The 57,671-nt window shown below is 37.8% G+C and carries 50 protein-coding genes (2 of these 50 only partly in view); 41 read left to right on the top strand and 9 right to left on the bottom strand.

What is annotated here, in order from left to right:
• From P0077_RS01270 to P0077_RS01260, 3 genes are all read left to right on the top strand, one after another.
• Positions 1 to 809 carry the 3' portion of an SDR family NAD(P)-dependent oxidoreductase gene (locus P0077_RS01270; protein ID WP_349292969.1) on the top strand. Its footprint begins 229 nt before the window's first position, so only the last 809 of its 1,038 coding nucleotides appear in the window; the start codon falls outside the window, past its left edge; it ends in the stop codon at positions 807 to 809.
• A gap of 1 nt (position 810) precedes the next feature.
• Complete coding sequence (locus P0077_RS01265) at positions 811 to 1,260, top strand: hypothetical protein (RefSeq protein ID WP_276167372.1); 450 nt, start codon at positions 811 to 813, stop codon at positions 1,258 to 1,260.
• A gap of 189 nt (positions 1,261 to 1,449) precedes the next feature.
• Entirely contained in the window at positions 1,450 to 2,610 is a 1,161-nt protein-coding gene (locus P0077_RS01260; RefSeq protein ID WP_276167371.1) for a zinc-dependent alcohol dehydrogenase, read from the top strand.
• 164 nt (positions 2,611 to 2,774) lie between these two features.
• Here P0077_RS01260 and P0077_RS01255 read toward each other — a convergent pair whose 3' ends face one another.
• A complete protein-coding gene (locus P0077_RS01255; protein ID WP_276167370.1) occupies positions 2,775 to 3,950 on the bottom strand; it encodes a PQQ-dependent sugar dehydrogenase in 1,176 nt (391 codons plus the stop codon).
• A gap of 462 nt (positions 3,951 to 4,412) precedes the next feature.
• Positions 4,413 to 4,856 carry a DUF2243 domain-containing protein gene (locus tag P0077_RS01250; protein WP_276167369.1) on the bottom strand — a complete coding sequence of 148 codons (444 nt, stop codon included), beginning with the start codon at positions 4,854 to 4,856 and terminating at the stop codon, positions 4,413 to 4,415.
• 546 nt (positions 4,857 to 5,402) lie between these two features.
• On the opposite strand from P0077_RS01250, the gene P0077_RS01245 reads away from it, so the two are divergent.
• Positions 5,403 to 5,627, top strand: a complete 225-nt coding sequence (locus P0077_RS01245) for a hypothetical protein (protein ID WP_276167368.1) — start codon at positions 5,403 to 5,405, stop codon at positions 5,625 to 5,627.
• An 81-nt stretch (positions 5,628 to 5,708) separates the two neighbouring features.
• Positions 5,709 to 5,921, top strand: coding sequence for a hypothetical protein (locus P0077_RS01240; RefSeq protein ID WP_276167367.1), 213 nt, complete (start codon positions 5,709 to 5,711; stop codon positions 5,919 to 5,921).
• Positions 5,922 to 6,328: 407 nt separating this feature from the next.
• Here P0077_RS01240 and P0077_RS01235 read toward each other — a convergent pair whose 3' ends face one another.
• Together P0077_RS01235 and P0077_RS01230 are read right to left on the bottom strand one after the other, a co-directional pair.
• On the bottom strand, positions 6,329 to 6,763 hold the full coding sequence (locus P0077_RS01235) for a BLUF domain-containing protein (protein WP_276167366.1): 435 nt from the start codon (positions 6,761 to 6,763) through the stop codon (positions 6,329 to 6,331).
• Positions 6,764 to 7,031: 268 nt separating this feature from the next.
• Positions 7,032 to 7,862, bottom strand: coding sequence for an AraC family transcriptional regulator (locus tag P0077_RS01230; RefSeq protein ID WP_349292968.1), 831 nt, complete (start codon positions 7,860 to 7,862; stop codon positions 7,032 to 7,034).
• 621 nt (positions 7,863 to 8,483) lie between these two features.
• Between P0077_RS01230 and P0077_RS01225 the strand changes: the two genes are divergently transcribed.
• Positions 8,484 to 8,897 (top strand): hypothetical protein, encoded by a 414-nt coding sequence (locus P0077_RS01225; protein WP_276167364.1) that lies wholly within the window; start codon positions 8,484 to 8,486, stop codon positions 8,895 to 8,897.
• Positions 8,898 to 9,296: 399 nt separating this feature from the next.
• Here the strand turns inward: P0077_RS01225 and P0077_RS01220 are convergent, their stop codons facing one another.
• Positions 9,297 to 10,283 carry a GlxA family transcriptional regulator gene (locus P0077_RS01220; protein WP_276167363.1) on the bottom strand — a complete coding sequence of 329 codons (987 nt, stop codon included), beginning with the start codon at positions 10,281 to 10,283 and terminating at the stop codon, positions 9,297 to 9,299.
• Between the two features lie 136 nt (positions 10,284 to 10,419).
• Here P0077_RS01220 and P0077_RS01215 point away from each other — a divergent pair, with 136 nt between their 5' ends.
• The 28 genes from P0077_RS01215 (at position 10,420) to P0077_RS01075 (ending at position 34,949) form a co-directional block, all read left to right on the top strand.
• A complete protein-coding gene (locus P0077_RS01215; protein WP_276167362.1) occupies positions 10,420 to 10,947 on the top strand; it encodes a DinB family protein in 528 nt (175 codons plus the stop codon).
• Positions 10,944 to 11,270 (top strand): nuclear transport factor 2-like protein, encoded by a 327-nt coding sequence (locus tag P0077_RS01210; RefSeq protein ID WP_276167361.1) that lies wholly within the window; start codon positions 10,944 to 10,946, stop codon positions 11,268 to 11,270. The genes P0077_RS01215 and P0077_RS01210 overlap by 4 nt, the downstream gene beginning before the upstream one ends.
• Before the next feature lie 271 nt (positions 11,271 to 11,541).
• Complete coding sequence (locus P0077_RS01205; protein WP_276167360.1) at positions 11,542 to 11,754, top strand: SRPBCC domain-containing protein; 213 nt, start codon at positions 11,542 to 11,544, stop codon at positions 11,752 to 11,754.
• Positions 11,755 to 11,776: 22 nt separating this feature from the next.
• Positions 11,777 to 12,175 (top strand): VOC family protein, encoded by a 399-nt coding sequence (locus P0077_RS01200; RefSeq protein WP_276167359.1) that lies wholly within the window; start codon positions 11,777 to 11,779, stop codon positions 12,173 to 12,175.
• A gap of 21 nt (positions 12,176 to 12,196) precedes the next feature.
• Positions 12,197 to 12,739: a sigma-70 family RNA polymerase sigma factor gene (locus tag P0077_RS01195; RefSeq protein WP_276167358.1), complete on the top strand. Its 543-nt coding sequence runs from the start codon at positions 12,197 to 12,199 to the stop codon at positions 12,737 to 12,739.
• A gap of 73 nt (positions 12,740 to 12,812) precedes the next feature.
• A complete protein-coding gene (locus P0077_RS01190) occupies positions 12,813 to 13,274 on the top strand; it encodes a DUF2703 domain-containing protein (RefSeq protein WP_276167357.1) in 462 nt (153 codons plus the stop codon).
• 51 nt (positions 13,275 to 13,325) lie between these two features.
• Positions 13,326 to 13,736 (top strand): ester cyclase, encoded by a 411-nt coding sequence (locus P0077_RS01185; protein WP_276167356.1) that lies wholly within the window; start codon positions 13,326 to 13,328, stop codon positions 13,734 to 13,736.
• Positions 13,737 to 13,750: 14 nt separating this feature from the next.
• Positions 13,751 to 14,167, top strand: a complete 417-nt coding sequence (locus tag P0077_RS01180; RefSeq protein WP_276167355.1) for a VOC family protein — start codon at positions 13,751 to 13,753, stop codon at positions 14,165 to 14,167.
• An 18-nt stretch (positions 14,168 to 14,185) separates the two neighbouring features.
• The gene (locus tag P0077_RS01175; protein WP_276167354.1) at positions 14,186 to 14,563 is read left to right on the top strand and encodes a nuclear transport factor 2 family protein; all 378 of its coding nucleotides are present in this window, start codon (positions 14,186 to 14,188) and stop codon (positions 14,561 to 14,563) included.
• A gap of 3 nt (positions 14,564 to 14,566) precedes the next feature.
• Entirely contained in the window at positions 14,567 to 15,019 is a 453-nt protein-coding gene (locus P0077_RS01170) for a DUF1569 domain-containing protein (RefSeq protein ID WP_276167353.1), read from the top strand.
• Between the two features lie 176 nt (positions 15,020 to 15,195).
• A complete protein-coding gene (locus P0077_RS01165) occupies positions 15,196 to 15,528 on the top strand; it encodes a metalloregulator ArsR/SmtB family transcription factor (RefSeq protein ID WP_276167352.1) in 333 nt (110 codons plus the stop codon).
• Positions 15,518 to 16,030, top strand: coding sequence for an SRPBCC family protein (locus tag P0077_RS01160; protein ID WP_276167351.1), 513 nt, complete (start codon positions 15,518 to 15,520; stop codon positions 16,028 to 16,030). The genes P0077_RS01165 and P0077_RS01160 overlap by 11 nt, the downstream gene beginning before the upstream one ends.
• On the top strand, positions 16,023 to 16,523 hold the full coding sequence (locus tag P0077_RS01155; protein ID WP_276167350.1) for an SRPBCC family protein: 501 nt from the start codon (positions 16,023 to 16,025) through the stop codon (positions 16,521 to 16,523). Before P0077_RS01160 ends, P0077_RS01155 begins: the two co-directional genes overlap by 8 nt.
• Positions 16,524 to 16,928: 405 nt before the next feature.
• Positions 16,929 to 17,171 (top strand): methyltransferase type 11, encoded by a 243-nt coding sequence (locus P0077_RS01150; RefSeq protein ID WP_276167349.1) that lies wholly within the window; start codon positions 16,929 to 16,931, stop codon positions 17,169 to 17,171.
• A 187-nt stretch (positions 17,172 to 17,358) separates the two neighbouring features.
• Complete coding sequence (locus tag P0077_RS01145; RefSeq protein ID WP_276167348.1) at positions 17,359 to 17,685, top strand: ArsR/SmtB family transcription factor; 327 nt, start codon at positions 17,359 to 17,361, stop codon at positions 17,683 to 17,685.
• A 3-nt stretch (positions 17,686 to 17,688) separates the two neighbouring features.
• The gene (locus tag P0077_RS01140) at positions 17,689 to 18,153 is read left to right on the top strand and encodes an SRPBCC domain-containing protein (RefSeq protein WP_276167347.1); all 465 of its coding nucleotides are present in this window, start codon (positions 17,689 to 17,691) and stop codon (positions 18,151 to 18,153) included.
• Positions 18,154 to 18,531 (top strand): DoxX family protein, encoded by a 378-nt coding sequence (locus tag P0077_RS01135; RefSeq protein WP_276167346.1) that lies wholly within the window; start codon positions 18,154 to 18,156, stop codon positions 18,529 to 18,531.
• A complete protein-coding gene (locus P0077_RS01130) occupies positions 18,532 to 18,888 on the top strand; it encodes an iron chaperone (protein ID WP_276167345.1) in 357 nt (118 codons plus the stop codon). It begins immediately after the preceding gene.
• Positions 18,889 to 19,189: 301 nt separating this feature from the next.
• Positions 19,190 to 19,765, top strand: coding sequence for a YdeI/OmpD-associated family protein (locus P0077_RS01125; protein ID WP_276167344.1), 576 nt, complete (start codon positions 19,190 to 19,192; stop codon positions 19,763 to 19,765).
• 814 nt (positions 19,766 to 20,579) lie between these two features.
• Positions 20,580 to 20,798, top strand: coding sequence for an MBL fold metallo-hydrolase (locus P0077_RS01120; RefSeq protein WP_276167343.1), 219 nt, complete (start codon positions 20,580 to 20,582; stop codon positions 20,796 to 20,798).
• 1,145 nt (positions 20,799 to 21,943) lie between these two features.
• A complete protein-coding gene (locus P0077_RS01110) occupies positions 21,944 to 22,501 on the top strand; it encodes a sigma-70 family RNA polymerase sigma factor (protein ID WP_276167342.1) in 558 nt (185 codons plus the stop codon).
• Between the two features lie 111 nt (positions 22,502 to 22,612).
• Positions 22,613 to 23,572 (top strand): FecR family protein, encoded by a 960-nt coding sequence (locus P0077_RS01105; RefSeq protein ID WP_276167341.1) that lies wholly within the window; start codon positions 22,613 to 22,615, stop codon positions 23,570 to 23,572.
• A 142-nt stretch (positions 23,573 to 23,714) separates the two neighbouring features.
• A complete protein-coding gene (locus P0077_RS01100; RefSeq protein ID WP_276167340.1) occupies positions 23,715 to 27,248 on the top strand; it encodes a SusC/RagA family TonB-linked outer membrane protein in 3,534 nt (1,177 codons plus the stop codon).
• A 24-nt stretch (positions 27,249 to 27,272) separates the two neighbouring features.
• Entirely contained in the window at positions 27,273 to 28,796 is a 1,524-nt protein-coding gene (locus tag P0077_RS01095) for a RagB/SusD family nutrient uptake outer membrane protein (RefSeq protein WP_276167339.1), read from the top strand.
• 137 nt (positions 28,797 to 28,933) lie between these two features.
• Complete coding sequence (locus P0077_RS01090) at positions 28,934 to 30,832, top strand: metallophosphoesterase (RefSeq protein WP_276167338.1); 1,899 nt, start codon at positions 28,934 to 28,936, stop codon at positions 30,830 to 30,832.
• Positions 30,833 to 30,877: 45 nt separating this feature from the next.
• A complete protein-coding gene (locus tag P0077_RS01085) occupies positions 30,878 to 31,801 on the top strand; it encodes a metallophosphoesterase family protein (RefSeq protein ID WP_276167337.1) in 924 nt (307 codons plus the stop codon).
• A gap of 496 nt (positions 31,802 to 32,297) precedes the next feature.
• Positions 32,298 to 33,074, top strand: a complete 777-nt coding sequence (locus P0077_RS01080) for a M90 family metallopeptidase (protein WP_276167336.1) — start codon at positions 32,298 to 32,300, stop codon at positions 33,072 to 33,074.
• Between the two features lie 78 nt (positions 33,075 to 33,152).
• Entirely contained in the window at positions 33,153 to 34,949 is a 1,797-nt protein-coding gene (locus P0077_RS01075; protein ID WP_276167335.1) for a sulfatase-like hydrolase/transferase, read from the top strand.
• Here the strand turns inward: P0077_RS01075 and P0077_RS01070 are convergent.
• From P0077_RS01070 to P0077_RS01060, 3 genes are all read right to left on the bottom strand, one after another.
• The gene (locus P0077_RS01070; protein WP_276167334.1) at positions 34,946 to 36,097 is read right to left on the bottom strand and encodes an alpha-hydroxy acid oxidase; all 1,152 of its coding nucleotides are present in this window, start codon (positions 36,095 to 36,097) and stop codon (positions 34,946 to 34,948) included. The two genes, P0077_RS01075 and P0077_RS01070, sit on opposite strands and share 4 nt — an antisense overlap.
• A 14-nt stretch (positions 36,098 to 36,111) precedes the next feature.
• The gene (locus tag P0077_RS01065) at positions 36,112 to 37,479 is read right to left on the bottom strand and encodes an FGGY-family carbohydrate kinase (RefSeq protein ID WP_276167333.1); all 1,368 of its coding nucleotides are present in this window, start codon (positions 37,477 to 37,479) and stop codon (positions 36,112 to 36,114) included.
• 216 nt (positions 37,480 to 37,695) lie between these two features.
• Positions 37,696 to 39,801 (bottom strand): bifunctional aldolase/short-chain dehydrogenase, encoded by a 2,106-nt coding sequence (locus P0077_RS01060; protein WP_276167332.1) that lies wholly within the window; start codon positions 39,799 to 39,801, stop codon positions 37,696 to 37,698.
• Positions 39,802 to 39,976: 175 nt separating this feature from the next.
• Here P0077_RS01060 and P0077_RS01055 point away from each other — a divergent pair, with 175 nt between their 5' ends.
• The gene (locus P0077_RS01055) at positions 39,977 to 41,023 is read left to right on the top strand and encodes a GntR family transcriptional regulator (protein ID WP_276167331.1); all 1,047 of its coding nucleotides are present in this window, start codon (positions 39,977 to 39,979) and stop codon (positions 41,021 to 41,023) included.
• A gap of 11 nt (positions 41,024 to 41,034) precedes the next feature.
• On the opposite strand, the gene P0077_RS01050 is transcribed toward P0077_RS01055, so the two are convergent.
• Positions 41,035 to 41,946 carry a Ppx/GppA phosphatase family protein gene (locus P0077_RS01050; RefSeq protein ID WP_276167330.1) on the bottom strand — a complete coding sequence of 304 codons (912 nt, stop codon included), beginning with the start codon at positions 41,944 to 41,946 and terminating at the stop codon, positions 41,035 to 41,037.
• Positions 41,947 to 42,176: 230 nt separating this feature from the next.
• On the opposite strand from P0077_RS01050, the gene P0077_RS01045 reads away from it, so the two are divergent.
• The 6 genes from P0077_RS01045 to P0077_RS01020 form a co-directional block, all read left to right on the top strand.
• Complete coding sequence (locus tag P0077_RS01045; RefSeq protein WP_276167329.1) at positions 42,177 to 42,995, top strand: 3-keto-disaccharide hydrolase; 819 nt, start codon at positions 42,177 to 42,179, stop codon at positions 42,993 to 42,995.
• Positions 42,996 to 43,543: 548 nt separating this feature from the next.
• The gene (locus P0077_RS01040; RefSeq protein ID WP_276167328.1) at positions 43,544 to 47,659 is read left to right on the top strand and encodes a hybrid sensor histidine kinase/response regulator transcription factor; all 4,116 of its coding nucleotides are present in this window, start codon (positions 43,544 to 43,546) and stop codon (positions 47,657 to 47,659) included.
• Between the two features lie 695 nt (positions 47,660 to 48,354).
• Positions 48,355 to 51,459 carry a SusC/RagA family TonB-linked outer membrane protein gene (locus P0077_RS01035; protein ID WP_276167327.1) on the top strand — a complete coding sequence of 1,035 codons (3,105 nt, stop codon included), beginning with the start codon at positions 48,355 to 48,357 and terminating at the stop codon, positions 51,457 to 51,459.
• Between the two features lie 11 nt (positions 51,460 to 51,470).
• Complete coding sequence (locus P0077_RS01030) at positions 51,471 to 53,279, top strand: RagB/SusD family nutrient uptake outer membrane protein (RefSeq protein ID WP_276167326.1); 1,809 nt, start codon at positions 51,471 to 51,473, stop codon at positions 53,277 to 53,279.
• A gap of 38 nt (positions 53,280 to 53,317) precedes the next feature.
• Positions 53,318 to 56,167, top strand: coding sequence for a SusC/RagA family TonB-linked outer membrane protein (locus P0077_RS01025; RefSeq protein WP_276167325.1), 2,850 nt, complete (start codon positions 53,318 to 53,320; stop codon positions 56,165 to 56,167).
• 19 nt (positions 56,168 to 56,186) lie between these two features.
• Positions 56,187 to 57,671, top strand: the 5' portion of a protein-coding gene (locus tag P0077_RS01020) for a RagB/SusD family nutrient uptake outer membrane protein (RefSeq protein ID WP_276167324.1). Its footprint extends 240 nt past the window's final position; the window shows 1,485 of its 1,725 coding nt (coding positions 1-1,485); its start codon is at positions 56,187 to 56,189; its stop codon lies off the right edge, out of view.

The raw sequence follows: 57,671 nt of genomic DNA, 5'->3' as shown, positions 1-57,671 counted from the left end.
TGTCAGAACTAACATCTGAGTTTCTTGGAATAAATTGTAATGTTACTGATAAGGTGCAGGTACAGGAAATGATGTCCCACATCCAGCGACACTGGGGAGAGGTGGAAGTTTTGATCAACAATGCGGGGATTATTCAGGTTGGCCCGATGGAGCACATGAATGAAGAAGATTACAGGCAGGCCATAAACGTACATTTCTGGGCCCCATTTAATTTGATCAAAGAAGCCTTACCAGGTATGAAGGCGAGCGGCCAAGGACGCATCGTAAATATTGCCTCTATTAACGGGAAGGTGAGTTTCCCACATCTTCTTCCTTACACTGTGAGCAAGTTTGCACTGGCCGGCTTTTCAGAAGGAATCACCTCGGAATTGGGCCGGAACAATATACGGGTCACTTCGGTATATCCAGGGCTAATGCGGACCGGGAGCCCACGGAATATAGATGTTAAAGGGCGGCATAAAAAGGAGTATGCATGGTTCAAAGTATCCGATTCCCTACCTGGATTGTCCATGGACGCCGAAAAGGCGGCCGCCAAGATTATCAAGGCTATGAAATATGGTAAAAAGGTAATCGGGCTAGGTCTGCCGGCTAAACTTGCGATGGCCATGGAGGGTTTGGTTCCAGGAATAAATTTATCTTTTTTTGACGTTGCCGACAAACTTTTGCCCGGTACGGTGGACTCTCATGCCGATAGCGCTGATACCCATAAAGGTTACGAAAGTGAATCGGATATTACAAAGTCCATGCTTACCTCCAAAACAACAGATGCCGAGAAAAGAAACAATGAACGCTTAAAAAAAAGACAATAAGATGTGGAGAATACTTTTATGCAGTATAGCCGGAACGAGTCTAATGACGATCTATAGCTATCGTAAATCCAAAAAACAGCGGGAACAGTTTAGGGAACCTTTACTACTCGGGAAATTTATCCGAGATACGGCACCGGAAAAAATCCCGCTTAGCACCGCGGCCCGTTTAGGGTGGGTAGCGCATTATGCCATAGGAGCCTTTTTTAATATGGCTTATGATAGGTTCTGGAAAAATAGCGCTCTTCGACCGGGAGCTGCTAGTGGTCTTCTGCTAGGTGTCCCCAGCGGCTTACTTGGTATGGCTGCTTGGTGTACGGCCCTCAAGGGACACCCTAACCCACCTCGTACCGATTTTCAAAAGTATATAAGGCATTTGTTTAAAGCCCATATCGTTTTTGGGGTCTCGTCTGCCGTGACCTACAAAGTGATTCGAAAATTAAGCAATTCTTAGGGAAATGAGCTTTAGCCCATTTTTCTACTATCTGTAAATTCAAAGATTGATCAGTTCAAAAAAAACTTGGAAAGTAACACGGGTATTATAAAATTTAATATTAAACACGGCGGCGGGAAGGTTTATCAGACTATGGGCGAACAGTTGTTAGGCCAAGTCTCTTCCGCCGAACTGGTAAATTAATTACATATGAAAGCATTAGTATTCCATAAATTCAGAGATGTAAGGGTAGAGAAGGTCGACGACCCTGTAATTGAACACCCGCATGATGCCATCGTGCGAGTAACGGCCACGGCCATTTGCGGATCAGATCTGCACATATACAATTTCCAGTTTCCTCAACTGTCCAATATGGTTCTCGGACATGAGTTTATGGGAATCGTAGAGGAAGTAGGCAGCGAAGTACGGAATTTAAAGAAAGGCGACCGTGTAGTCGTTCCTTTCCCAATTTCCTGCGGGGAGTGCTTTTTCTGCGACCATGGGGATTTTCCCCACTGTGAAAATTCGAATCCTGAGCACTATGGTCCTGAAGGTGGCGTTTTTAAACAGAAGGGGGGAGCTCTATTTGGCTACACCGACCTGTATGGCGGCTACCCTGGGGGACAAGCGGAATATGTGCGCGTTCCCTATGCTGACGTAGGTCCCAGAAAAGTATCCGACGATTTTACGGACGAAGAGGTGCTGTTCATGACCGACATTTTCCCTACGGGCTATGCGGCCATAGAAAGAGCGGAACTTAAGGGAGGCGAGACCGTGGCGGTGTTTGGCTGCGGGCCGGTTGGGCTTATGGCCCAAAAAGCTGCCTGGCTGAAGGGGGCCGGCCGGGTCATCGGAGTGGATGTGGAACAGTACCGATTGGATATCGCAAAGAAAACTGCGAGGGCCGAAACGATGATGGCCGACGGGTCCGTGGAAAAAATTCGGGAAATGACAGGCGGACGTGGTGCGGACGTGGTGGTCGATGCGGTCGGTATGGAGGCGGACAGGAATGTGCTGGACCGTGTTAAGGCTGCAGTGCACTTGCAGAGCGGAACCATCAATGCCCTAAAATTATGTTTAAGTGCGGTCCGTAGAGGAGGCACAGTTTCAGTGGTGGGCGTTTACGGGACCAATTATGGGGATTTTCCCTTGGGAAAAATATTTGAGAAGGGACTGAGATTGGAATCGGGCCAGGCCCCCGTACAAAAATATATAGACCGGCTATTGGAGCACCTTAAGAACCGGGAGGTCACACTCGATGACATTATCACCCATAAGCTCCCTCTGAGCGAGGCATCCCATGGTTATGATATTTTTAATAAGAAAAAGGATAACTGTGTAAAAGTGGTCCTGTATCCTAGGAAATCCTGATCCGTAAAAGACCAGGGGTGAAATTTGGATTTGTCCATCGGGATTTCGCTATTTAGGAGTTATCAATCCGCTAAAATTAGTCCATTGGTATGGTGTACATATCAAGTCAATTTTGGTATTGCCAAGAGAGAAGAAACTATACCGGTTTCTTCAGAACTGCTCCCTTATTTTTGATATGTTATCCTGTAGATAATACCATTTTCATCATCGCAGGCAAGTACCGAGCCGTCCATTAGTTCCAGTAGTCCCGCTAAGCGGGCAAATTGTGATTTGCCGTCATCCGCCAAAAAACCGGTTACCAAATCCTCTTCACCTACAGGCCTGTTGTTTTGGAAGTTTACGGAGATTATCTTGTAGCCGGAAGCCGGTAGGCGGTTCCAAGAACCCCGGAAGGATACCAGGGCCTTGTTTTTGTATGCCGGAGGAAACATGTCGCCTCTATAGAAGATAAAATCCAAGGGAGAACTATGGGCAGTGAACAACAGTTCTGGTTCAGTAGTTTTTTTTGCAAATTCTTGCCAGTTCATATCTTTTGGTTCGTCGGCCTTATTGAATTTTCCGTCAGCGTAAATATAAGGCCATCCATAATGCCCCCCTTCGACAATTTTATTGAGCTCCTCTTTTTGATCATTGTCTCCTAACCAATCTATCCCATGGTCCATCCCGTAGAGTATATCCGATCCAGGTTGCCAGTCAAAACCTATTGTATTCCTCAATCCTTTTGCGAAAATTCTATAAGCACCGCTATGAGGGTCAACCCGAATAATTGTTGCGTTTTCTTCTCTAGTTTCTGCACAGGCGTTGCACGTGCTTCCTACGGAGACATACAGGTCACCGTCAGGACCCATTGCCAAGGTCCTGTTGTTATGCTGTCCACCATCCGGCAGGTCCTTCACTAATGGAGTAAGCTTATCAAAATTACCGAAGGAATCTATTTTTGTCTTGAAAACTTCATTCACGGTTATAAGGTATACTGAGTCTCTTTGTATATCGATTCCATGAACGTTCTTTTTGGTGAGCACGGTATCTCTCTTGTCCGCCTTTCCATCGTTATTGGAGTCGGTAAGTTTTAGTATATCTCCTTCACGGCGGGTAACGTAAATATTACCATTTGAGCTTTGTGCCATCATTCTAGGAGACCCCAGGTCCTTTGCGTATATATCTATTTTAAAGCCTTTAGGAAGCTTTAGGTCCTTTATTAATTTTGAGGTAGGTTTCTTATTTTTCGGTTTATAAATGTGTCCTATCACTTCTTGTTCGATAGGTTCTTTTTTCTCTTGGGCAGAGAGTGGGTAACTAATAATTATGCTTAAGAACGATGCTACTATGAGATGTTTCATACTTTTAAGTGGTTATTAATGAAATGATTCCTTCAAAGATGAATGAAAAAAGGCATGAGGATTAATTCATTTCCTATTTTGGTTGGCTCTATAAGAAATTTTGTGAGGTTATATGGTCTATTTAGGACTTATAAATAGCGTGAGGATATCACGTTTTGCATTCCCTGCATAGTGTTTCCCTATAATCTGGATAATGCTTGAGTTGAGCACTGTAAAGGAGAACGATAGTTATCAAATTCGCAATTTGACCTGTTCAAGTCCTATAGTGGAGACTCCCATGTTCTACAATCAGAAATACTATGTGGAACTGTTCAATGTGACAACAAAATCAATTTGATCTCCACTATATTTGGCGTCGAAGCTTCCATAGGTTTAAATTGTGATGGGTTGCTTATATCGTTGAGTAGATTAAATCCCGCATTCACAAGCATCAATTTGAAACGCCAATACTGCTCTTTAATATCAAGTTTCTTGTAAGCCCGTAGTATAATAGGAACGATTGTACATAAATAAATAACCGACAATTATTAATACAACTCCACTAGCAAGGAATCCATAATTCCAAATATCTTGATTATCCGAAAATTCATGTACGTTATGTAGTTTAAGTATATGGTGATGAATCAATCCTTCTACTAAGTTAAATATTCCCCACCCTGCAGAAAGTCCTCCCCAAAAAAGGTTTATGGACGGGTTTATGTTTTTTCTTTTTAGTAATCTAACTAATGAAGCAATACCAATGAATACGGCTGACAAAGTGACAACATGAAAAATACCGTCCCAGAACATATTTACAGATTTACCTACGACAGTGTCTATTGGCAGTTTATTGGATACTATACCGTGCCATTGTAAAATCTGGTGCAGTAAAATACCATCGATGAAGCCTCCTATTCCTATTCCCAATATTATTGATGTTGTTGATAATGGAACTGGATTTAAAAATGCGGAATCTTGATAGAGACTCGAATGTTTTTTATAATGTTGAAATGAAAATATGCAAAGGCCATTACAATTACACCCAGAATAAGGAATCCACTTATTATTGTAAATAGATTGGGAAGAAAGTCATTATCGTATAGTAACTGCTGTACCTCCTTATTACAGTTAATACAACCTAATATTGCTGATTTCATATTTATAAAATTTAATCGGTCATAGTGCATTATGTTCTTTTTAAAAAATACAAGTTTCCTAATTATAGCAACCATTCATAGCAAATCAATCTGAAAGGATAGAAATGCGGTACGTTAGAAGATATACCTCAGAGCTGTCAGCTATATAAATGGTTTCATGTTCGGAATTACGATAAGAAAAGCATTTTGCCCCATCGGATTCTTATATCGGAAGTCTGTTGAGGAGCATCCGATACAAAGATTGCCGAACATCGGGGATGCCACTTTCCAGTTTTTATCGAGTATAGGCATACGGCAAATAGGAAAAGTTTCGCAGATGCCCTCATCGGTAATTCGGAAAATGTTGGGCAAGCGGGGCAATGTCATTTGGCAGCATGCCAATAGTATAGATAAAGAACCGGTAAAGCCATATACGGAGAAACAGGCGGTCTATATGGAACATGATTTCGAGATGGATAGTATAGATATCCACATGATCGGCGCCCAGCTTATGTCCATGGTTGAACAACTGGCGTTAATATTTTTAAAACCAGGACCTTAAAAAATAATGGTTCCCGTATGGCGATTAAGTTTTTTCCAAAGTCCATTTTTGAATAAATTTGTCTCTCCTAAATCGTATAATGTGACCGATAACATCTTAAGAATGTTCACTCAGATGGACAAAAACACTAAGGAAGCGGCATTATTGTGCCTTATTAGTGAATTCCGGCTTCCAAGTATGGAGTTGGCACTCAATGAATGGATACTGCAACAGGGTATACCGGAGGCTTATCAGGAAAGGACTGTCGCTTTGTTTCAGAATCAGCTACGAAAGCAGTTGGTAAAGACTCTATAGGAGACGGCATATGCCATAAACTAAGGTAAGGTCTACAAAATATGCAGCGGAAAACATATAGCTTACCGGGCTGGATGAAAGATTTGAAGATTGCTATTTACCGCTAATGTAATCCACCACGTGCCGTATGGTCACGAAAATTGGATACAGATGTGTTTCACTACTGTATCCAATTAGGTGATTTTAGGACGTATCGTTTATGATGGAACCTACCGAAAGTAGGTTTCTTTTAAGTGTGAATGGATATGCTCAACCTGGGATGGTCCTATCGATATATGAATGTCTAAAACTTTACACTCAGTTGTACGGGATTTCCCTAGTTTTATTATAGTTTATGGTGCGTTATTTTATCGATTTTCATAAATGCGTACCATGTCGGACCTATTATCGGTACGCTGGGAGGAGACTTAATCAATTTCTCTTTCGGCAAAAAGTGACCTCATCCGTTTCCAAAACAATACAGCAGTAACGTTGGTTGGCGTTGACAGTTTAGCAAGCAATAGCAGGTTTCTCTTGAACTGCTCGTGCTCTTGTTCACTTGCATTTTGTTCGTTTACTGGAAAGTATGCCATACCCCAATCCGGAAAATTGCGTTCAGCAATAAGATCTTCAGAAAACAAGGTTACCGCATCGTGCCTTTTATCCTTCTTGATATTTTCGTAAAGCTCCTTGACTTTCATTTCCGGGCCTTCTAAGATTTGAATAAAACGGTCATCATAGTAAATTAGACATCCGGTAATTCCTTGAGAAGCATTAAAGGAGCGGGCTACTTGCAATATATCCTCAATATCCGTCTGTACAAGAGTATCTATGGCTTTGGAGTGATAGGTTAGTGTATACATATAAAACTACTTTAGCTGTAAATTTATGCGAAAAAACAGAATAAATAATTATTATCCAGTTTAAAAATAGTACCTGCCGCTGCCAAATTTTCGTTTTTAGGACTGTAAACCACTGCTTCATCACTGTCAAAAAAGTGTTTGTCTACTTGGTATAATTGGAAATTATGGAGCTCAGTTTTTTCCCTATACGCCCCCAGCATATTAACTGTTTATATTGTTTAATGAATGCTATGAAATGGTAAGGACAGATCCAACAGATGTTGTATTTTTAATCGTTGGTATAGTTCCATATCAAGAGATTGTTGTATTCCCTTTCGTCATGCACATTCTTGACAAAGGCTGTGGGCAACATTCCTGCATGACGCTTAAAGTCGCGTATGAAATGAGAATGGTCCGCGAAACCATTTTGGTAGCCTATTTGTGCCATGGATGTGATATTTTTGGTGCTGAGGTTCTGATACGTCCTTTCGAATCTTTGTAGTTGCAGGTATTTTTTTGGAGAAACTCCCACTGCAAACTTAAATTTTCTTTCTAGCGTTCTTTCCGAGACGTTTTGTTCCAGGGCGGTGCTCTTGACCGCGAAATTGTCGATTTGCTCCGAAGGGTACAGTATTTTCTTTACGACCGCACTTGGTTTTAAACTGGAACGATCCAATACCCGTTCGCAAAAAAATGAGCTTAAAATTTGTATTTTTTGCTGTATCGTTTTTGCCTCTATTAATTTGAGGTAGCTACATGGAGGTATCAGTTCTGAAAGGCTGAGACAAGTATCTGTAAAATTTTCGGCCGATATTTTAAAAATCTGAGGAAGTGCATCAGGGTAAAAACAAACACCGAGGTGAGCATATTGTTCCCTTATCTGATAGGATAGCGGATGCGTTATAATCCCGGACACATATGCATGGGGTACGGTGGTTTTATTGTCTCGCATAATTCCACTATCCCCATGCATGTGTTGTATAATAAGTTTTGGGTAGCGGTCGGCCATAATATGTAATGGCATATAGCCATTTGTATCTTTCCTATTGCTAAAGGTCCAGAAATATCTTATATATGGTCGCAGTATGGGGGCGGGGGAGTAGAAGAACTGTTGATGCATGTATTAACTTGGCGATTGCCAATTTGGGAGATAAGATTTGGGGTTGATTTTATAAATCCATTTGATTCCTTTGTTGGTATTTTCCTTGAATTATATAAAGTATATAGGTGGACAGCATGTTTATCTTGATAAATAGTTATTGCGGGAATGTAATGAACACAAATTATTTTTGACCGGTAATTCTTCCCGATGTAATCTAGGTACGGTTGATAGTCTTCATCCCTATTGCGGTAAAGATATCCATACAATAGGTTGATGCAAAAGTATAGTAAGGGTTGCTTCCTTATATTCCATCTATTTCTAGAAGATATATGCATGTATTTTGGAGAAGGAGATAAACTGAAAAGGATCAGCATATTAGGTGTTCCTATAATAGGAGACATGAGCTTTAGGTCATGTGACGGAATAAAATGTCTACTCTCATCACTATAGCATCAGACCAGCATATTTGGCGCAATCTCCCTTTTCAGATGTCGTATCTCCACATTCCATTTTACAATCCGGTCGCTTAATTTCGTTGTCGAAAATAACAAAACATTAAGAATCTATGTCGGGTTTGTTCTATTTTGGGCAACAGGTTTTATAGATTTTTACGGGCGAATACGGGTAGCTAAAAAAACAATGTCAAAAAACCAAATTATATGGTGGGTCACCACTAGCATCATTTTTTTATGTGAAGGCATATATCCGCTAAGCATGCTTCTGTTCGCACCGGAGTACATTCATGTACAAATTAGGATTTTTGACTATTCAGATTTTTTTCTTTATCCACTAGTCGTCCTTAAAATAACGGGGGCTTTTATGTTGATGGTATCAAATTGGCACCCCATCGTAAAAGAGTGTATATATGGGAGTGTACTCTTCAACCTGATATTTGCAACATTAGCTGCCCTAGAAGAGGGTAGAGATGACCAAACACTTTTTGGTCTTGTACTCGGGGGGCTGGCAAGTGTTTCTTATATATATCATCGAAAACTTACTGACGACAATAGTGAAGTCCGTAAAAAAATAAAGCGGGAAGATACGATCGTATAGATGTAAAAAGTATATAAAAAGGGTAGTTCCCCAGATTAGAGGCAATCGTTATGGTTTGTTATGGCAAACGGGCAATGTGACGGCTAATGGTAATTGAAGTCCCGAAGTAGTTGGCCAGACGGTTGTTCCTCTAATCAAAATTGTTTAATACTATAAACCAAACAAATAATAGTCTACGATTGCGCTGCAAAATTTTGATTCATCGTAAACTCACGATGCCAATAACTACAAAAGAGGTAATGGACCAGAAAGTCATAGTGATGGTGCTATAAAATTTCGTGTAGCTTCGAATTAAAGTAGGAATAAGCCTATATTTTGCAGCGTGGCATAAGAGACACAAACGTAGCGGCCATGTTATTCCCAAACCACGCGGGGTTGTAGGTTTAATCGAGGAATAAACTATGACATGGTGATAGGAGGTATACTGTATTTCTGCAGATAGTCCAAGGGTCTCATATCGGTATATTTCCTGAAGACATCCCGAAATGCTTTGGGATCGGAATACCCTACCTCGTACATGACTTCACTTATAGTTTTTCCTCCTTTCTCAAGTTGTTTTTTTGCAGCCTCTATTTTAACACGCTGATGATATTCCAAAATACTATTAGAAGTTGCTTTCTTAAAGCGGCGTTCAAGAGTTCGACGGCTGAGCGCTACCATTTTACAAATGTCGTTTACCGTAATTTTTTGGCTATAGTTGTTTTCTATAAACTCTTGGGCCATAAGTACCTTTGTATCCTTGTGCGTTTTCTGTCCGATAAATATCATAAAAGGTGATTGACTACTTCGGTCTATATCAATCATGAATCCTTTAGCGGCCATAATAGCAACTTCGCGACCAGCGTATTTTTCAATCAAATATATAATAAGGTTGGTAAAGGCGTACGCACCTCCACTCGTGTAAATTCCCTCTGCCTCAGTTACGATTTTTTCATCGGTCAAGATAACATTTGGAAATAGTTCTTTAAATAAATTAGCCGATTGCCAATGGGTCGAACAGGGTTTTCCATCCAATAATCCTGTTGAGGCAAGAAAAAAAGAGGAGATGCACAGGCTAGCAATTTCTGCATTTTGTGAGTAGTGCTTAAGTAACCACGGCACTAATTCTCTATTTTCGATTATACTTTTATTAAAATCCGAGTGAATTGCTGGGAGGATAATCAAATCCGTCTTCTCAATATCGTCGATCAGTACCTCTGGAAGTATTGGGAAAGGACCGTTGGCATTGTCCGGATATTTATCAAGTCCTACCAATTGCATATGAAACAATGGCTCTTTACCGGATTCTTTCATGAAATTGTTGACCCATGCTAACATTTGGTGGGTACCGGCAATGTTAACTACGCTCAAATGCCCTTTTGGAACTAGAATGGATACATGTTTCATATTATAATAAAATTATTGCACCTAAGATAAAAAATAAGATTGTCGCAATCAACCCGTATGATTGACATAAATACACCTTTTTAGTGTGCTTATCCCCTTTTATCTTTGAGGTGTAATAGCTTAATGGTATTAATAAATGTATTGTTCAAGAGAAGATACGGTTAAAGAGTTTCAAAAAGTAACATCTAATATGTTGAAAGTACTCGTACCCTTATCGGAAACCCAGCTAAATTATCGTATCAAACAGCGCTGGTCAGCAGGGCAGATTGGTGAGCATATCTTCAAATCCTATGCGTCGGTGCAGACATTAAACGGAAATACTAAAAAAACAGTAAGACCAATTGACCAAAAATTAGAACCGATTAAAATCCTCTTTTTGGATACTTCGATTAAGATGGATTCACCAAAGGCAATTTTACCATCTGAGGAAAGAATCGTCAAAAAAGATTTAATCAAGGGGTTAGAAGAAAGGATCGAGCAAATCAAAGAGGTTATAGTAAACAGTGATTTATCTGTAACCTGTATGGATTATGCAATTCCGGAATATGGCGAATTCACAAGGTTCGAATGGATTTGGTTCAACATCTACCACACCCAAAGACACCTTCATCAATTAGAGAATATTATTGTATTAAATAACCTTAAAGAGATGAAGCCAAAATGAAAACTCTTGATCCAATTCAAACCTATTTCTCCTGTTACGAAAGAAGTAATAAAGCAGCTTTAGAGAACCTTCTCGATGACAGATTAGAATTCAGTAGTCCTCACGACAACAGGCTGGATAAGATTGCATATTTGGAAAGGTGTTGGGGATTTAACGAAAGTGTAGAACGGTATCACATCTTGAAGTTCATCGAAAACACAAATGAAGCTTTTCTAAGCTACAAGGCAATAACGTATGACAAGCGTGAAATTGAAAATGCAGAATATTTTAAAATCAAGGATGGAAAAATCATCACTATTAAAGTGTACTACGGAAACCTCTAAAACAATAAGTCAGACTTAAAGGCACAGAATATTAGAATTTTACTATTCATAATTGTAACAACTGATAATTTAATAAAACTGACATAGAGAATGGAAAGCATTGAGCACATCAATTACATAAAAGCACCGAAAGCAATTGTCTACAAGACACTTACTTCAGAAGAAGGATTGGGAAGCGTATGGACAAAAAACTTAAAGTAAAACCTGAAGTTGGCTTTATAAATGAGTTTGATTTTATGAATGATACATTACCAAGTTCAAAACAGTTGAATTGGAAGAAAACAATAAAATTGTTTGGGAGTGTATCATTTCTGATGAAGAGTGGATAGGAACCAAAGTGTCTTTTGAGTTGACTGAAAAAAACGATACCACCACGGTAAGGTTAAAACATTATGATTGGAAAGAACGCACTGAATTTTACGGTTGGTGTAACTATAATTGGGCTATGTTTTTGTTGCGATTGAAAACGTATTGCGAAAATTAAACCAATGTTTAAAAACAAACCTATGAAACAACAAATCTCCACTTTTCTAACATTTCAGGATAGCAACGCTGAAGAAGCAATGAGTTTTTATGTAGAACTGTTCGACAATTCCAAAGTAATTGATGTACAACGCTACGGTAAAGATGGCCCTGGTAAAGAAGGGACGATTGTAAAAGCAATTTTTGAACTGAATGGAACACCGTTTATTTGTAGTGACAGTTTTATTCAACATGAATGGAGTTTCACGCCAGCAGTATCCAATTGGGTAGAATGTAGCACCGAAAAAGAGATTGATCATCTTTTCGCAGAACTATCAGAAAATGGGGAAGTAAAAATGCCTTTGGACAACTATGGTTTTAGCAAACAATTTGCTTTTGTAGGGGATAGGTTCGGGGTTTCTTGGCAGCTGAATTTGGGTTAGATCTAATACATAAAAGAGAATATGAAATGTGATATTTACACCATTTGGGAAACCTATCAAAAGGATTTAAAAGCTTATATAAGAAAACGAGTGTCAAATCAAGAAGATGCTAATGACATTCTGCAATCGGTACTTATAAAAGTTATCACTTACTGCGAGAAAAAAAATAATGTAACTTATATAAAAGCTTGGCTTTACACAATTACGCAGAATACAATTATTGACTATTATAAAAAATCAAAACAAACTGCATCACACAGTAGATTAGAAAATTTAGAAATACTAAACCAGCAGGAATATGATGAAAATATTTTTGTTTGGCTTCATAATTTTTTAGATAGTCTACCGAAGAAATACGCTTTACCATTGAGTCTTTCAGATATCAAAGGAATACCTCATAAAAAAATTGCAGAACAGCTCGGTTTAACAGTAACAGCAACTAAATCAAGAATTCAAAGGGCGAGAAAAATGCTAAAAGAAAAGTTTGAAGAATGTGGTAAGGTTGAAGCATCAGAGCATCAGTTACTGTCATACAATATAACCAAAACCTGTTGTTTAAAATAAAAAAGAAAATTATTGCGTCTTTTTAGTGTTCCTAAAGTCTTAGAGGTAAATCATAATTTAAATCAAAAAGAAAATGGAAACAAAAAAAGTATTAAAAGTAGAATTCATTCAAGTAGAAATGCCTAGCAATGAAAATAACTCTTGTTCAGCCTGCGATACGGTTCAAGGTAAATTAGTTTCTGCAATTCAGGAGGTACAAAAACTATTTGATAATTTGGATTGCGAAATCTTTTTCAAATCAACATCAGTGAAGACGATTGAGGAAGCTGAAAAAGCACAAATAATAGCATCCCCAACGATAAGAGTGGGTAATCTTGATTTTTATCCTAATCACGCAACCAGTAAATCTGAAAAACGAGAATGGACTTGGAATGGCTTAACAACATCTGAACCCACAAAAGAAATGTTGATGGAGGTTTTGTTAAAAGGTTACTTTGAGCCAAAAAAAGAGTTAGAAAAAAAGGAGATGTCAGCATACATTCTTCAATACCTAAACAAAGAAAAGGTAACAAATTCGGATTGCGGCTGTAGTTAAAACTAAATATTCTTTGCATACCCATTAGTTTAACTCATTTAAATCAAAGAGATGAAACAATTACAAAATAAAGAAATAATCAAGGAGATGTATGATGTAATTCTTAACAGAAAGGAAAAAGATAAAGCTAACAAATATATCGATAATGAATATCTCCCAAAATTTAACGATGTAAATAAAACACTCTTCGAATCATTCCCGGATATTCTATTTGAAATAGAGAAAATATACAGTGACAATGATAATATTGTGACTTTTTATAATTGGGCGGGAACACATACAAGCGATTATAGGAACATTGCAGCAACAGGGAAAAATATTAAAGTTAAAGGGGTAAGTGTTTATGTATTGGAGGATGGTAAAGTAATAAACAGTAAGGCAATGCCTGATAAGTTGATGTTTTTTCAACAATTAGGTTTAATTCCTGAAGATTTGTTAGAAAAGATGATGAAATCGCAATAGACAGATAAAATAGTATGAAAACAAAACAAATTTGGGCAAACCTTGGCGTAGAAAACATTGAACGCACTAAAACTTTTTATCAATCCTTGGATTTCGAGCTCAATGGAAGTCCATCAGAAGATTTGGTCAGCTTCCTTTTTGGTCCTGATAACTTTGTGATTCACTTCTTCAAAAAAGAAAAGTTAGAATCAAGTTTGGAAGGTAAAACTGCTGATTTAAGCAATGGTAATGAAGTTATGTTTTCTATGGCAGCTGGCAGCAAGAATGAATATGATACTTGGGTAACTGAAATTAAAAAGGCAGGGGGTGAAATTTTATTCGACTCTAATAAGAATAGGAAAGCTTTTTATGATGATAATGGCTTTTACGTTTGTGTATTTACCGACCTAGATGGGCATAAGTTCAACTTGTTGTATAATGAGCATATGTAAATTGAAAAAGGAAAAAAAATGACCAAGATAATATCAAGCCCAAACTGTGGCAACTCACCCAAAATGGAATTTATAAAACAGTTTAATATTGCTTTTGCTAAAGGGAATGTAGCATTTTTGAGCGAAAGTGTCACGGATGACATTACTTGGAACATGATAGGTGACAAAAAAATCGAAGGAAAAGCAAATTTTACCAAGGCTGTAGAAGAAATGCAATTCGTAAAAGCGTCTGAACTGATAATTGACCAAATTTTATCGCACGGTAGAGAAGGCGCTGCCAACGGAATTATGAAAATGCCAGACGGTAGGCAGTATGCGTTTTCAGACTTTTATGTCTTTCAGGGGGCCAAAGCCTCTAAAATTAAAAGAATGTCGTCCTACTGCATAGAAATTTAAACGATGAAAACAATTTTCGACCAGAATACTAGAAAGCAATTAATCAACCGGATTGAACAAATCAACGCCGATAAGAATCCTGAATGGGGAAAGATGAATGTTTTTCAAATGTTAAAACATAATACCTATTGGAATGGATGGATACTAGGTGGGGAGGACCACACCTACAAACAAGCTTTAATGGGCAAACTACTTGGAAAAATAGTTTTGAAGCGAATGATAAAAGATGATAAACCATTGGATAAAAACATCCCTACCTCAGACCAGTTCAAGCCTAAAATCTTAGAGGGCAATGTGGAAGCTGAAAAGTCGAAATGGATTGGATTGATCCAAGCCTATGCCAACTACAACAACCCTGATTTCATTCACGATTTCTTTGGTAAAATGACGAAAGTACAAATTGGAGTTTTGGTATACAAACATACGGATCACCATTTGCGCCAGTTTGGGCTGTAAATTGGATTGGTAATTGTTAAAGACAAACGCTTCTAGCAGAAAGGACTGGACACTATATATCTACCCTTAGCTATCAATTTCCTGTTTTTTTAACCTCATATATTTCGCAAAAAATAGATTCAAAATATTGCGTAGCCAAATGACATCACTTATATTCGTAGTCAAATAACTTCATAATGAAATTAAGACGAGATATTTTTCAAGCCATTTCGGACCCAACAAGACGCGCCATATTGGTATTGTTAACATCACAAGCCATGAGTGCTGGGGCGATTGCTGAAAATTTTGATGCAGCCAGACCTACGATTTCGAAACACATTCAGATTTTAAACGAATGTGATTTAGTGGAGGCTAATCAGCAAGGCAGAGAGATATACTACAAGCTAAAAGTGGAAAAAATGAAGGAAATCGATAAATGGCTGACGCAATTCAGGGCCATTTGGGAAAATCGATTTGATCAACTAGATAATTTACTGGAAACGCTAAAAGACAAAAAAAATGAAAAATAGTCTGTTATTCAATTTTTCCGTGAACAAGGAAAATAAAACCATCAATATTCAGCGAGAATTCAGCGCCAATCTTGAATTGGTTTGGAAGGCATGGACAGAAGCTGAACTACTTAACCAGTGGTGGGCACCAAAGCCCTATTATATAGAAACTAAAACCTTGGATTTAGAAGTTGGGGGCATGTGGCTTTATGCAATGGTAAGCCCTATAAACGAAAAAATCTGGTGTAAGGCAGTCTATAAAGCGATTGAAACAAACAAACTGTTAACTTGGTTAGATGCCTTTTGTGATGAAAATGGTCATGAAAATACGATAAAGCCACGTTCCTTATGGACGAATGTTTTTACAGAAAAAAATGATTTTACCCTAGTAGATATTACCTTAAAACACGATAAACTAGAAGACATTGAAACATTGATTGAAATGGGCTTTAAGGATGGTTTCCAGATGGCTCTTTTAAACTTAGACCAATTATTATTAACTAAAACTAATAACAATGAATAAACTGCAATTTGACTTCTTGGTCAACAAGAAGGATAACACACTTACAATTGTGCGTGAATTTAACGCCGAAAGGCAACTTGTTTGGGATTGTTATACGAAAAGTCACCTATTGGAGAAATGGTTTGCGCCAAAACCATTGACAGCCAAAACAAAGACGATGGATTTTAAAGAAGGTGGACATTGGTTGTACGCTATGGTAGAGCCAAATGGGACAGAACATTGGGGGCGAACGGATTTTACTGAAATTAAACCTATTGATTATTACAAATCATTGGATGGATTTTGTGATGAAAATGGAAATCTGAACTCGGATATGCCAAGAGCAAAATGGCACGTAAGTTTTTTAGATTTGAATGAAAAATCAAAAGTTGAGACCGTTGTAACCTATAATTTACTAAAAGATCTAGAAACTATAATAGATATGGGAATGGAAGAGGGCCTTAAATCTACCTTAGACAGATTGGATGAATTACTAATAATCCTTAAAAAATGAAAAGGCGAGTCTTCCTTATTTTAGGTCTGGTCCTTGTGCTGATGTTCATTAATGCAGGCTGAAATAAATTTATCCATTATATGCCATTTCCATAAAATTTGCACGAAAAAATGGTATATGGAATGTCCCTATTTTCGGAAATAGGATAGCTTATGCCTTTGGTAGGTTTTGTAGAGGTATTGGGTGTTGCTTTTTATTGTCCTTAAAACAAGAGCAATTATATCTAATGTTATTTTTCCAATAGTAATAGGTCCATTGTTAACAAACGTAGTTTTTGCACCAAAGCGTAACCAATAGCATTGCTACCGTCTAAAATAAATCTTTGGGTGATATATGGTAAAAGAAAGAGCCATTCCATCGGGGTCAATCATCAGTTGTTTCATACTTTGATGAAAATAAAAGTTAATGAGTATAAAAATAGAAGGCCAGAGTACCGTTGAAATATTCAAAACTAATGTAAGCAATCAACGATTAGCTAAGCAAATAGTTTATGACCTCAATCAAATATACCCGGATTACCTTATTAATTTCGATTTAGAGGATTGCGATAATGTATTAAGGATTGAAGGTAATATTTCCATAGATATCCGAGGCGTCCTGAATTATGGTAAAAGCAACAATATTCAAATAGAACTTATTAATTACTGAAATTATAAGACTGCTTCCCACCATATGGCCTTTTATTTATAGAAAGCTCTTTCCATTTACTCATAACTTACTTACTACACTCATCCACTTCTTGCAACGTACCCAAACATACTTGAAAAGTATTTTCTTTTAAAAAAATTGCGCAATCAAATGACTGCATTTATATTTGCAGTCAAATAACTGCGTAATGAAATTAAGAAGAGATGTATTTCAGGCCATAGCTGACCCAACAAGAAGAGCTATTATCACATTGGTTGCTACGAGTGCAATGACACCAAGTGCAATTGCCGATAATTTTAACTATTCCAGACAAACCATTTCTAAGCATATACAAATTCTCACGGAATGTGAGTTGTTACAACAGGAACAAAAAGGAAGAGAAATATACTATGAGCTTAACCCTAACGGTATGAAACAAATAGCTGATTTTATTGAGCCTTTCAGAAAAATGTGGGACGCTCGATTTAATACCTTGGAGGCTGTTATGAAGAATCATCAATCAAATACAAAATAAACAATGGAAGAAAAAACTAAAATCAATGCCTCAGAAGGAAAACAAGAATTAACCATAACAAGGGAATTTGACCTTCCAGTAGAACTAGTGTACAAAGCATATACCGAAGGTGAGTTTGTCTCACAGTGGATGGGTACGAAGGTACTAAAACTAGAAAACAAAAATCACGGAAGTTATGCGTTTGAAACCTCACACGGGGGAAATATAATGTTTAAGGCCAACGGAACCATTCATAAAGTGGTACCCAATCAAGAAATCGTTAGAACTTTTGAAATGGAAAATATGTCCATAGGGGTGCAATTGGAGTTCTTAAATTTTGAAAAACTTACAGCAGACAAAAGCAGGTTAACCATTCAGATTATATACAAATCAGAAAAACACCGAGCTGAGCAGCTAAAGTTACCATTTGCTTATGGCTTAAATATGGCCCATAATAAACTAGAAGAAATACTAACAAACTTAAAATAAATGAAAACGAACAAGAGAAATAAAATAATCTATTGGCTTGCCACGAGTTGGCTTTCCTTAGGAATGTTATCTACTGGAGTTGTACAATTGTTACAATTAGAAGAGAACATTCAAAGTATGGAATCTCTAGGTTATCCTCTGTATTTGTTAAGTATTTTGGGTGTATGGAAATTTCTAGGAGTGATAGCAATTCTCATTCCTAAACTACCATTATTGAAAGAATGGGCATACGCAGGTTTCGTCTTTGTGATGACCGGTGCGATTGTTTCGCATTTAGCAGTGGGAGATGATTCAGTAACCTTTTTTGGTCCAAGCTTGCTTCTGGTATTAACATTTATTTCTTGGTATTTTAGACCAGCAAATAGAAAATTAATTTAAATGAAAGACATAAAACCAAAGACCGTCGATGAGTTTATTGATTTATCACCAGCGGAAGCCCAGGAGGTAATGATAAAACTTAAAAACCTAATTGAATCTACGGCACCAAACGCTGAAGGTGGAATCAGTTGGAATGTGCCAATTTACAAACTTAACGGGATACTTGTCGGATTTTCATTGGCTAAAAAGCACGTGAGCTTTGGCATAGATTCCCTATCAGATGACATGCGTAAAGTATTGGAGGATAATGGCTATAAAACGGGTAAGAAGACAGTCCAAATTAAGTTCGATCAAAAAATTCCCGAAGCAGAACTAAAACAGCTAATTAAGGAACAAGCTCAACTGAACGAATTGTAAAAAATTTTGAAAGATCAAAGAACATGGGTTAAGAGGCTTTAAAATAGGATAGGGCATTTCAAATAAAACTTAAACCTCACAAACATAGTACTTCTTTCTATTTTGACTTAAAAGACAGGGTATCAGGTGATAGGATTCAAAAATTAGCTCAATATCAGATGCCTTTTTATTAATATAAGGAATATTTTAATATATAGGAGAAAAAGCCTAGAGCTTTTCTTTATGATAGCAATCGAGGGAGTCAAGTAAACTTTTTGTCTCCGTTACATCAAACATTAAATGCATTAAAAACAATCGTAAAATGGATAAAGTTGACCGGTACATCGAAAAGGTAGAGAACTGGAAAGAAGAAACTAAGTTATTGCGAGAAATCTGTTTAGAGTGTGGTCTGAAAGAGGATTTTAAATGGATGCATCCATGCTATACCGACCAAGGTAAGAATATTGTGCTAATTCATGGTTTTAAGGACTATTGTGCATTGTTATTTCACAAAGGAGTATTACTAAAGGATACGGGGGATATATTGGTGCGACAAACCGAGAATGTACAATCGGCTCGTCAGATACGTTTTACCGATAGTAAGCAAATAAACGAATTGAGAGCAATTATCAAAGCCTATATTTTTGAAGCCATAGCAGTTGAGAAGGCAGGCTTGGAAGTTAAAATGAAAAAAACTTCGGAATTTGATATTCCTATTGAGCTCCTAGAATCATTTGATAGGAATCCGGATTTAAAAACAGCTTTTTATAGTCTTACCCCAGGGAGACAAAGAGCCTATTTACTCCATTTTTCCCAAGCGAAGCAATCTAAAACACGCCATGCCAGAATTAAAAAATATCTCCCACATATTTTGATTGGGAAAGGTTTGAACGATTAAAATAATAAGGCCTACATTGAGTGGAGATGCGCACGTGGGAGATTGAACTACAAGGTGATAGAAATCAATTAGATGTAGAAAAAATCATATGGAATTACAAGGAAACCTGCAATCCATGTCATATCTCAGTATTTTGTCTTATTAGAATAGTAAGGCTACGGTTTGTACCATGAATCTGGGGAATTCTTTGTTCCCCCTTTAAGGGAATTTGACGGTTCCATCGGCAATTTTGATAACAACAACATCGATTCCAAGCAATTCGTATCTCCAAATTTGCCAATTTTATTTGGCGTGTCCCTGTTGGGTGAGACTTGAGGGCAATAACGGCTATGCGGTTATCTTTACTATTGTAATAGTGAAGTTAAGAATACGGAAATTGAGCTTGTAGGAAGTTATAAATAGGTAAACTGGCTCGACACCCTAAATTCCCCATAGCGGATAATTATGATATTCTGCTTATTAAGAGACTTCAGCAAAATTTATTAAATGCTTCATGGTGGGAATAGAATGCTATAAAGGCGTGCCTATGCCAATTACTTTTGCGTTTAAGTCAAAATAAAAATGAATTGCGACACAACTATAGTTGGATTATAGAAATTTTGAACTATGGAATTTTCGTAAAATTTGAGTCATCAGGTTATTATGGGTTTCCTTAGACACATAATCCGTAGCAAGGACTACCAAGAGGAACAGGGTAGGAGCTTCCCCATGTAATCCCGTCAAATAGCCGATACTATAAGTGTAATAATTTATAATCTGAATGCATTTGTGGATTTTGGTAGTCGGATAAATTTTAATTTTAAAAAAATCTAGGATGAGTTTACGATTGGAACCCATATTGACCGAAGGAATTGCCCAAGTTTCTTATTTTGTATGTGACGATAGTACCGGAGGCTCCGCTGTGATCGATCCGCGCCCCGACACCGATATATACCTTCAAAAAGCACAGCATTATGGGAACTGGCATATGGTCTATCTTTTCTCACTGTCCTTTATATATTTTTACTCTATCTCACTACAAGGATGCTTCTAAAGGACGGTACTTCCAGATCTTAGTTTTCTAAAATCAAAAAAAGGAAACCGAAGTAAGAAAAGAATGCGTGACGGCTTCGGATTTTGTGAATGATATTTGGCCCTTTATTTTATCTAAGGGGCCAATTTTATTATTGCAGCTCATATCACAAGAACTACCACAACATTGGTAGAGCAACAGGTAATCTTTACCCATGGTTTTGGTAAATTACCTTTGAAAGGCCGATATCCATAACCACAATCTTGCCATGTTTCCTTCACGGAAATACAGCTGAAATTGTTAGGTTGCTTGAAAGAACGAGCTCAGAAAGTAACATTTGGAGGTTACTACGATTGGGGTAATACTTTTAGGTAATTAGGAACAAAATCCAGCTATAAGGGAGCAACTTAAAAATTTTAATTATGCCCGTTATTAGGATATATGTCAGAACATATAAGCAATTTCCTTCCTAGTGGTATTTCAAATCATTTCATTAGATTGGTTACATAGAAAGCTTAAAACGTTTTCGTTGATGTCTTAATGGATATCTTATTTTGCAAGTTTATATATAAAACGCTGGTTTTTAATTTTGTATTCAGGTTTTCTTAAGCCTGTCATATCGAAAATAACCTGGCCTTTCACGTGTCGCACCATACATTTGCGACCACCGTGGTACCTCTCAACAATATTCCTAATGAGACTGTCTCTAAAAGGTTGGGCCATACCAAACTGTCCACGATCCAAAAATATGCCCGTGTCATCGAAAAGAAAATCAGCAAGGATGATGCAGTTAAAGAGCAAGTTGAAAGACAATTCTAAAAAAGATTTAAAATTCAAGGATATGGCATAAGATTATTTGAAAATTGTATGAATTGGCCTAAATCTGATTTCGAAGTTAAACAGCATCTAATATAATAAGTGATATAAATATCTGATAATATGGGTGTTATAATAGTTTTTTTCATACTGGTGTGATTCGCATTTCATGGCATAGGGTGACAAAAAAGGTGCTTTTGGGAAGGATATACCGGCCTCTTTATCAATAAAACGTGGCTAAATCATATTTTATTTTTGAGTTTGATAGACTGTCTCTCCCAACTCTTTACAATTAAATAATGCAGTTTGAAATTGCTTTTGTTTTATTTGCAATAATGATACCATAGTTTATGGAGGAGGATAATACTTATTATTCATTACTAAACGAGCAGGTCAAAGCTTCAAACCATGCAGCTTACATCAAGCTTTTTAATATACTTTGGGAACCTATGTATATATATGCTAGAGCGTTATTGGCTGATGAGGATTTGGCCAAAGATTTGCTTCAGAACATCTGGTCGATATACTGGGAAAAGAGGGAAAATATAGAGGCGAGGAATATAAAAGTTTATTTGTTTTCAAGTCTTCGAAATGAGTGTTATAGGCACCTCTCTAAGCAAGACAATTTCAAGAAAGTACAACTAGATGAAGTGCAACTGCTTCAAACAGAAGAAGGAAAACGATTGGAAACCACTTATGAAGAATTAGTATATTCGATTCATGAGTCTTTAAAAACCCTCCCGGCCCGATGTAAGGAAATTTTTGTCCTTAGTCGTTTGAATGGTTTTACGAATGACCAGATTGCCATCAACCTCAATATATCAAAGCGTACTGTTGAAAATCAATTATCAACGGCACTTAAAAAAGTTAGGAAAGATCTTCTTCTCTTGGTCAGGATTTTTGTCTAAGGTTAATTTAATGTTGCTTAAATATTTTCATTTGTTAAGCAATGGTTAACTCTAATAAATTTCATGTGAGTTCACTGTGATATCGACTCTTCCTTATGAAAGTCTAGCACTATGCATATTTCTCGTTTTAAAAATATATTAAACAAATACTTAAATAAATCCATTGAACCAGAAGAAGAGGAGGCTTTGGAGGAATTTGACCAACGTATGCTCGGGAATTACTTTTCCCAAGAAGAATGGAACGCTAAGAATAGTAATGGTGTGTATCAGAGTATTTTGAGAAATCTTCCCAAGGATAAAAAAGTTTCTAGAAGCTTTTTTATCCCCCTTAAGATTGCGGTAAGTGTAACACTACTTTTTGGTTTGGGGAGCATTGCCTATCATATTCTGGACCAAAAGCAAATTGATTACTCCAATGTTGAAATGGTGAGAATTACAGAATATGGACAAAAATCGGAGATAACCTTAAGTGATGGCACCAAAGTTAGGTTGAATTCGGGTAGCAAATTAACGTTTCCCAGAAAATTCAATGATGGTTCTCGTGAGGTTGAGTTGGTAGGTGAGGCATTTTTCGAAGTAACCAAGAACCAGAAAATGAAATTTATTGTAAAGTCAGGAGGCATAAGTACAACGGTATGGGGAACATCATTTAATGTAAATGCCTATCCGGAAAATGAAGAACTGGCTGTAACGGTTGTCACTGGTAAGGTGCAGGTTAATTCAAAAGATGTAAAAGTTTTCTTAGAACCTGGCCAACAAGGGGTTTATAATAAGAAATTAGATGATATTTTAAAGAAACAGGTTGATACTACTTCATCCTTAGGATGGAAAGATGGCATTTTAAGGTTTGAAAATGCAACTCTAGGTGAAGTTGCTAGAAAATTGAGTCGCTGGTATGGAGTAAAGGTTGAATTTGATACGCAAGCCATAAAAGAATGTCAATTCTCCGGAATATTCAATAAAGAAAATCTACAAACAGTATTAGAGGGGGTGATTTTTGTAGAAGAAGGTCTTACCTATAAAAGAAATGGAGCCAATACAATTGTATTAGCAGGGAAATGTTCCAATTAAAAAACACTTAAAATCCTTTTGCCTATGATATGACTACCAATTAATAAAATAAAAGGCAGCCTGTATTTATACTTTGGAGAGTAGCACAGACTGCCAAGGCGCTTAACAGTTATAATAAACCATTAAACACTCATTTTTTGTGATGACAACTAATTTATTCAAATTATTAAAGGTGGTGACCAAATTATCAATTTATATTTTATTGGTATTACTAGCTAATCCATTATTTGCTTCTACATATGGACAAAAGCTAAAAAACACGAAAGTAAACATTAATGTTAGCAAAGGTTCGGTTTTGGATGTATTCAAAAGTATCGAAAATCAAAGCAGCTATAGTTTTTTCTATAATAATGAAGTCAAAGTGACTGAAGGTAGAGTTTCTCTTGACATACGGCAAGTTTCGGTGTACGATCTCCTGTGTATTCTTTCTAAGGAACACCTACTTAAGTTCAAAAGAACCAATCGTAGTATTTCGGTCTCCAAGCTACCAAAAAACATTAAAGAAGTCAAATTACCGATTGTGATTGAAATTACCGGTATGGTAATGGATAGTGAGGGCACCCCCCTACCAGGAGCTAGTATCATGGAAAAAGGAACGACTAATGGCACGACTGCTGATTTTGATGGCAATTTTATTATCAACACATCAACTGAAAACCCGGTTTTGGTTGTGTCATATATGGGGTTTCTTACCCAAGAATTTCCGATTAAATCACAAAACGAGGTTTCCATTATCCTTCAAGAGGATTCTGCTCAATTGGATGAGGTGGTAGTTATTGGTTATGGAAGCCAAAAAAGAAGTGACTTGACCGGATCTATTTCTTCTTTATCTTCAAATGAGTTTCAAAAACAGCCTGTTACCAAACCTTCGGAAATACTTCAAGGTAGGGTTCCGGGAGTTTCGGTAAGCACACCTTCAGGTAGACCCGGAGGAAATCAAGTAATTCGAATTCGGGGTGCCAATTCGATTATAGGCGACAACTCTCCACTAATTGTGGTTGATGGTCTTATCGGTGCGGATTTCAATAGTTTAAACCCAAATAACATAGAATCTATACAAGTTTTAAAAGATGCGTCCTCTACAGCTATCTATGGTTCTCGGGGAGCTAATGGCGTAATATTGGTAACTACCAAAAGAGGTCGAAAAGGGAAAGCCCAAATTACTTTCGATCATTTTGTAAGAAGTCAAGAGGTTCCTAAGAAAGTTATGGTACTTAGTCCTGTTGATTATATGATTTCAGCGAATAACAGGCGGAAATATGCAAAATACTCACAGCAGCGGAATGATTTATTTGATTATAATTACCCAACGGATCAAGAGATATTAATGCCAGACGCTGACGGAAATAGGTCTATGACCTGGCTATATTATCATCCTCAGGCAATTGACGATGCTGGAAACGGATTGATAGGAATTGATTGGCAAGATGAAATATTTAGAACTGGTATTACTGACAATTATAATTTGAGTATCAGTGGTGGAAATGAAAAAATATCCTATAATATTTCAGGGAGCTATTTGGATCAAGAAGGACTTATAATCAATTCGGATTATGAAAGGTTTAATTTACGTGCAAGTATGAATGCCCAAGCCAGCGATCATTTAAGTGTTGGAGCAACTATATTTTTGTCACATGAAAATGATAATCCAGTTGGAGAAGGTGATTCTGGCGTTGTGTCTGCCGCCTTGTATGCGCTGCCTGTGGGTTTAGGAGTTAAATACCCGGATAATACTACAGGCTCATCCTATACATTCAATGAATCATTAGTAGGGAGATATTTTAACCATAGGGGTAGTTATGGTGGATTTGGTGATTCTTCACCAAACGGAGGAAGCTTAATAAACCCTGTTGCAGCGGCACTTGAACCAGAAAGGGAGATTATAACAAATAGTAATACGTTGTCTGCATATTTGGAATATGAACTTTTTGATGATTTAAAATTGAAAGTTACAGGAGGTTCTATTACATCAAACGGTAATAATAGAAGTTATTTTAATGAACTTATTAATGGAGGAAGTACATATGACGGTGAAAGAACCGGTAATATTACTACGCAAGAAAGTTCTTTTTGGCAAAATTCAAATATCCTAACTTATAAAAAGGATTTTGACAAGCATAGTTTGGCTTTTACAGGTTTATTTGAACAACAATATACAACAAGTACCGAATCCTTCATAGCCGTGCAAGGTTTCAATAACAATGCTACAGGTTTTAATGCGATACAAACTGCTGAAATTGTATCTGATAAATCATCCTACAAGGAAAAAAGAGTGATATTATCTTATATGGGAAGGATTAACTATAGTTATGATAATCGTTTTCTGGCTACTGTTTCTTTACGGTCTGATGGTTCCTCTGTTTTCGGAGCCAACAACAAATGGGGCACATTTCCATCAACGGCATTAGCTTGGAGAATTTCCAATGAAAAATTTCTAGAAGATAATACTTTCATCGATAAATTAAAGTTGAGGTCGTCTTATGGTATTACAGGTAACCAAGCTATTGATCCTTACCAAACGCTATCTCATATAACCACGGGAGGTACAGGCTTGAACTATCCTACTAATGGTAGCTCGCTTTCATTAGGTAGTGCCTTTAATACTGTGGCAAACCCCAATTTAAAGTGGGAAAAAACAGCACAAACAAACGTTGGTGTTGATGTTTCATTGCTTAATTATAGGTTAAATTTTACGGCGGATTATTACTATAAAATGACCAGTGATCTATTATCCCTGAGAACTTTGGCCAGTCAGTCCGGATTCAGCTCCGTGTTACAAAACGTAGGAGAAGTGGAAAATAGAGGGTTGGAGCTTTTGGTGGAGGGAGCTCTGATTGAGAATGAGGATTTCAGATGGGATGCAGGATTTAATATAACATTCAATAAGAACACAGTTTTGGAGCTAAGCTCTCCTGAGGAAGAGTCTATTCCTTTAAATGATGTCATGTACCTAATTAAGGGCCAGCCATTAGGTGCAATTTATGGTTATCAGTATGTTGGAGTTTGGCAATTGGGAGAAGAAGAAGAAGCCTTCGGTTACGGTCAAATACCTGGTACGGCCAAAGTAATTGATCAGAACAATGATGGTATTTATGATGAAAATGACAAAGTCTATTTGGGCTCTGCAAATCCAGATTATACATGGGGTTTCAATACTTCCGCCACATATGAAGGTTTTGATTTGGACATTCAATTCCAAGGCTCACAAGGGGGTGAAATCTATAACCAAGGTGCAAGAAATCGTTTTGATATGGAAGATGTTGGGGCTACAGGCTATAGGGGTAGAGAAAGATGGCATCCGACAAATCAACTGGATGGATATTACCAAAGAGTTGATTATACGGGAACAATAAACCAAACTGAGGCAAGACAGAGTGCCACTAATATTTTTACAAGGAAAGATGCCTGGCTGTCAGATATTTTTGTGGAAGACGCATCATACGTTAGGTTGAGCAATGTGACATTGGGCTATAATTTTGCTAAGAATGTTACTTCAAAAATAGGTTTGGATCGTCTAAAGCTATACTTCAGCGGTCAAAATTTAAAGCTTTGGACAGATTACACGGGGTATGACCCTGAGTTAGCTACAAATGAAAATGATGGTTTAAGAGGTTTTGAACTCAATAGCTATCCCAGAGCTAGGACCTATACTTTAGGATTAAAAGTAGAATTTTAATAAAAAGAATTTTAAAGAACAATTATGAAATACGTTACTCTATTAAATAAACGTTTTGCAGTAATATTTTGCATGTGTATCTCATTGTTTTCATGTGAAAGTTTAGTGGAAACACCTTATAGCTTCGAATCGCCCTCCAATACCTTTCAGAGTATAGGAAATTTTGAGAGCTTGGTAAATGGTGCTACACGAATTTTACAGAATATCAATTACTATGAACCAACTAGTGGAAGTAAAGCGGTTGAATCTAGTCCAACTATAGATACGTACAGTTTTACACCAGCTGATTTTGAAAATTTGTGGAGTGAATCCTATAAGGCTATTAATGGCCTGAACAGCGTGATAGAGAATATAGATCTGGCTGAAAACGGGACTCAAGGTGTGGTGGATGATATCTTGGGGAAAGCCTATTTTTTAAGGGCATTTACCTATTTCTATTTAGTTAGGTTTTATGGTGATGTACCACTTTCGTTGTCGGGTTCTTCTTCATTGGAAAACTTGGGAGCTGATGCACCTAGGGTAAGTTCAACAGAAGTCTATGCACAAATTATTTCTGATTTTCAGAGGGCAGAACTACTGCTAGAACCAACCAACTTGCCGGGAGCACCTACATCGGGTGCGGCTAAAGCATATTTGGCTAAGGTATATTTGACAATGGCAGGGGCCCCTCTGAACTTGACAGAAAACTATGCAAATGCAGCGTCTGTAGCTAAGGAAATAATAGATTCCAATGTTTATAGTTTGGGAGAATATGTAGATAACTATAATTCTTCAGGACAGAATGGCAATTCTAGTATTATCTTTCAATTTATCTATTCTACCGATGCTGGAACTGCATATAGTAATCCACTGTTCGCTAGTACAGCAATTAGAAATGGTATTACAAACCCTGGGTCAAGAGCATTCAGAAGGTATATGGACGAGTTTCCTGATGGACCTAGAAAAGAGGTTACGTTTTATTTGAACAATGACCCAGTTGTCCAAAAATTTTTAAACGATATTGACGGAAATGGCAACTTTACCAATCAAGTATATAGAAATGTAAACAATATTGGTCAACCCGATGAAAGAAAGTATTTTCTAAAAGATTCCCGAGAAGCTGGGTTCATTAAGAAATATACTTACGGTACAGAAGGACCAGAGGGGGAACAATCCGACCAAAACATAGTGCTGTTCAGATATGCTGAGGTATTGCTTATTTATGCAGAAGCTCAAAACAGGTTGAACGGTGCTAATGCTGATGCTTATGATGCGTTAAATGCAGTGAGAGTTAGGGGTAGAGGAGCAGGAACAGAAATACCCACATACTCTTTAACCCAACCGGAATTTGATGATGCTGTCATTCAAGAACGTTATTGGGAGTTTGGTTATGAGATGAAAAGATGGTTCGATGTGGTTCGAAAGGAGATTCCTTTAACATTTGATGTTTATACTGCGGGTACCTATGAAGAATTTTTAGCGGCATTTCCTGATAGGTATCTATTACCGGTTCCTCAAAGGGAGATTGAACTTAATCCTAATTTATTGCCCCAAAATAGAGGATATTAAGTTTCTATAATTTTATTTTTAAAAAAGAGCTGCAATGCAAGGCAGCTCTTTTAAAATGTTTTTCGTCTAACTTGAAAAAGAAATTTTAAACGTCAGAGAAGTTTCTGAAGAACTATTCAATCATCGAATCGATTATTATGTATAATAAACTTTATTTACTATTATTTTTTACAGTAATTACAACAAGTGTAGCCCAAAAAAAACAGGAAAGCTTCCTTGTAAAACCTTACCTACAATATTCCACAAAAACCAGTATACGGATATTGTGGGAAACAAACACCCCTTCAACATCAGAAGTTTGGTACGGTAAGGCTATTAAGAACGCGGAAAAGCCATTGTTAAATTCGAAAATGGCCTTAAAAGGGGAACGATTAATGCACGAGGTGGAATTAAAGAATCTGGAGGAAGAAACCAATTACTTCTGGAAGGTGATTTCCCATGATAAAGTGGGCAATATTTTGGAGAGTGAAACCTATACGTTTAAATCTGTAGTTGGGGATACTACTGCCTTTATGTTTGCTTTGGTTGGTGATCCCCAGTTAAATAAGAGAACGCCATGGGCTTGGGATTCTATTGCCACTGCAGTATGGAAAGAACGACCCAACTTTGTCGTAAATGCGGGTGATTTGGTGGATTGGGGCTTTAATAAAGAAGAATGGGTATATCAGTTTCTAGGACCAGGACATGATTTAATGTCAAGAATACCAATGTATTCTGTTCTTGGCAACCACGAGGGAGATGCCGATTATTATTATCAATACATGGCCAACCCAGCTCCAGAGTATTGGTACACGTTTAAGTATGGGAATGCCGAATTCTTTATGATAGATTCCAATCGGGATATCAGTGAAGGGTCAAATCAGTACAATTGGTTGGAGCAAAAACTGGCAACTTCCACTGCTGTATGGAAAATAGCTGTCCATCATCATCCTCCCTATTCTTCAGAGTCCAATGATCATGGGGATACATTTAATGGGGCAATTTCAGGAATGGGAAACAATCATGTTAGAGATCTTCCCAAATTATATGATACCTATGGGGTGGATTTTAGTTTGTTCGGGCATACGCATGTCTATGAAAGAACATGGCCACTTAGGGACAATAGAATAAACCAAAGACAAGGTACTGTTTATATTAATTCTGGGGGTGCTGGCGGTGGATTGGAATCATTTACGCCTACTAGAAATTGGTTTAGTTTGGAAGTATATGAGGGACACCATTATTGTACGTTTGCCATTTATGACAAAACTCTTCTGTTTAAGGCAATAGATCATCAAGGTAGGGTTGTAGATTCCTTTCAGTTGGATAAGGATCGAGACAAGGACAAAGTTTCTATAAAACAACCTCCCGCACCCATCATCAAAAGCCAAAAATATACCTTTCACGATGAAACCGTTTTTGAAATGGAAGCGGCACTTGACGGGCTTAACTTGAGATATACTATGGATGGGAGCGAACCGTCGCTGAGATCACTCAGATACACTGAACCGGTTTTGCTGAAGGATAGCAAAGAAATAAAGGCTAGGGCATTTAGCCCTGATGGAAAGGCCAGTAGGACCGTTTTTAAAAAATTTGTCAAGACGTCTGAGCTAAAAGCCACAAAGATCAAAACTGCTAAACGAGGACTGCAATATAAACTATACAAAGGTAATTGGGAAGGTAAAAGAGATACCTATTTACGTAAGGAGAATATATCAACGGAAGGGATATTGTCCGTTATAGGATTGGATGATTTTCATGTTGATGAAGAATATTGGGCTATTGAGATAGAAGGGTATCTTGATGTCCCGAGAACAGGGACCTACACTTTTTATGGTCTCGGTTCGAGAGGACTTGTCATTAAAATTGACGGGAATCCAATTATTGAAAGAGAACATGAACAACAAGAGGTGGTGCAGCTCGTATTAGAAAAAGGGTATCATAAGTTGGATATACAAAGTTTCCAAAGAAATTGGAGAAAGGCACTTGGTTTTGGGTATTGGGATGAAATAAACGGGCGTACTCCTTTTTCACCATTTGAACTAGCCCACAAATAGACAATAATGAAATACGTCAATTGACTATAAAATATGATACCGAATATGAGCTTTGAAATTACAAGAAGGGAATTTATAATTCAAAATGGAAAATTAGGAATGGCCAATTTCTTGTCAAATCCAATATTGTGGAGTAATAATCCAATACTTCGATTTGGACTCGTAACAGATTCGCATTATGCAGATCGTGAGCCAATGGGCACAAGATTTTATAGAGGTGCAGTTGATAAGATGTCTGAATTTGTGAACGTAATGAATAAGGAAAAAGTAGATTTTGTGGTTCACCTTGGTGATTTTAAAGATGAAGGCCGTAATAGAGACCCGGCTGAAACCTTACAATTTTCAAGAAAGCTAGAGGAAGTATATGCAAGGTTCAATGGTCCGCGTTTCCACTGTGTCGGTAATCATGACGTGGACAGTATTGTCAAAACACAATTTTTGGATAATATTGAAAATACCGGTATCCCAAACGGAAGAAGCTATTACTCATTTGAAATTCTGGGATACCACTTTATTGTTCTGGATGCAAATTTCAATGTAGATGGAACTGACCATTTCTTCCTTGAAGGTGATAACTGGCAGAATCCCAATTTAACCCGAAAACAACTGGAATGGCTTAAAACAGATTTACAGAAAACGCAAAAGCCATCAATCGTATTCTGTCACCATCCATTGTTTAAATACGAAAGAAACGGAAAAAGATACCACATCAATGAACATATCGAGACCCAAAAAATATTGGAAAACTCAAACAAAGTACAGGCTGTATTTCAGGGACATGTTCACGAAGAGCATCTTGAAGAAATTAACAACATCCAATACATTACGCAAAATGCGATGGTGGATTTTCAAGGAATAGAAAATAACAGTTTCTCTATTGTAGACCTCCATTTGAATAGTATTTATTTAAATGGGTATAAAAGAGCGAGAAAACAAAACATTTCAATTGGACAGGACAGAGGTTTTTAAAATAAGTTCTGTGAAAAATATAATATTATTATATGCAAGTCCGTAAAGCTATATACACCTTCACCATGAAGAACTGGGGCAAGACCGTTGGAGGGTCTAATGGAGGCTTCAGGATTAATGCTATTTAAAATTATTTCCTTAGATTTGTTACACAGAAAGCTTAAAACGTTCTCGTTGATGTCTTAATTGATGTCTTATTTTGTAAGTTTATATATAAAACGCTGGTTTTTAGTTGGTTGTGTTTGGGTTTTTAAGCCTGTCATCCCGACAGAAATTATTTTAAATTATACTTAAACCTCATAGGTCATTTGATTTATGAGGTTTTTTGTTTTTAAATAGCTTAATTTAAAACTTGGATTTATAAGTATTTCAATGATACTAGTGGCTATTTTCGCTTACTTAAATTCTAGGTGGTTTTTATCGTTTTTTAGATGCAATTCTTGTGTTTAAGGTAGACAATCAGTAATTATTGACTATATCAACATTAAAATATATTATGTCCGCTAATTTCTTTATTGTTCTTCCTCTTCTACTATTGGTTTCACTAATTGTCTGGCGAATTTGGTTCTATAAAAAGAAGGTGGATTTAAAATCTTTTACCCAAGATTGGAGAGATATCCTGAATCAAAAAGTGTCTTTTTATGCTGATTTGTCTACAACTGATAAGCTTCGTTTTGAGGAAGAAATTTTATATTTTTTTGCTGATGTTGCTATTACAGGGGTGAAGATTAAAATAAATGACACGGACCGATTGTTAGTAGCTTCTGGTGCTGTTATTCCTCTATTCGGCTTTCCGGAATTACGTTTTCGTAACATAAATGAGGTGTTACTTTATAAAGGTAGTTTTAATGAAGACCATCAAACCGAAGGTGAAGGACGTAATATTTTAGGAAAAGTAGGTTCGGGAAATATGAATCGGTTGATGATATTATCACTGCCTGCTCTTCGCGCCGGATTTGAAAATAAATATTCTAAATCAAATGTGGGCATACATGAATTTGTTCATTTAATAGATAAGGCAGACGGTGCGGTAGACGGTATACCTGAAAGTTTAATGCAAAAGCAGTATGTTGCACCTTGGCTAAAATTGATGCATAAAGAGATTGATAATATTAGAGAAAGAGAATCGGACATTAATCCTTATGGAGCTACCAGTGAAGTAGAGTTTTTGAGTGTAGCTAGTGAGTATTTTTTTAACAACCCTAAGTCCTTTCAAAAAAAGCATCCGGAACTTTATAGTTTAATGAAGAAAATATATCGGTTTTCTTCTTGATTTAAAATTTCTATGGAAGGGAATGAATAGCGTTAAGTTTCAATATTTATATTTATTGTTCAAAGAAGATAGATCGATATGAAAACCACCAGAACACCTTTAAAACAACACCTTTTGGTAACACTTATTTTAATAAGTATTCTTTTTATAAGTTGCCAATCTAAAACTGATAAAACAACAAAAGAAGTTGTACTTACTTCAGAAATAGAATTACCGGAAAAACCCAACATTCTATGGTTGGTAACTGAAGACATGGGGTCTTATATACCTTCTTTTGGAGACTCAACAATTGTGACACCTAATCTAAGCCGACTAGCAAAGGAAGGAGTTGTTTATCCTAATTTATACTCCACATCTGGAGTTTGCGCTCCCAGTAGAGCGGCCATTACTACGGGAATGTATCCGTCTAGTATTGGTGCCACCCATATGAGGACTACTTCCTACCCAGAGGTTACAGGATTACCAATTTATGGAGCGGTTCCGCCTCCAGAGGTTCGTATGGTTAGTGAATTATTGCGTAAGAACGGGTACTACTGTACTAATAATGATAAACAGGATTATCAGTTTACAGCTCCCTTAACGGCTTGGGACGAAAGCAGTTCTTATGCACATTGGAGAAATAGAGACGGTAACCAACCTTTCTTTTCCGTTTTTAACTTTACGGATACACATGAATCTGGACTTTTTGAACCTTATGGATTTAGAAATTCGGAAACGAGACATTATCATTCAGGAGATAGGAATTATAAATGGGAAAAAGGCCGCATGACAGAAGGCGAAACTCCTGTTCATCTTCCAAAAGACACCAAGTTTAGTATTCCTCGGTATTTACCGGATACGCCTAAGGTGCATCGCGATATGTGGAAAATGTACAATAATATTGCTGAAATGGATAGGCAAGTTGGAGCTGTATTGAAGCAATTGGAAGATGATGGTCTTTTGGAGAATACAATTATCTTTTTCTACGGAGACCATGGGGGACCATTACCTAGAGAAAAACGTCTTATTTATGATTCAGGTTTGAATACCCCTATGATAGTCAGGTTTCCAAATCAACAACAAGCAGAAACCAAAAGAGACGAATTGATAAGTTTTGTAGATTTTGCACCTACACTTCTTTCGTTGGCAGGAGTAGAGCCTCCTGAATACCTTCAAGGGCAGGCTTTTTTAGGGATAGATAAGGTCGAAAAAGAGAGAAAATATATTCATGCGGCAGCAGACCGTTTTGATGGATTTACGGATGCAATTCGTGCCGTGCGTGATGACCGATATAAATACATTCGGAATTATAGACCTGAACAGGGCTATTATTTACCAGTGGAATACAGAGAAAGAATACCCACTATGAAGGAGCTTTTACGTTTGCGGGATGAAGGCAATTTAGATAGTATACAATCTCTTTGGTTTAGGGAAAATAAAGATGTGGAAGAGTTATATGATTGTAAAACGGACCCGTACGAAGTGAATAATTTAGCTAAAAATCCTGCTTATAAAGAAAAGTTAGAAGAACTACGGAACGAAATGGACCGTTGGCTCAATGTTATAGGAGACCAGCCTAATCTTCCGGAAAGAGAGTTGATTGCCCAGTTATGGAAAGGAGAAGAGAGTCAACCAATAACTTCAGAACCGGAAATTACCATTGAAAATAACAAGATAAAACCTACTTGCTCAACGGAGGGGGCTTCTTTAGGGTACAAGGTTATGGACAAGGACGGAACTACTCCTAAGGTATGGGAAGTCTATCAAGAACCATTTGAAATACCAGAAGGTAGTAAGATTATAGCACAAGCCTATAGAATCGGGTATAAGCCTAGTAAAGTGGTGGAGTATAGAATAATAGATAATGAAAAACCTGGGCTCACTCGGGGTTCTTAATGTTTAATTAAGTGCTTCGGTAAATCTTCAACACGTTCGCAGCACAATTGATCCATAACCTGTTTGAACTGTGTTTTAAGCATTCTTATAGTGTGTTCACCGCCTTTATTTCCTAATGCACCTGTGCCATAAACAAAAGAACGACCCATAAATGTAAATTTGGCGCCACTTGCCATTGTACGGGCAATATCAGGTCCTGAACGAAGCCCGCTATCCATCATTATTTCTATCTGGTCGCTATATTTTGCTGCAATTTCAGTTAAAGTATTTATGGTTGATTGAGCTGCATCTAACTGTCGTCCGCCATGATTGGAAACAATAATACCATCAAACCCCATGCGTATAGCATCTTGGGTGTCTTGCTCCGAGGCAACACCTTTTAGAACTAGCTTACCTTTCCATTTATCCCGGATAGGTTTTATTTTTTCCTCATTCAATCTGCCAGAAAAGGTTTTATCCATAAATGCTCCCAGTTGTTTTAAATCGAGCCCTTCAGGAGTATATGGTCTTAGGGTTTCAAATGTGGGTTGACCATATTTTAGAGTGTTAAATGCCCAGTTTGGCTTTCCTAAAATTTGGAGAATATTGGCGATTGTCATTTTTGGGGGTAATGCCAATCCATTTCTGTAATCACGTGGTCGGTATCCAAATGTAGGTACATCACATAAAAGAACGAGAACGGGGCAACCTGCAGCTTCGGCACGGTATATTATATCATCTCGTATGGCATCGTCTACGGGGTTGTATAGTTGAAACCAGGCATTGCCTTCAGTAAGCTCGCTTGCCTTTTCAATATCCATAGTGGTAACTGTACTGAGTATAAATGGAATATTATGGTTATGGGCTGCTTTGGCTAAAATAGCGGGAGTGTTGGGCCACATCAGTCCTTGGAGACCAACTGGGGCAATTCCAAAAGGAGCATCAAACTCCATACCCATCACTTTTGTTTTAATAGAACTTGTACCATAGTTTCTTAAATACCGAGGCTGCAGTTGAATTTTTCGTATTTCTGCAGTATTTCTGGTAAGGCTTACATCCTCGTTGCACCCCCCGTCTAGATATTCAAAAGCGAACTTTGGTATTCTGGATTTAGCTTTTGCTCGTAAATCATCTACGGATGGATAGTCGGAATTGAAACTCATCGCCATAACTATTTCTTATATTAAATAAATGGTACATGCTTTTTAACGGCGTAATTGGTTTTGAGAAATTTGGGTTCCAAAACTTTGTCCGAAATAACAATGGCAGCACCTAGGGCCGAACCTAATGAAGAATTTGTAGTTCTAAGCTTCATGTTGTTCATAAACTGTGAAAGCAGTTTAATATATACTTCATTGTCGCTAAAACCTCCATCTATATACAATTGTTTTATTTTGGAATTACCAATGGCAGCTTTGATACTTTTCTCTTGCAGCAATACTAATTCTAACAGTAGCTGGTGGTACGCTTTGTCAAAATTATCATAGGGTATTAAGGTCTGTTCTGGCATTTTATCAGATGGTATACTTTCCCATTTGAACATATGCGCAAAATTTCTATTGATTTCAAAAAAGAGATCTTTATTGAATTTTACCTTTCTATGAGCGTCTTGGGGAACATTAAAATACTCCGATAAAAGCTTTACTTGCAGCTTGTATTCATTGCCCAAAAACAAGGTGGAAACTTTTACGGGGCTTCCATTTATTCTCATATTAAAAAGCGAATGGTTTATAATGTCGTCCGGAGAAAGCATCCCTTCATTGAACGGGTTGATAGATATACTCCAAGTTCCAGTAGATACCAATAGAAACGGTTTGGTAATACTGCGGATGTACGGCAAGAGGGCGGAAGAGCTGTCATGGATTCCAACACCAATTTTAATTTTACGCCCTTTGTAGTGTATCAAATTCGTTTTTCTCGAAGATTCAATAGGAGGTAGTTTCTCATCAATTTCCTCTTTATAGACCCACTGGTGGTATTCTTTTTTTTCAAAATCCCATAGCAAGGTGTGGCAACCAATGCTGGTGTATTCGCTAACAGGTATTCCTGTAAATAAGTAACTCAGGTACTGTGGGAGATGAAGTGAATATTTTATCTTTTTAAAAATTTCTGGTTGAGATTTTTTTAACCAGTACAATTGCATGCCCGTATTTAGCATTCCTGATTTAGGTGATCCAGTTATTCTTGATAGTTCATTTTCTGGACCGTAAGCTGTATAAAAGGCGTCGGAAATATCATCTTTTAAAGGTTTCATGTAGTTGTACAGCGGAGTGACTGGCTTTCCGTCATGCCCTATGTGAACCAGGCTTGCTCCATAACAAGAAAAGTTTAATGATTCAATCTCATATTCAGAAGAATCAATCATTTTGTCAAACACTTCTATTGCCCATTTTTCTAGGGCTTCAAGATTTTCGGTAGGGTATCCATCTTCATCTTTAATTTCATCAAAACGAACATATTCACGATGTACTTCTTGGAAGTTATCATCAAAAAGAAAGAACTTTTTGTTTGTTCTTCCAATATCGAATACGGCCGTTACTTTCATTTTCATGGTTTCGTAATTATAGTATAGGTATTAAGAATTTATGTTATATCAAACCTGGAAGACTCTAAATTAAGTCTTTAATTGGCTATTAATAGTAGAGCTGATATTTTGTGTTTAATAATGGGTGCAATTTTTGATTTGATTTAATTCTAGAATACCGCCATTAAAAAAACACTTCCATGAACCAAGTAATTCATGGAAGTGAAACAAAACTCAAATAAACTATCTTACAAATGCGTTGGCCATGCCGCCGTCTACATTGATAATATTTCCTGTGGTCTTATTAAGGATGCCCACGCATGCGAACACACCGTTTGCAATATCTTTTGGATAAATAATTTCATTTAACAGGTTACGTTTGGCGTAATGTGCGGGCAGTTCTTCAACCGTAATCCCGTATGCCTTGGCGCGACCTTCGGCCCAATCGCCTTCCCATATCTTACTGCCTACGATCACCCCGTCCGGGTTTACGGTGTTCACCCGTATTTTATCACCGCCCAGCTCTGCTGCCAATAAACGAGCCATATGCTGTTGTGCGGCCTTGGAGGTCCCGTAAGCTACATTGTTCGGTCCCGAGACCAGACCGTTCTTGCTGGCTATGCTAATAAAGTCTCCGCCCAAGCTCTGTTTGCGCATAACGGCCACGGCTTGCTTGGCAAGTTCGAACTGCCCTTTTACCAGTACGTTCTGTAGGATGTCCCAATCTTTTTCGGTGGTCTCTTCCAGCGGCTTTGAAATGGCCAGGCCTGCACTGTGGACTACGATATCCACGCCTCCAAATTCTAAACAGGCTTTTTTATAGGCCTCGGCAATGGATTCGCCTTTCGTTACATCGCAGACCGCATAGCTGGCAATGTCCCTGGCATAGGTGGAGACCGCTTCTTCCAACCTATCTTCGGCAATGTCCGTTAATACTACATTGGCACCTTCCTCGGCCAACTTGTCCGCAATGGCCTTGCCGATCCCTCCGCCCGCACCGGTAACCAAGGCTACTTTACGGGATAATGGTTTTTCCTTTGGCATACGCTGCAGTTTGGCCTCCTCCAATAACCAGTATTCAATATCAAAAGCTTCCTGTCTTGGTAACGAGGTATACTCCGTAATGGCTTCCGCACCGCGCATTACGTTAATTGCGTTCACGTAGAACTCGTTGGCCACACGGGTGGTCTGCTTGTTTTTTGCAAAACTGAACATTCCAACACCGGGATAGATAATAATAACCGGGCTGGCATCTCTTACGGCCGGGCTATTGTCCCGTTTATGGTTGTCGTAATAGGATTGATATTCTTTTCTGTACTGTTCAAAATCAGGACGTAATTTAGCCAGTACGGCCTCCGTATCCGAAAGGTCTTCCTTGGCATCCAATTTCAATACCAAAGGTTGAATTTTAGTCCTTAAAAAGTGGTCGGGACATGAGGTGCCCATAGGCGCCAGGCGCTCCAGGTCGTTACTGTTTATGTACTCTAGAACGACATCACTATCGTTAAAATGTCCGATCATCCTGTTTTCGGAAGAACAAAGGCCCCTAAGCATTGGCATAAGCTGGGCGGCCTTTTCCATACGCTCCTCTTTGGGAAGGCTCTCTATCTTTTGCCCCCCGAAAACACTTCCGTTGGCCTTTATTTTGTTCTCAATATATTCCGAGGCCATTTCAATGACCTCAAGGCTGTTCATATAACATTCATGAGAAGTGTCCCCCCAAGTAAAGAGTCCGTGACTGCCCAGAACGATCCCGCGTATACCGGGGTTGTCGTTCAAACATTTTTCCAGTTGAAGGCCTAGGTCAAAACCGGGCCTTTGCCAAGGTACCCACCCCATGGTATCCCCCCAGATCTCTTTGGTCACTTTTTCGCTGTCCTTTGCCGCGGCTACGGCTATTAAGGCATCCGGGTGCAAATGGTCTATATGTTTAAAAGGGAGCAATCCGTGCAATGGCGTGTCTATGGAAGGGGCCTTGCTTTCCAGGTCATAGATGCAATGGTTAAAGAGGCCGACCATGCGGTCCTCATCTTCCAGCCCGCCGTAGACGTTCTTTAGGTTTCTTAACCTTTCCGTATACAGACCTGCTATTCCGGCCTTGGTCAATGTCCCTATATCGCCACCGGAACCCTTGATCCACATGACTTCCACATCATCACCGGTCAACGGGTCTTTTTCAATGGTCTTACAACTTGTATTTCCGCCACCATAGTTGGTGATCCTTAGATCCGCCCCGAGGATATTGGAGCGATAAAGAAAAAGGGCCACTTGGTCATCGCCCAGTGCAGCGGCTTTCCTTTCATCCCAAAGATGGTCTACGTACTTAAATTGTTGTGCTGTATTTTTCATTTGAAGGGTTATTACGTTTGTAGACAAAAATATGGGATGGGGGAAAGCTATCCGTCCTGTACTGTACCGCTCTAGTGAAAAATAAAAATGTTTATTTCTTGTAGATTATCAAATTACATCTCTATTATTGCCGTGGTGTATGGTTATAAATAGAAAATGAAAAAGACTTCTTCTGATGAATATATTTAACTATATCAAAATAGACGAGAATTCTAGAGTTCCTAAATACAAGCAGATTGTAGATGCTATTATTTATAATATCTCAGCGGGCAATTTAAAGATGGACGACAAGATCCCGTCTATAAATAGGTTTAGTGAAGAGTACCTTTTATCAAGAGATACGGTAGAAAAAGCGTATAGTATTTTAAGGGAACGGAAAGTAATACTATCTATACGAGGTAAAGGATACTACATAGCCCGGACCAAGCTGATATCAAAGGTCAATATTCTTTTTCTTATCAATAAATTGAGTTCGTATAAGATGCGGATCTATAATTCTTTTATAGAGAGTATTGGAGGTACATCGCACACCAATTTGTTCATATATCATTGTGAGGAAGACCTATTTCTTAGTCTGTTAGAGAAAAATAGGAATGCGTATGATTACTATGTTATTATGCCTCATTTTAAGACCGAAAAATTAAAACATATTAGTTTTACTCCTGAAATCATAAAGGCTATAGACCAGATTCCCAAGGAGAAACTGATTGTTATGGACAACCCTATTTCCGAATTAAAGGGGAATTATATTGGTATATATCAAGATTTTGAAAATGATATTTATAATGCGCTTAAAAAAGGATTAGACAAGATATCAAACTACAAAAAATTGATAATTACCTATCCCGAAAAATCTATTTACCCGTATCCTAAAAGGATTTTAAACGGATTTAAGAAATTTTGTACGGAACATTTTATTGATTTTGAAGTGTTGGATGAAATTTATGACGACATGATTTTGAAAAAGGGAGATTTGTTTATAACCATTAGCGAATCGGATTTGGTGAACCTTGTCAATCAAATTCGCAATCAGGAATTTGAACTAGGGAACGATATAGGTGTTATATCGTATAACGATACGCCTTTAAAGCAGCTGTTGGGAATCACGTGCATATCTACAGATTTTCAAGTGATGGGAGAAACCGCGGCCCGTATGATTATGGACAAGAAAAAGGGTAAGGTCAAGAACCCGTTTCATTTTATAGATAGAAACTCCATTTAAATAAACAAATATTAGAAGTAGCCCAAGTACTCTATTTTGTCAAGATTTTTGTGTGTTTTTTGTTCGTAAAGCTCATAGATTAGGCCATCTTTTAATCCCACTTTAGGTACCAGAATTTGGTCACTTGCCATTTCCTTTAGTACTTTCAAATAAATTTCCGAAGCGGGAATAATTACATCTGCACGATCTGGATTCATTTTAAGAATAGACATTCGTTGTTCATAAGTGAACTCGTTTACATAGGCCCTTAAAGCTTTTAACTCTGCAAAAGAGATGGCCATGTTAGAGGCTTTGTTGGCTAATCCGTAGAGTTTGTTAATGTTTCCTCCGGTACCAATACCAACAATGTTTTTGGATTTGTAAAAGCTTGTAGATTGTATCCATTCTTTCATGGAGAGAAAAACTGCCGCACGTTCTTTAGGGGTCAACTGCCGCACAGATCCAATTTTAAAGGATCTGCTCTGTAAAAGTTTTCCGCCTTCCAATAAATTCAGTTCGGTACTACCTCCACCCACATCTATATGAACATACTTTCTATCTTTTAAAGTCGGTTTTATGGCTTTATTGAGAATTGTAGCTTCTTTTTTGCCGGAAATGGTATTAATTTTCATTCCCACCTCCGTCATTATTTGGTTACTAACTTCCTTTCCGTTGCCTGCCTCCCTCATGGCAGATGTGGCTACCGCATAGTAATCTTCAACCTCATATAAATCAATAAGATGCTTAAAAGTGCTCATGAGTTTAATAAACTTCTCCTTTGTGGGTTGGGTGATTTTTCCCTGTGAAAATACATCGTGTCCCAAACGCAAAGGAAATCGTAATAACTGTAGATTCTTAAAGCTGACCAAATCTTCATCTTCATATACTTTTACTACTTGAAGTCGTATGGCGTTAGAACCTATGTCTATTGATGCTAATTTCATTAAAAGGGTATTTAGTTGTGTATAATGTATTCCATTATAAGGGTATCTGCAATTTTACAACGAAACCATCACGTTGGGCCAGTATAGCACAGGATGGTTAGCTAAAAAGGTCTGCTTACTTTAGAACTAAAGTACTAATAACTAAAATGAATTGACTAAAGCCATAGTAAATATGTCTATGACCTGTTCTTTTAAAGTGATATTTGTTAGTGGTGAAAAAGATACAAAGGATGAGGTGTGAAAATAACAGACGTGTGCACAAACAAATGATTTATGGCCTTATTGCTCTTTCTCTATTTGTAAATTCTCAATCTTGCATAGAAAAGAAACAGACTTTTAGTGAGTCTAAAAATAAAGTGCCAAAGCAGAATGATGGTTTTGTTGACATTTTTGATGGCGAAACCTTAGCCGGTTGGAAAGGGGATACCAACTACTGGCGTGTAGAAAATGGAAATCTAGTAGGTGAGGTGACACCTGAAACCCTTTTAAAAAGGAATACATTTATTGTTTGGCAAGGAAATCAACCTAGTGATTTTGAACTGAAATTAGAATTCAAAATAACGGAAGCTGGAAATAGCGGAATTAATTATAGGAGTAATTTAATTGATACGATTCCTTACGCTTTAAAAGGCTACCAAGCGGATATTGATGGGTTAAGGAAATACACAGGGCAGAACTACGAGGAGAAAAAAAGAGCAACTTTAGCTTATCGTGGAGAAAGCGTACATATTAAAAGTGAAGACAACCCAGAAGCCTCTGGCTCGCTAAAAGCTAATATTAAGAATAATTGTTGGCAGAGTAGAGAAGTAGTTGGCTCTTTAGAAGATTCTGATAGCTTAAAGACTAAAATTAAAAGTGAAGATTGGAACAAAATGCATTTGGTCATTAAAGGCAATCGCCTTCAACATTATGTAAACGGTTTTTTAATGAGTGATGTACTGGACAATGATACGGTAAACAGAAAGTTGAAGGGGTATTTAGGGGTTCAAGTTCATGTGGGACCGCCAATGAAAGTAGAGTTTAGAAACATAAGATTAAAGCTTTTGTAGACGGTTCAATTTAAAAATTAGATGGAATTTTCCAGGGACACATCTTTACCAGTCAATACTTTAATCATTCATATCAATCAAAATAAATGGAGCAGCTTACGTTGAAGCCAATCCGGATAATATGGGTTTTTCTAAAATTTTAGACACCTTCAAAAGAAATACTTCAAAATTAGAAGAATAACTTACTTCGGTAAATCGGCTTATTTTCAAAACATTTAACGGTGGGTAAAGTCTTTATACATCCTAGACTAATTTTTATTTATTTCTTCGGCTGCTATCTAAAAATCTAATTTAAAGAGGTTTGCAAATACAAATTAAGATTATTTCATTTCTTGTTGTAGCGCATTTGTTTTTCAATTAATGCTATCATTTCTACCCACTAACAAACTTTAGATGACTACGTACATCCAAATTAACATTCACATACAGCTACATAGAAGGGTTTTTTATTAACTTAACTTTTTTACGGTTAAGACATGAGTTCTTAAGCTGTTACTGTTAAGGGTTATTGACCAAACTTGAAACATAAAATCCGGGATACTCTGTTTATGAGAAAACTATTATTATCGTGTGTGTGGCTTCTAAGCATATTAGGCTGGCATGCTACGGCTCAAGAAATAAAACCAGAATTAGATTTTTATAAGATTAAGGATGGAATATCTCAGGTAGGTATACACACCATTACCCAAGATAATGACGGGTTTGTTTGGATAGGAACACATGGGTCGGGCATTTATCGTTATGACGGTATGGATTATATTTCGTACAAGCCCAAAGATTATAAAAGCAAGACGTTTACCAGTAATTTTGTGTACTGCAGTTATTTGGATGCCAAAAATAGGTTCTGGGTAGGTACAAATATAGGTCTTGCGCTCTATGATCGTGAAAATGATGAGTTTCGTCATATTCCTTTGGTAAACAAGGATAATATAAATCAAGGAAATATCGGGGTTATAAGCCTTCAGGGAGATGGTAATGGAAACTTGTATATGGGTACGGGTGAACAAGGTGTTTTTTTGATGGACCTAGATACGCTTATCCTTGAAAAATTGCCTTTTAATAACCCTAGGTCCGATAATTATCTTGCGGTTTCTGAAATTAAAATAACAGATAACGGTACTATTTATGCCGCCAGTAGTGGTGGGCTTCTAGAGGTTGATTCAAAAAATAAGCGTGTTGATTTTGCTTTGTTTAGAGATGGGAACAGGGCACGAACTATTACTGCAGGTCTTCAATCGTTATTTATTGATACGGATGGAGCTATATGGGCGGGGTCTATTTCAAATGGAATTTACAAAGTAAAATTATCCAGTGAAAACCAAACGCCTACAGTTGAGAATTTTAAAGTTACAGGGAATAATATTTTCACCATTGCAGAATCTGCCGATGGTGAAATTTTGCTCGGTACGGAAAATGACGGACTCTACAATTTAAATAAAAACGGAGAGGTTGTTCGGCACTCTCTTTTTGACAAGAATGATGAGAAAAGTATTTTATCCAATTCCGTTTGGTCATTATATCTCGATAAGGACTCAAGAATGTGGGTGGGTTTCTACAATAGAGGTGTTGTGGTATATGATAAATATTACAATAAGTTTAGTGAAATTCAGAGTATCTATAACAAGCCCAACTCTTTACAGATAAGCTCGGTTACGGCTATTGTTGAAGATGACCAAAATAGGTTGTGGATAGCCATGGAAGGCGGAGGAATTGATGTCTGGGAAAGGTCAACCAACACCTTTACTCATATAAATACAGGAGACAGCGCGGTATATAAAGGATTAACCAGTGATTATATTCAGACCTTGTTCATTGATAGTCAGTTTAATATTTGGGCAGGAAGTTGGGACCAAGGCTTGTTTTTTTTAAAGAGGGGTTCAAAACAATTTATCAATTATAAATTTCCGATTCTAAGCGATAGAAAAGGGTCTAGAGCTATCATGAGTTTCACGGAAGATGCAAAGGGCACAGTTTGGATCGGAACATTCAACCAAGGCTTGTATTCTTTTCAACTTAAGGATTTAAACGGATCTAACTTCAGTGATAGTTCTTTTGCATCACATCAACTGGTAAACAATTACATCAATAAGGTTGTAGTTGATGCGCAAGATACCGTTTGGGTAGGAACAACCAATGGCCTTATCAAAATGAAAAAAGATAATGCGGGGAGATACGAAGCGGTTATTATGAATCATTTTTTACAGGACGATCCATCTATTAGTTATAATCATTATGATATTGTATCGCTGTTTGCAGATGATAATATTCTATGGGCTGGGACCAGGGGATTGGGTTTGTTACGGTTTAACATATCGGAGAATTCAGCTCTTTGGTATGATCAATCCAATGGGTTGAGTATGCCTAATATAATTGGGATTACCAATGATGCAAAAGGTAATTTATGGTTAGATGGCAATTCGGGTATTGTTAGGTTTGATAGAACTACAAAAGAGTTTACCAATTACACAAAAAGAGATGGTCTTGTTTCCTATGATTATAACAAGAATGCCGTGTACAAAGACAATAAAGGCAGATTGTATTTTGGGGGAAACGAAGGTGTGGACTATTTCAATCCGGATAACATCAATATTTTGGAAACACCACCTACCGTATATTTAAAAAACTTTAAACTGTTTAATGAAACCGTACTGCCGGACAATGATGACTCTCCTTTGAACAAGGCATTTTCTCAAACGGATAGTATTACATTGAATAGTGAACAGTCCGTATTTACAATAGAATATTCGGGTATTAGTTTTACAAGGCCGGAAGAGAATCAATATGCGTACTATCTAGATGGTTATGAAGAAGATTGGAATTATGTAGATGAAGCCCGTAGTGCAACCTATACAAACCTAGACGCTGGCCATTATATTTTTAAGGTGAAAGCAGCCAATAATGATGGTGTGTGGAGCAAGACCCCGGTAACACTTCACATAGAAATCCTGCCTCCTTGGTGGAGGAATAATTGGGCCTTGTTCGTTTATTTTTTGATTATTCTAGGATTTCTGAGTTTGTTGCGAAGGTTTGAGAAAAAACGAATTATAGATAAGCAGCAAGTTGAAAATGAACGGCAAAAAAGGGTTCGGGAAGAAGAGCTGCATAAAGAAAGAATACAATTCTTTACCAATGTAGCTCATGAATTTAGTTCTCCACTAACATTGATATTAAATCCGATAAAGGATATTTTGAGTGAGAAAGATGATAATTATTCAAACCGCCTAAGGTTAAAACATTTAACGATATATAAAAACACGGAACGCTTAATACGTTTAATAAACGAGTTACTGGATTTTAGTAAACTAGAGTCGGATAAGATTAAAGTTCAAGCAAGCAGGCTGAATATAGTTCCGTTCATAAAAGAGGTATCAAACCATTTTAAAGAAGAAGCACTTTCTAATCATATTGATTTGACAGTGAATACAGAAAATGAGGTGATATGGGTATGGGCGGATGAAGGAATGCTGGAAAAAATTGTTTTTAATTTACTATCCAATGCATTTAAAGTAACCCCTGACGGCGGAAAAATAGTAGTAGAGATAAAAGAAACTGACAATGGTATAGAATTTAAGGTAGCAGATACCGGTCCTGGATTAAAAGAAGGAGAGCTAGAGAAACTTTTTGAAAGGTTTTATCAAGGAGAACCTCTAAACAAAGGATATTATAGCGGAGCAGGAATTGGGTTGGAGCTCGTTCATAGTTTTGTAAAACTTCATAAGGGTAGTGTAGATGTAAAAAGTAAATTAGGTGAAGGGTCAACTTTTAGCGTAATTCTACCCGCTGGTAAGAATCATTTTAAAGCGTCCGAAATTAGTATTACAAACGGAAAGTTGTCATCAATAAAGCCAGACCTCGTAAAAGCTACTATTGCGCAAGAATCTATATTTCCAACTAGAACGGAAAGAAAGGCAAAAACTTTATTAATTGTTGAAGATGATACAGAGCTAAGAAATTATTTAAAGAATGAGTTTAAAGGAGAGTATAAGGTTGTGGTGTCCAAAAATGGAGCCGATGGCTTAAAATTGGCACAGGAAATACTTCCGGATGTAATTATTACAGATGTAATAATGCCAGAAATGAACGGATACGATTTTTGTGAGGCCATAAGATCAGACATTAAAACCAGTCATATTCCAGTAATGATGCTTACAGCAAATGCGAAGATAGACGATAGAATTTCTGGGATAGAGAGAGGCGCAGACGTGTATTTAGTAAAGCCTTTTGATATGAAATTGGTGAGACATCATCTTGGTCAGCTTATTCATAGCAGAGAAGTGATTTATAAAAAGTACTTCAAATCTATGGGGGAGATTCAAGATGATGCCAGTATAACTTCCTTGGACAAAGCATTTATAGAAAAAGCCATTAATTATATTCATGAAAATATTACAAGTCCTTCCCTAGGGGTAGAATCTTTAGCTTCTCATTTAAACCTTAGTAGGAGTCAGTTGTATAGGAAAACAAAGGCACTTACCAATCAGACAGCAAATGAATTTATTAGGAATCAAAGGTTACAGAAAGCGAAGACGCTTCTAGAAAATGGGAATTCAGATTTGAACGATATTTGTAACCTTGTTGGTTTTTCATCTACTTCCTACTTCACACAAAGATTTAAGGATTATTTTGGGGTTTCCCCAGCAGAAATAAAGCAGGAAAACGTTTAATGAACATTAGAAGTCGCCTTAATTTACTTAGTTAAGAGTTAGGGTGTTTTCAGGTGCTTTTAGTTATTGATTATTAAAATTTTGGCTTTTGTGTTCTTCTATTTTAACTTTTCGTTAGGTCCAACTGTTTTCTCCCGTTCTCCGGTTTATATTTCTTAAAATAGCAAAGAAGATTGAGGTTGAATTGAGGTATTGCTGTGCTACTAAATCAGGATTCAGTCTCAATAAGTGGTTATTTTTTAACAAAAACGCATATTGGTCACCTTATTTTTAGGAAATAGTGATCATAAACTGCCTACCTAACAATTCTATAAAATCACGAATGTTGCATAATTTTTCACAAATGTTGCGATCTGCATCAAATGAATAAAATTCGCAACAAATGAGAGTTAAGCGGCATCATCCCTGTTTTTGTTTATTTGATTTTTTTTTAACATTTACAACTCCAAATTCATAATTAACCAAAGTCGAAAATGGCATGTTCTAAATTTCACGGAATAGGCATGCATTTAAAACCCGTTTTAGGCTTAACGCTAACATTATGTTATTGTAATATTTATGGTTTGGAGAAGAGGAGTGGTTGCTACATTCCTTTTTAATAAAGAGCATTTTTAAAAAATATCAACCCACACTACCGCGGTATGAAAAAACGGATTCCTTGTACAAAACAGTCTATATTGTGTTTTGATTTTTATATGAAAATCAAACTTTTGGTAATGGTTGTTTTGTTTTTCCCTATTGCACTTATAGCAAATGATCTTCCACAAGACCTTATAACAGTAACTGGAACAATTACCGAAGAAGATACAGGACAACCGATCATAGGTGCCAGTGTACTTTTACAAGGCACTACCAAAGGGGTTATGACCGATTTTGATGGTAACTATTCTATAGATGTTCCAGAGGATGGTACGTTAATAATCAGTTATATCGGTTACGCCAAGCAAACCATTAAGGTGGCGTCTCGAACCGAAATAGATGTGGTTATGGCATCAGAGGCTTCTGAGTTAGATGAGGTTATTGTGGTGGGTTATGGTACCCAAACCAAAGAAAGTGTAGTTGGCTCCATTGCGCAAGTTTCTGGTGCTGATCTTATGCAATCAGGTGGTGTATCTACAGTTGGTCAGGCATTGACCGGTCGTTTGCCTGGTGTAACCACGGTGTCATCAACAGGCCGTCCGGGAGAAGAATCACCTCAGATATTCATTCGTGGGCAAAGTTCTTGGAACGGTGGAGGTCAACCGCTAATCTTGGTAGATGGTATAGAACGTAGTATGAACGATATAGACTCTGGAGATATAGAAAGTCTATCCGTTTTAAAAGATGCTTCTGCAACGGCGGTGTATGGGGTAAAGGGTGCAAATGGAGTTATCCTTATTACAACAAAAAGGGGTAGACAAGGAAAGGCGCAACTATCGCTTACTGCAAGTTCAGCTATAAAAACACTTTCTAGAATCCCGGATAAATATGACTCTTACAACAGTTTGGTCGTTGCTAATGAAGCCATTGAGCGAACGGTGCCGGTGCGTGAAGAAGCATGGCGAAGTTATACGCCCGTGGATATCTTGGAGAAATACCGTAATCCTGCAAATGATTTAGAGCGGAGTATTTATCCAGATGTTGATTGGGTAGATGCCATGCAAAAAGATTTTGCCACTGATTATAGAGTAAACTTATCTGTTGCCGGTGGAACAAAATCTGTAAAATATTTTGGAGCTCTTTCCTATCAACACGTAGGTGATATTTTTGATGCGGGAGGTTTTGATAACGGAAGGGATTATAAAACAAACTTTAACTATAACCGTTTTAATTACAGAAGTAATATTGACTTTGATATTACGCCAACCACGCGTTTATCTGTTAATCTTTCCGGTTACTACGGCTTGCAAAACACGAACCAGGCGGATCCCCAGCTATTGTATAGTAGTATCTATTCATTAGCTCCTAACTTATATACGCCTATTTATGAAGATGGTACCTACGGCAGGGCTATTACAGAGAATTTTGAATTGAGCAACCCTGCCGTGATATTAACGGCAAAAGGATTTACTAAAAATCACCGTGTTCAAGTCAACAGTGATTTTATTTTAGACCAAAAATTAGATTTTCTTTTAAAAGGTCTAAGCTTCACTGGCCGGTTATCGTATGATAATAATTTTAGGGGAGAAGGCGGTATTGTGGAAGACAACCCGGGCGGATTAGATAATGTGGTCTATAAAATTTACGACCAAGACGGCACTCCACAAATTGTTTCTCCCGTAGGTACTAATCAGTTTGATTTTGTTTTGAACCCTTGGGAACAGAACGGTCTTGCCATTCAAGACTGGGAAACTAGTAGACGTCTTTTCTATCAACTTTCCTTTAACTACAATAGAACCTTTGCCGAAAAGCATAATACTACGGTGTTAATGTTAATGAACAGGGAAGAGTATGCCATTGGTAGTATGTTTCCTAGATACCGTGAGGATTGGGTTGCCCGTGCCACGTACAATTATGATAGCCGCTATTTTATCGATGTAAATGGAGCTTACAATGGTTCCGAAAAATATGGTCCCGGTTATAAATTTGAGTTGTTTCCATCGGTAGCTGTGGGCTGGATGCTTAGTAACGAACCGTTCATGGAGTCTGTTACATGGTTGGATAAGTTTAAAATAAGAGGTTCCTATGGTGTTGTTGGTGATGATAGTGCGGGTGAAAGATGGGCTTACCTCTCCCAATGGTCCAGTGGCGGTACGGCATACCTTAATAATGTTAATCCATACGGGAATCAATCTCCATATACTTTCCGTTCAGAGGATATTATCGGTAATCCTAATCTACAGTGGGAAACCTCGGAGAAAACCAATATAGGTTTTGAATTATCCGTACTTAAAAATAGCCTTTCTCTAGAAGTGGATGTTTTTAAGGAAGATCGACATGACATCATCGTACCTGCCGATTCCCGAAGTGTTCCCAGTTTCTTTGGCTTCCAACCAGCAGATTTTAACATTGGAGAAACAACGGTAGAAGGAATTGAAGTTTCCTTGGATTATAAAAAGCAACTGACTCAAAATTGGGATATCTGGTCAAACATTGCCTATACCAAAGCAAAAGATGAAATTATCTTTAAAGAAGACCCTTTATTAAAACCTAGTTATCAAAAAGAAGAAGGTTTCGCTATTGGCCAGCCAAGAGTGAATATTAGGGGAGATATCTTAACATCTTGGGATGATGTATATGGAGCAACCCCACAAGAGAATAGCCAGGAAACAAGAAGACCAGGGTATTATGATGAAATTGACTTTAATGGCGATGGGGTGATAAATGCAGATGATGCAGTGCCTTTTGGTTACACGGTAAGGCCACAAAACACCTACAATCTAACACTAGGTACCGGGTATAAAAACTTTTCGTTTATGGTGCAGTTTTACGGGGTAAGCAATGCAACCAAAAACTATACGGATAGAACCTTTATGCTCGAAACCCCGTTATTCTTTGAAGAGAAATCTGATTATTGGAGTGTAGATAATCCAGATGGAGAAGAAGTGCTTCCGGCCTGGCTTGGTACTGGCGGGGCCATCGATCCCTATCGTAATTGGTATGATGCCTCTTTTGTGCGACTCAAGAATATAGAATTGGCCTATACCTTTAAAGCGAAAAACGGAAGTAATTATAGGGTTTACGTGAGTGGTAACGATTTGGCCTTCTGGTCGGATTTACCAGATGACAGACAAGATAACATGGGGCCAACGGCATCGGAATATCGTGGTGATTACCCTACGTTCAAAAGATACAACATAGGTCTAAACATTAACTTTTAATATAGTAAACAATGCGTAAGATATTCAAACTGATATTTGGAATATGTTTTCTGGGAATATTCGCCTCTTGTGAAGATTATCTAGATAAATCCATAGAGACAGAGCTAACGGAAGAGGAAGTGTTTAAAAATTTTGATAGCGCTCAAGGTTTCGTGGAAGAAATGTATGCCATGATCGTAGATTACAGTACGGCGGCACACTGGCAACATTTTCACTGTTATGCAGAAGATGCAGTTGGTATTGATACATGGCAATTTGACTATGCCATAGACGAAGGACGGTACTGGGAATGGCAAAGAAGCGGTCCGGGAAGCATGTTTGACGGAAATACCAATACAAGTGCGGAATTACCTTTTGACAGGGCCAAGTTATGGCCAAGTAGTTGGGCCGGTCTTAGAAAATCAAATATTGTTATTGCCGATGCAGATAGTTTAATGACTGATGCCACGCAAATAGAGAAGGATGTGGTTTTAGGACAGGCTCACTTTTTTAGAGCGTTCTTTCATCATGAAATCATGAAGTTCTGGGGAAGCATTCCATACATTGATCGTGTGTTGGATGATGATTGGAAGATAGAAAGACCGGCTGATTGGTCGGAAACGGCACTAAAAATAGATGAAGATTTTCAAAAGGCCGTTGATTTACTTCCTGTTGATTGGGATGACCCAGACTTTGAGCCAGGCTTAAAATCAAGGGGCGAGAATATGTTCAGGCTCACTAAAGGAGCAGCGTTGTCTTTAAAAGCAAAGAACCTGCTTTATGCGGCAAGTCCTTTAATGCAAAACAGCGCTAGTACGTATGATTATGATACAGAGTTGGCAAAACGCGCGGCGGATACGTTTGCCGAGGTATTAAAAATGTCCAGATATAGTCTAACGCCATGGGATGAATATGAGAGTGTTTTCTATTCTACTCAAGGTAGGTACCCTTATTCCTCAGAATATATTTTTAGTCAAGCTGGGTCTGTGGGCTGGTTTCAAAATTTCCTGTCTACCAACTGGCAACTTGGGGCAATTGGTCAGAACAACCTAGCTTCGTTCCCAACGCACAATTACATTCAGGACAATTTTGGAATGAGTGACGGTTTGTCTATTGAGGATAGTCCGCTTTATGACCCTGCGACCCCTTGGGAGAATAGAGATCCTAGACTTTATAAATGGCTTGTTATAGATGGTGACCAAATGGTTGAAAACCTTGGTGCAGCTACAGGTGAAAATGAGGTACATCGTTACGCTCAATTCTATAAGGATGGAGCCCACCGTTACCCAAATAAAGGAAATGGCTCAAGAACGGGTTATGTAGCTAAAAAATGGTTCCCGGTTGGTTTCAACAATTTTGATAATCAAGGGGTTTTCGCATGGCGATTGCATGTACGGTTAACCGATGTATATCTAATGTATGCCGAGGCTGCTCTAGTTGCTTACGGAATTAATGGAAAACCGGCAGACTTTGATTTATCGGCGTTAGATGCTGTTAATAAAATTAGGGAAAGAGCAGTACCGGACGGTAGTTTAAATGTCCAGCCCGAATACCTAACTAGTGATAATGCTTTTATGGATGAAATACGCCGCGAGCGTGCCGTAGAATTGTCGTACGAATCGCATCGTTGGATGGATATTAGAAGATGGAAGCTGGGTACCCAAGAAAAATATAAGCTTAAAACAGAGATAATTTTTGACCGTAATGCAGAAGGCAAACCTATAAATTTTGTCGAAAGGGTTTTAAGGACCAAAGTCTTTGAAGACAAGCACTATTGGCTGCCTTTTCCTAAAAATGATACTGAAATATATGAAGGTTTCCCACAAAACCCAGGTTGGTAATTAAAACTGTTTATACCACTAGTCAATAACCATACTTTATGATACAATTGAATATACTTACAAAACTTCTGCTCGGTGGATGCCTCTGTATGCTGTGCTGTCTATCCGTAACGGCCCAAACTATAGATTCGACCAGTACGGTGGTTTTAGAGAACCAACCGGATAAGCTAGAGTCTAATTTGCAAGAAGAAGTACACTTAGGGTTCCAAACAACTACAAAACATGATATTATTGGATCCTCCTCAACCGTTAAACCTGGTGATTTTCTAAAATTTGATACTACCCAATGGGTGCGTGATGCCTTAGGTGGTAGGTTAACCGGATTGAGAGGGGGTAGCAGTATTCGCGGGCTGGGGGAAGCCTTAATAGTAGTAGATGGTATTCCTGGCCGTAGTATAGACCTCCTAAATATGGAGGAGATTGAGGAAATTACAATTCTTAAGGATGCCAACGTTTCCGCTCTCTATGGTGCAATGGCAAGAAATGGGGTTATAGTAGTAACTACAAAACGAGGTTCTACTGAAACACAATTTAATATTAGTGCCAGTACCGGGGTAAGACTACCTATTAGTATGCCCAATTATTTGAACTCGGCAGATTATATGGAGTATTTCAATGAAGCACGTGCCAATGACGGTTTGGGCGAACTATATTCTGCAGAACAAATACAAAACCACAGAAGTGGTACTAACCCGTACAGATACCCAGATGTTGATTTTCATGATGATGGTAACTTTAATCCCTTGACGCCTTATTCGAATGTTACGGCAGATTTTTCCGGGGGATCGGAAAATACCAGGTTCTATATCAATCTCGGGTTTAAATCAGATGGTAGTTTTCAGTCGGTAAACCCTGAAAATGACAAAGGAGCAAAACGGTTCAATGTACGGGGTAATATAGATTTCAAAGTTAATGATTGGATCAAAAGTAGCTTGGACGTTGTGGCAATTATAGACAAGAACAAAACTTCGTTAAGTAATATTTATGCTGAGGGCGATTCTATAAGACCTAACTTATATTCCCCATTACTGCCAATAAGCGAAATAGATTTTTCTGCAAATCCTGAATTACGCGGTATTGTTGATGCGGCCAATCAGTATGATGGTTTTCTATTAGGGGGTAACCAAGTGTACAATGGCGGGGCTATAGCTAGTATTTATGCAGGTGGTTACCAAACCAACATGACCCGTATGAGTCAGGTGAACAATGCTATAGATTTTGATTTGAGCGCAATTACTGAAGGGTTGTCCGCAAAAAGCTATGTGAGTTTTGATTTTTACAATATTTACAATCTAAGTGTTCAGAATGAATATGCCGTCTACGAGCCTACTTGGAACGATGATAATAAAATCATCGATTTGGTCAATGTGAGAGATAACGATCTTAAAGACCAAGTTGAGAATGTGAATACTGATGTCTTTGCGATTAGATATGGCTTTTATGGTTTACTCAATTATGAAAAACAATTAACAGAAGACCATGCCATAGATGCGTCGTTAATCGGTTTTGCAAATAATACGTATGTGCGTGATGAGAAACAATCGGCTAAAAATAGTCATGTGGCCTTAAGCTTGAATTATGATTACAAGAAAAAGATTTACGCAAATTTTAGTGGGGCCTATGTGAATTCAGTTAAATTGGCGGATGGCAATAGAGCAAAGCTTGCGCCTACAGTGGGTCTGGCATACATATTAACTCAAGAACCTTCTTTAAAAGACTCGTCTTGGTTAAACTATTTCAAGCTGAGAACATCCATGGGCGTTGTGTATACCGATCTTGGTATTCAAGACTATTTCTTGTACGATGCCATTTATCAACAAGACGGAGGAGGCTATAGTTGGGGAGATACCAACGGAGCTGGTTACAACAATGCTTCTACCAAAATTTTACGAGGTCAAAACCCAAACTTGGACTTTGAAAAAAGAACGGATTATACTTTAGGTTTTGAGGCGTTGCTGTTCAGTAAGATGTGGTTAGAGGGTAATGTTTTTCAATCTATTATAGGGGAGCAGGTGATAAGGGCTTCTACTTTGTATCCTGATTATTATAACTCGTTTAGACCGTACAACAACTTTAATAAAGACCAGTACTCAGGTTTTGAAGTAGGGATGAATTATCGCACAAAAACAGAGAATTCTACTTTTGATATTGGAGCAAGGGCCTTATATACTACTTCAAAAAGAACTATAGTTGATGAGGTTTATGAAGATGCGTATCAGAATAGAAAAGGCACCCCTGTAGATGCCATTTGGGGGCTTGAATCCTTAGGCTTGTTCGGTGTTGATGAATTTAACGAAGACGGGAGTTTAACGGGAAATCTGCCAACACAATACGGAACGGTCAAACCCGGTGATATTAAATATAAGGACCAAAATGGGGATAATGTGGTCAATGATCAAGATATAGTCCAAATTGGGCGTTATGCAGCACCATGGAGTTTTGGGTCGGATATAACGTGGTCCTATAAAGCCTTTACCTTCTTTGCACTTTTAACTGCGGAAATTGGTGGTGACGGTATGTTGACAGGAAATTATTATAGGCCACAGGGCGATGCAAAATATTCAGATGTAGTTGAAGGTAGATGGACGGAAGCAACTGCCGATACGGCAACCTTTCCTAGACTTTCTTCTACCGGAAACACCAACAATTTTGAAAAAAATTCTACCTATTGGATGTATAGCAACGATAATTTCAGAATACAGAGAGTTCAGTTAACGTTCGATCTACCTTCTCAATTGGTAGATAAATTGAAGATGAAGGATATTAATTTGTTTACTTCGGTCTCAAATCTTGCGGAGTTTTCTAAGAATAAGGATGTAAGACAATTGCAGCTCGGTTTTAATCCAATGTTCCGCTATTATTCTTTTGGGGCAAGAATGAAATTTTAATGTGAAAAATAATTTTCTAATGAAGAATATACTTAAAAATATAACCCTTTTCACGTTGTTTTCATCTATTGCGGCGTGTAGTTTGGTTGAACCTGTAGATGAAAATTTGTTAGGAGAGGAGCGTCTTAATTTTGACCCTGCTTTTGCAGAGGGGGTATTGCTCAATGCCTACGAGAATATGGTAGACCAGTTCGCTTTTACAGATGTAGCTACAGATGACGCCGTTCATAATTATTTAAGCGGTTATAGAAGAATGGCCACCGGTGAATGGAATGCCCAAAATGCTTTTACCAGCAGATGGTGGCAGTATGAACACGTGCTGTATGCCAATAAGTTTATAACATTAATAGATGAGGTAGTTTGGAAACGGGATGAAGAGACCAATGCACTTTTTAAAGAGCGATTATATGGCGAAGCAGTAGCATTGAGGGCGCTTAGACATTTTTGGATTTTACAGGAACACGGTGGGCGTGGGCAATCGGGCCAGCTTTTGGGAATCCCGTATATCACGGAATTTTATGAGTTTGATGCTGATTTCAACACTCCTAGATTAGGTTTTGAAGAAACGGTAACCCAGATTATTGCAGATTTTGATGAGGCTCTAGAATATTTACCAATGGATTATGATGGTGACTTGGCAAAGAGACCATCAAGATATAATGATTCCGATGACGACAAATATCAATTTGTATTCGGAAAAGACCAAGATGCACGAATAAACGGTAGAATTATTAAAGCTTTTAAGGCAAAGTTGTATTTGTTGGCAGCAAGTCCGGCCTACATGAACGGACAGGGTGGATATTACCAAGATGCCGCAGATATTCTTGCTGAACTTTTGAACAATATTGGGGGAATAGGAGGTCTTGACCCTACGGGGCATTACAATTTTTATGAATTTCCAATTGGTACAAGAAATTTCCCTGAAGTATTGTGGCGAGGTAACGCTTCCGCTGGTATGACGTGGGTAGAAAGTCAGCATTTCCCCCCTTCTTTAAACGGAAGTGGCCAACTAAATCCGTCTCAGAATTTAGTGGAAGCTTTTCCTATGTTAGACGGATTCCCATTTTCTGAATCACATCCTGATTACAATGCGACCAATCCTTTTGAAAATAGAGATACTAGACTACAGAGGTACATATTGTATAACGGTAATGATTTGAACGGAAGAGTAATAAATATTAATAGCGCAGGTGTTGACGGTATTGATCAGGTTTCTCAACGATCCACACGCTCAGGACACTATTTAAAAAAACTGCTTGACCAAAAAATCAACATTAGTGCAGATGGTAGTATTTCCGCTTCCGAAAAATTTAACGTTTATGTACGGTATACAGATTTATTTTTGATGCTTGCCGAAGCGGCCAATGAATTGGGTGGTCCTGATCAAATGGTAGGGGGCATGTCTGCAAGGAATATTTTGGCAGCCATTAGAGCACGAGCGGGTATCGGTCTTGAAAATTCAGATGCTTATTTAAGCAGTATAGCTTCCCAAGAAGACATGAGA

This window comes from Zobellia alginiliquefaciens (genome assembly GCF_029323795.1).
In the GTDB taxonomy this organism is placed as follows: Bacteria; Bacteroidota; Bacteroidia; order Flavobacteriales; family Flavobacteriaceae; genus Zobellia; species Zobellia alginiliquefaciens.
Note: the sequence above shows the minus strand (reverse complement) of the source record. Positions and strands in the feature narration are given on the sequence as shown.

Bases quoted from the DNA above. Each gene is read 5' to 3' on its own strand.
- P0077_RS01265 (WP_276167372.1), top strand. From the start codon at position 811: ATGTGGAGAATACTTTTATGCAGTATAGCCGGAACGAGTCTAATGACG.
- P0077_RS01260 (WP_276167371.1), top strand. From the start codon at position 1,450: ATGAAAGCATTAGTATTCCATAAATTCAGAGATGTAAGGGTAGAGAAG.
- P0077_RS01255 (WP_276167370.1), bottom strand. From the start codon at position 3,950: ATGAAACATCTCATAGTAGCATCGTTCTTAAGCATAATTATTAGTTAC.
- P0077_RS01245 (WP_276167368.1), top strand. From the start codon at position 5,403: ATGCCCTCATCGGTAATTCGGAAAATGTTGGGCAAGCGGGGCAATGTC.
- P0077_RS01235 (WP_276167366.1), bottom strand. From the start codon at position 6,763: ATGTATACACTAACCTATCACTCCAAAGCCATAGATACTCTTGTACAG.
- P0077_RS01230 (WP_349292968.1), bottom strand. From the start codon at position 7,862: ATGCATCAACAGTTCTTCTACTCCCCCGCCCCCATACTGCGACCATAT.
- P0077_RS01225 (WP_276167364.1), top strand. From the start codon at position 8,484: ATGTCAAAAAACCAAATTATATGGTGGGTCACCACTAGCATCATTTTT.
- P0077_RS01220 (WP_276167363.1), bottom strand. From the start codon at position 10,283: ATGAAACATGTATCCATTCTAGTTCCAAAAGGGCATTTGAGCGTAGTT.
- P0077_RS01215 (WP_276167362.1), top strand. From the start codon at position 10,420: ATGTATTGTTCAAGAGAAGATACGGTTAAAGAGTTTCAAAAAGTAACA.
- P0077_RS01210 (WP_276167361.1), top strand. From the start codon at position 10,944: ATGAAAACTCTTGATCCAATTCAAACCTATTTCTCCTGTTACGAAAGA.
- P0077_RS01200 (WP_276167359.1), top strand. From the start codon at position 11,777: ATGAAACAACAAATCTCCACTTTTCTAACATTTCAGGATAGCAACGCT.
- P0077_RS01195 (WP_276167358.1), top strand. From the start codon at position 12,197: ATGAAATGTGATATTTACACCATTTGGGAAACCTATCAAAAGGATTTA.
- P0077_RS01190 (WP_276167357.1), top strand. From the start codon at position 12,813: ATGGAAACAAAAAAAGTATTAAAAGTAGAATTCATTCAAGTAGAAATG.
- P0077_RS01185 (WP_276167356.1), top strand. From the start codon at position 13,326: ATGAAACAATTACAAAATAAAGAAATAATCAAGGAGATGTATGATGTA.
- P0077_RS01180 (WP_276167355.1), top strand. From the start codon at position 13,751: ATGAAAACAAAACAAATTTGGGCAAACCTTGGCGTAGAAAACATTGAA.
- P0077_RS01175 (WP_276167354.1), top strand. From the start codon at position 14,186: ATGACCAAGATAATATCAAGCCCAAACTGTGGCAACTCACCCAAAATG.
- P0077_RS01170 (WP_276167353.1), top strand. From the start codon at position 14,567: ATGAAAACAATTTTCGACCAGAATACTAGAAAGCAATTAATCAACCGG.
- P0077_RS01165 (WP_276167352.1), top strand. From the start codon at position 15,196: ATGAAATTAAGACGAGATATTTTTCAAGCCATTTCGGACCCAACAAGA.
- P0077_RS01160 (WP_276167351.1), top strand. From the start codon at position 15,518: ATGAAAAATAGTCTGTTATTCAATTTTTCCGTGAACAAGGAAAATAAA.
- P0077_RS01155 (WP_276167350.1), top strand. From the start codon at position 16,023: ATGAATAAACTGCAATTTGACTTCTTGGTCAACAAGAAGGATAACACA.
- P0077_RS01150 (WP_276167349.1), top strand. From the start codon at position 16,929: ATGAGTATAAAAATAGAAGGCCAGAGTACCGTTGAAATATTCAAAACT.
- P0077_RS01145 (WP_276167348.1), top strand. From the start codon at position 17,359: ATGAAATTAAGAAGAGATGTATTTCAGGCCATAGCTGACCCAACAAGA.
- P0077_RS01140 (WP_276167347.1), top strand. From the start codon at position 17,689: ATGGAAGAAAAAACTAAAATCAATGCCTCAGAAGGAAAACAAGAATTA.
- P0077_RS01135 (WP_276167346.1), top strand. From the start codon at position 18,154: ATGAAAACGAACAAGAGAAATAAAATAATCTATTGGCTTGCCACGAGT.
- P0077_RS01130 (WP_276167345.1), top strand. From the start codon at position 18,532: ATGAAAGACATAAAACCAAAGACCGTCGATGAGTTTATTGATTTATCA.
- P0077_RS01125 (WP_276167344.1), top strand. From the start codon at position 19,190: ATGGATAAAGTTGACCGGTACATCGAAAAGGTAGAGAACTGGAAAGAA.
- P0077_RS01120 (WP_276167343.1), top strand. From the start codon at position 20,580: ATGAGTTTACGATTGGAACCCATATTGACCGAAGGAATTGCCCAAGTT.
- P0077_RS01110 (WP_276167342.1), top strand. From the start codon at position 21,944: ATGGAGGAGGATAATACTTATTATTCATTACTAAACGAGCAGGTCAAA.
- P0077_RS01105 (WP_276167341.1), top strand. From the start codon at position 22,613: ATGCATATTTCTCGTTTTAAAAATATATTAAACAAATACTTAAATAAA.
- P0077_RS01100 (WP_276167340.1), top strand. From the start codon at position 23,715: ATGACAACTAATTTATTCAAATTATTAAAGGTGGTGACCAAATTATCA.
- P0077_RS01095 (WP_276167339.1), top strand. From the start codon at position 27,273: ATGAAATACGTTACTCTATTAAATAAACGTTTTGCAGTAATATTTTGC.
- P0077_RS01090 (WP_276167338.1), top strand. From the start codon at position 28,934: ATGTATAATAAACTTTATTTACTATTATTTTTTACAGTAATTACAACA.
- P0077_RS01085 (WP_276167337.1), top strand. From the start codon at position 30,878: ATGAGCTTTGAAATTACAAGAAGGGAATTTATAATTCAAAATGGAAAA.
- P0077_RS01080 (WP_276167336.1), top strand. From the start codon at position 32,298: ATGTCCGCTAATTTCTTTATTGTTCTTCCTCTTCTACTATTGGTTTCA.
- P0077_RS01075 (WP_276167335.1), top strand. From the start codon at position 33,153: ATGAAAACCACCAGAACACCTTTAAAACAACACCTTTTGGTAACACTT.
- P0077_RS01070 (WP_276167334.1), bottom strand. From the start codon at position 36,097: ATGGCGATGAGTTTCAATTCCGACTATCCATCCGTAGATGATTTACGA.
- P0077_RS01065 (WP_276167333.1), bottom strand. From the start codon at position 37,479: ATGAAAATGAAAGTAACGGCCGTATTCGATATTGGAAGAACAAACAAA.
- P0077_RS01060 (WP_276167332.1), bottom strand. From the start codon at position 39,801: ATGAAAAATACAGCACAACAATTTAAGTACGTAGACCATCTTTGGGAT.
- P0077_RS01055 (WP_276167331.1), top strand. From the start codon at position 39,977: ATGAATATATTTAACTATATCAAAATAGACGAGAATTCTAGAGTTCCT.
- P0077_RS01050 (WP_276167330.1), bottom strand. From the start codon at position 41,946: ATGAAATTAGCATCAATAGACATAGGTTCTAACGCCATACGACTTCAA.
- P0077_RS01045 (WP_276167329.1), top strand. From the start codon at position 42,177: ATGAGGTGTGAAAATAACAGACGTGTGCACAAACAAATGATTTATGGC.
- P0077_RS01040 (WP_276167328.1), top strand. From the start codon at position 43,544: ATGAGAAAACTATTATTATCGTGTGTGTGGCTTCTAAGCATATTAGGC.
- P0077_RS01035 (WP_276167327.1), top strand. From the start codon at position 48,355: ATGAAAATCAAACTTTTGGTAATGGTTGTTTTGTTTTTCCCTATTGCA.
- P0077_RS01030 (WP_276167326.1), top strand. From the start codon at position 51,471: ATGCGTAAGATATTCAAACTGATATTTGGAATATGTTTTCTGGGAATA.
- P0077_RS01025 (WP_276167325.1), top strand. From the start codon at position 53,318: ATGATACAATTGAATATACTTACAAAACTTCTGCTCGGTGGATGCCTC.